The sequence below is a fragment of the Halolamina sp. C58 genome (genome assembly GCF_051195095.1).
In the GTDB taxonomy this organism is placed as follows: Archaea; Halobacteriota; Halobacteria; order Halobacteriales; family Haloferacaceae; genus Halolamina.
This window is the reverse complement of the sequence record NZ_JBNTJY010000001.1, coordinates 1,647,508-1,700,823: the sequence shown is the minus strand read 5'-3', so window position 1 is coordinate 1,700,823 and position 53,316 is coordinate 1,647,508. Positions and strand designations below refer to the sequence as shown.

General features: G+C 69.5%; 59 protein-coding genes and 1 tRNA gene (2 of these 60 cut by a window edge). 31 read left to right on the top strand and 29 right to left on the bottom strand.

The features are described from left to right. Both hisS and ACQUSM_RS08890 read left to right on the top strand, forming a co-directional pair. A protein-coding gene (hisS, locus tag ACQUSM_RS08895) for a histidine--tRNA ligase (protein WP_435117844.1) crosses the window boundary here: on the top strand, positions 1-560 show its end. Its footprint begins 751 nt before the window's first position; 560 of the gene's 1,311 nt are visible here — the last part of the coding sequence; its start codon lies beyond the left edge, outside the window; the stop codon is at positions 558-560. Between the two features lie 173 nt (positions 561-733). After that, positions 734-940 carry a hypothetical protein gene (locus tag ACQUSM_RS08890; protein ID WP_435117842.1) on the top strand — a complete coding sequence of 69 codons (207 nt, stop codon included), beginning with the start codon at positions 734-736 and terminating at the stop codon, positions 938-940. A 7-nt stretch (positions 941-947) separates the two neighbouring features. Here ACQUSM_RS08890 and trpG read toward each other — a convergent pair whose 3' ends face one another. From trpG to trpD, 4 genes are read right to left on the bottom strand one after another with little or no spacing between them, the layout of a single operon-like run. After that, positions 948-1,586: an anthranilate synthase component II gene (gene trpG / locus ACQUSM_RS08885; protein WP_435117840.1), complete on the bottom strand. Its 639-nt coding sequence runs from the start codon at positions 1,584-1,586 to the stop codon at positions 948-950. Further along, positions 1,583-3,208, bottom strand: coding sequence for an anthranilate synthase component I (gene trpE / locus ACQUSM_RS08880; RefSeq protein ID WP_435117838.1), 1,626 nt, complete (start codon positions 3,206-3,208; stop codon positions 1,583-1,585). The genes trpG and trpE overlap by 4 nt, the downstream gene beginning before the upstream one ends. Continuing rightward, on the bottom strand, positions 3,208-3,876 hold the full coding sequence (locus ACQUSM_RS08875; protein WP_435117836.1) for a phosphoribosylanthranilate isomerase: 669 nt from the start codon (positions 3,874-3,876) through the stop codon (positions 3,208-3,210). The genes trpE and ACQUSM_RS08875 overlap by 1 nt, the downstream gene beginning before the upstream one ends. Further along, complete coding sequence (gene trpD / locus ACQUSM_RS08870; protein WP_435117833.1) at positions 3,876-4,886, bottom strand: anthranilate phosphoribosyltransferase; 1,011 nt, start codon at positions 4,884-4,886, stop codon at positions 3,876-3,878. Before trpD ends, ACQUSM_RS08875 begins: the two co-directional genes overlap by 1 nt. Positions 4,887-5,061: 175 nt before the next feature. On the opposite strand from trpD, the gene ACQUSM_RS08865 reads away from it, so the two are divergent. Further along, positions 5,062-5,136, top strand: a tRNA-Val gene (locus ACQUSM_RS08865). Positions 5,137-5,342: 206 nt separating this feature from the next. Here the strand turns inward: ACQUSM_RS08865 and ACQUSM_RS08860 are convergent. After that, positions 5,343-5,690 carry a 2Fe-2S iron-sulfur cluster-binding protein gene (locus ACQUSM_RS08860; RefSeq protein ID WP_435117831.1) on the bottom strand — a complete coding sequence of 116 codons (348 nt, stop codon included), beginning with the start codon at positions 5,688-5,690 and terminating at the stop codon, positions 5,343-5,345. Between the two features lie 133 nt (positions 5,691-5,823). Here ACQUSM_RS08860 and ACQUSM_RS08855 point away from each other — a divergent pair, with 133 nt between their 5' ends. The 7 genes from ACQUSM_RS08855 to ACQUSM_RS08825 all read left to right on the top strand — a co-directional run bounded on the left by ACQUSM_RS08855 (position 5,824) and on the right by ACQUSM_RS08825 (position 13,228). Further along, the gene (locus tag ACQUSM_RS08855) at positions 5,824-7,449 is read left to right on the top strand and encodes an ABC transporter substrate-binding protein (protein ID WP_435117829.1); all 1,626 of its coding nucleotides are present in this window, start codon (positions 5,824-5,826) and stop codon (positions 7,447-7,449) included. A 12-nt stretch (positions 7,450-7,461) separates the two neighbouring features. Further along, positions 7,462-8,418, top strand: coding sequence for an ABC transporter permease (locus ACQUSM_RS08850; RefSeq protein WP_435117827.1), 957 nt, complete (start codon positions 7,462-7,464; stop codon positions 8,416-8,418). Next, positions 8,415-9,323, top strand: a complete 909-nt coding sequence (locus ACQUSM_RS08845; protein ID WP_435117825.1) for an ABC transporter permease — start codon at positions 8,415-8,417, stop codon at positions 9,321-9,323. Before ACQUSM_RS08850 ends, ACQUSM_RS08845 begins: the two co-directional genes overlap by 4 nt. Positions 9,324-9,329: 6 nt before the next feature. Continuing rightward, positions 9,330-10,439 (top strand): ABC transporter ATP-binding protein, encoded by a 1,110-nt coding sequence (locus ACQUSM_RS08840; protein WP_435117823.1) that lies wholly within the window; start codon positions 9,330-9,332, stop codon positions 10,437-10,439. Beyond that, complete coding sequence (locus ACQUSM_RS08835; RefSeq protein WP_435117821.1) at positions 10,436-11,455, top strand: ABC transporter ATP-binding protein; 1,020 nt, start codon at positions 10,436-10,438, stop codon at positions 11,453-11,455. The genes ACQUSM_RS08840 and ACQUSM_RS08835 overlap by 4 nt, the downstream gene beginning before the upstream one ends. Before the next feature lie 212 nt (positions 11,456-11,667). Beyond that, positions 11,668-13,017, top strand: a complete 1,350-nt coding sequence (locus ACQUSM_RS08830) for a SipW-dependent-type signal peptide-containing protein (protein ID WP_435117819.1) — start codon at positions 11,668-11,670, stop codon at positions 13,015-13,017. Positions 13,018-13,081: 64 nt separating this feature from the next. Further along, on the top strand, positions 13,082-13,228 hold the full coding sequence (locus ACQUSM_RS08825) for a hypothetical protein (protein WP_435117817.1): 147 nt from the start codon (positions 13,082-13,084) through the stop codon (positions 13,226-13,228). A gap of 3 nt (positions 13,229-13,231) precedes the next feature. On the opposite strand, the gene ACQUSM_RS08820 is transcribed toward ACQUSM_RS08825, so the two are convergent. Together ACQUSM_RS08820 and ACQUSM_RS08815 are read right to left on the bottom strand one after the other, a co-directional pair. Then, positions 13,232-14,131, bottom strand: coding sequence for an NAD(P)/FAD-dependent oxidoreductase (locus tag ACQUSM_RS08820; RefSeq protein ID WP_435117815.1), 900 nt, complete (start codon positions 14,129-14,131; stop codon positions 13,232-13,234). Next, the gene (locus ACQUSM_RS08815) at positions 14,124-15,257 is read right to left on the bottom strand and encodes an ABC transporter substrate-binding protein (protein WP_435117813.1); all 1,134 of its coding nucleotides are present in this window, start codon (positions 15,255-15,257) and stop codon (positions 14,124-14,126) included. The genes ACQUSM_RS08820 and ACQUSM_RS08815 overlap by 8 nt, the downstream gene beginning before the upstream one ends. A gap of 130 nt (positions 15,258-15,387) precedes the next feature. Here ACQUSM_RS08815 and ACQUSM_RS08810 point away from each other — a divergent pair, with 130 nt between their 5' ends. Together ACQUSM_RS08810 and ACQUSM_RS08805 are read left to right on the top strand one after the other, a co-directional pair. Beyond that, positions 15,388-16,404, top strand: a complete 1,017-nt coding sequence (locus ACQUSM_RS08810) for a 5-methyltetrahydropteroyltriglutamate--homocysteine methyltransferase (RefSeq protein WP_435117811.1) — start codon at positions 15,388-15,390, stop codon at positions 16,402-16,404. Continuing rightward, the gene (locus tag ACQUSM_RS08805; protein ID WP_435117809.1) at positions 16,404-17,483 is read left to right on the top strand and encodes a methionine synthase; all 1,080 of its coding nucleotides are present in this window, start codon (positions 16,404-16,406) and stop codon (positions 17,481-17,483) included. Before ACQUSM_RS08810 ends, ACQUSM_RS08805 begins: the two co-directional genes overlap by 1 nt. Before the next feature lie 26 nt (positions 17,484-17,509). Here ACQUSM_RS08805 and ACQUSM_RS08800 read toward each other — a convergent pair whose 3' ends face one another. From ACQUSM_RS08800 to rpl7ae, 5 genes are all read right to left on the bottom strand, one after another. After that, positions 17,510-17,794, bottom strand: a complete 285-nt coding sequence (locus ACQUSM_RS08800; RefSeq protein ID WP_435117807.1) for a hypothetical protein — start codon at positions 17,792-17,794, stop codon at positions 17,510-17,512. An 89-nt stretch (positions 17,795-17,883) separates the two neighbouring features. Next, entirely contained in the window at positions 17,884-18,348 is a 465-nt protein-coding gene (gene ndk / locus ACQUSM_RS08795; protein ID WP_435117805.1) for a nucleoside-diphosphate kinase, read from the bottom strand. Continuing rightward, positions 18,345-18,728, bottom strand: coding sequence for a 50S ribosomal protein L24e (locus ACQUSM_RS08790; RefSeq protein ID WP_435117803.1), 384 nt, complete (start codon positions 18,726-18,728; stop codon positions 18,345-18,347). The genes ndk and ACQUSM_RS08790 overlap by 4 nt, the downstream gene beginning before the upstream one ends. Further along, positions 18,728-18,955 carry a 30S ribosomal protein S28e gene (locus tag ACQUSM_RS08785; RefSeq protein ID WP_053947090.1) on the bottom strand — a complete coding sequence of 76 codons (228 nt, stop codon included), beginning with the start codon at positions 18,953-18,955 and terminating at the stop codon, positions 18,728-18,730. Before ACQUSM_RS08785 ends, ACQUSM_RS08790 begins: the two co-directional genes overlap by 1 nt. Before the next feature lie 3 nt (positions 18,956-18,958). Beyond that, complete coding sequence (gene rpl7ae, locus ACQUSM_RS08780; protein WP_053947091.1) at positions 18,959-19,321, bottom strand: 50S ribosomal protein L7Ae; 363 nt, start codon at positions 19,319-19,321, stop codon at positions 18,959-18,961. Positions 19,322-19,522: 201 nt separating this feature from the next. On the opposite strand from rpl7ae, the gene tmcA reads away from it, so the two are divergent. Next, positions 19,523-21,829, top strand: coding sequence for a tRNA(Met) cytidine acetyltransferase TmcA (gene tmcA, locus ACQUSM_RS08775; protein ID WP_435117800.1), 2,307 nt, complete (start codon positions 19,523-19,525; stop codon positions 21,827-21,829). A gap of 37 nt (positions 21,830-21,866) precedes the next feature. Here the strand turns inward: tmcA and ACQUSM_RS08770 are convergent, their stop codons facing one another. Continuing rightward, positions 21,867-22,655 (bottom strand): TrmB family transcriptional regulator, encoded by a 789-nt coding sequence (locus ACQUSM_RS08770; protein ID WP_435117798.1) that lies wholly within the window; start codon positions 22,653-22,655, stop codon positions 21,867-21,869. Between the two features lie 145 nt (positions 22,656-22,800). On the opposite strand from ACQUSM_RS08770, the gene ACQUSM_RS08765 reads away from it, so the two are divergent. Then, on the top strand, positions 22,801-23,133 hold the full coding sequence (locus tag ACQUSM_RS08765; RefSeq protein ID WP_435118311.1) for a DMT family transporter: 333 nt from the start codon (positions 22,801-22,803) through the stop codon (positions 23,131-23,133). Between the two features lie 55 nt (positions 23,134-23,188). On the opposite strand, the gene ACQUSM_RS08760 is transcribed toward ACQUSM_RS08765, so the two are convergent. After that, complete coding sequence (locus ACQUSM_RS08760; protein WP_379732613.1) at positions 23,189-23,560, bottom strand: 4Fe-4S dicluster domain-containing protein; 372 nt, start codon at positions 23,558-23,560, stop codon at positions 23,189-23,191. A gap of 81 nt (positions 23,561-23,641) precedes the next feature. Here ACQUSM_RS08760 and ACQUSM_RS08755 point away from each other — a divergent pair, with 81 nt between their 5' ends. Beyond that, positions 23,642-24,127, top strand: a complete 486-nt coding sequence (locus ACQUSM_RS08755) for a DUF456 domain-containing protein (RefSeq protein ID WP_435117795.1) — start codon at positions 23,642-23,644, stop codon at positions 24,125-24,127. Here the strand turns inward: ACQUSM_RS08755 and ACQUSM_RS08750 are convergent. Both ACQUSM_RS08750 and ACQUSM_RS08745 read right to left on the bottom strand, forming a co-directional pair. Next, the gene (locus ACQUSM_RS08750; RefSeq protein ID WP_435117793.1) at positions 24,124-24,951 is read right to left on the bottom strand and encodes an alpha/beta fold hydrolase; all 828 of its coding nucleotides are present in this window, start codon (positions 24,949-24,951) and stop codon (positions 24,124-24,126) included. The genes ACQUSM_RS08755 and ACQUSM_RS08750 overlap by 4 nt on opposite strands. A gap of 69 nt (positions 24,952-25,020) precedes the next feature. Further along, positions 25,021-26,415 (bottom strand): amidase, encoded by a 1,395-nt coding sequence (locus ACQUSM_RS08745; RefSeq protein ID WP_435117791.1) that lies wholly within the window; start codon positions 26,413-26,415, stop codon positions 25,021-25,023. A 206-nt stretch (positions 26,416-26,621) separates the two neighbouring features. On the opposite strand from ACQUSM_RS08745, the gene ACQUSM_RS08740 reads away from it, so the two are divergent. The 4 genes from ACQUSM_RS08740 to ACQUSM_RS08725 all read left to right on the top strand — a co-directional run bounded on the left by ACQUSM_RS08740 (position 26,622) and on the right by ACQUSM_RS08725 (position 29,990). After that, on the top strand, positions 26,622-27,029 hold the full coding sequence (locus tag ACQUSM_RS08740; protein WP_435117789.1) for a DoxX family protein: 408 nt from the start codon (positions 26,622-26,624) through the stop codon (positions 27,027-27,029). Between the two features lie 40 nt (positions 27,030-27,069). Next, complete coding sequence (locus ACQUSM_RS08735; RefSeq protein ID WP_435117787.1) at positions 27,070-27,954, top strand: fumarylacetoacetate hydrolase family protein; 885 nt, start codon at positions 27,070-27,072, stop codon at positions 27,952-27,954. Further along, entirely contained in the window at positions 27,954-28,940 is a 987-nt protein-coding gene (locus tag ACQUSM_RS08730) for a TatD family hydrolase (RefSeq protein ID WP_435117785.1), read from the top strand. The genes ACQUSM_RS08735 and ACQUSM_RS08730 overlap by 1 nt, the downstream gene beginning before the upstream one ends. A gap of 93 nt (positions 28,941-29,033) precedes the next feature. Next, positions 29,034-29,990 (top strand): VOC family protein, encoded by a 957-nt coding sequence (locus tag ACQUSM_RS08725; protein WP_435117783.1) that lies wholly within the window; start codon positions 29,034-29,036, stop codon positions 29,988-29,990. A 24-nt stretch (positions 29,991-30,014) separates the two neighbouring features. Here the strand turns inward: ACQUSM_RS08725 and ACQUSM_RS08720 are convergent, their stop codons facing one another. Next, the gene (locus ACQUSM_RS08720) at positions 30,015-30,629 is read right to left on the bottom strand and encodes a TetR/AcrR family transcriptional regulator (protein WP_435117781.1); all 615 of its coding nucleotides are present in this window, start codon (positions 30,627-30,629) and stop codon (positions 30,015-30,017) included. A gap of 87 nt (positions 30,630-30,716) precedes the next feature. Between ACQUSM_RS08720 and ACQUSM_RS08715 the strand changes: the two genes are divergently transcribed. Both ACQUSM_RS08715 and metG read left to right on the top strand, forming a co-directional pair. Further along, complete coding sequence (locus tag ACQUSM_RS08715; RefSeq protein ID WP_435117778.1) at positions 30,717-30,995, top strand: hypothetical protein; 279 nt, start codon at positions 30,717-30,719, stop codon at positions 30,993-30,995. 239 nt (positions 30,996-31,234) lie between these two features. After that, on the top strand, positions 31,235-33,310 hold the full coding sequence (metG, locus tag ACQUSM_RS08710) for a methionine--tRNA ligase (RefSeq protein ID WP_435117776.1): 2,076 nt from the start codon (positions 31,235-31,237) through the stop codon (positions 33,308-33,310). 178 nt (positions 33,311-33,488) lie between these two features. On the opposite strand, the gene ACQUSM_RS08705 is transcribed toward metG, so the two are convergent. Further along, positions 33,489-33,719 carry a hypothetical protein gene (locus tag ACQUSM_RS08705; protein ID WP_435117774.1) on the bottom strand — a complete coding sequence of 77 codons (231 nt, stop codon included), beginning with the start codon at positions 33,717-33,719 and terminating at the stop codon, positions 33,489-33,491. Continuing rightward, positions 33,719-34,567: a M48 family metallopeptidase gene (locus ACQUSM_RS08700; protein WP_435118309.1), complete on the bottom strand. Its 849-nt coding sequence runs from the start codon at positions 34,565-34,567 to the stop codon at positions 33,719-33,721. The genes ACQUSM_RS08705 and ACQUSM_RS08700 overlap by 1 nt, the downstream gene beginning before the upstream one ends. A 140-nt stretch (positions 34,568-34,707) precedes the next feature. Between ACQUSM_RS08700 and ACQUSM_RS08695 the strand changes: the two genes are divergently transcribed. Beyond that, complete coding sequence (locus tag ACQUSM_RS08695; protein ID WP_435117772.1) at positions 34,708-34,947, top strand: ferredoxin; 240 nt, start codon at positions 34,708-34,710, stop codon at positions 34,945-34,947. 75 nt (positions 34,948-35,022) lie between these two features. Continuing rightward, positions 35,023-37,446: a DEAD/DEAH box helicase gene (locus ACQUSM_RS08690; RefSeq protein WP_435117770.1), complete on the top strand. Its 2,424-nt coding sequence runs from the start codon at positions 35,023-35,025 to the stop codon at positions 37,444-37,446. A gap of 62 nt (positions 37,447-37,508) precedes the next feature. On the opposite strand, the gene ACQUSM_RS08685 is transcribed toward ACQUSM_RS08690, so the two are convergent. The 4 genes from ACQUSM_RS08685 to ACQUSM_RS08670 form a co-directional block, all read right to left on the bottom strand. Further along, positions 37,509-38,144 carry an Sjogren's syndrome/scleroderma autoantigen 1 family protein gene (locus tag ACQUSM_RS08685; RefSeq protein WP_435117767.1) on the bottom strand — a complete coding sequence of 212 codons (636 nt, stop codon included), beginning with the start codon at positions 38,142-38,144 and terminating at the stop codon, positions 37,509-37,511. Between the two features lie 90 nt (positions 38,145-38,234). Continuing rightward, entirely contained in the window at positions 38,235-38,609 is a 375-nt protein-coding gene (locus ACQUSM_RS08680) for a NifU family protein (protein WP_435117765.1), read from the bottom strand. 69 nt (positions 38,610-38,678) lie between these two features. Continuing rightward, entirely contained in the window at positions 38,679-39,014 is a 336-nt protein-coding gene (locus ACQUSM_RS08675; RefSeq protein ID WP_435117763.1) for a DUF5783 family protein, read from the bottom strand. Between the two features lie 48 nt (positions 39,015-39,062). Beyond that, complete coding sequence (locus tag ACQUSM_RS08670; protein WP_435117761.1) at positions 39,063-39,710, bottom strand: DUF7504 family protein; 648 nt, start codon at positions 39,708-39,710, stop codon at positions 39,063-39,065. A gap of 138 nt (positions 39,711-39,848) precedes the next feature. On the opposite strand from ACQUSM_RS08670, the gene ACQUSM_RS08665 reads away from it, so the two are divergent. Next, a complete protein-coding gene (locus ACQUSM_RS08665; RefSeq protein WP_435117759.1) occupies positions 39,849-40,667 on the top strand; it encodes a fumarylacetoacetate hydrolase family protein in 819 nt (272 codons plus the stop codon). Positions 40,668-40,692: 25 nt separating this feature from the next. Here ACQUSM_RS08665 and thiC read toward each other — a convergent pair whose 3' ends face one another. Next, positions 40,693-42,141 carry a phosphomethylpyrimidine synthase ThiC gene (gene thiC, locus ACQUSM_RS08660; protein WP_435117757.1) on the bottom strand — a complete coding sequence of 483 codons (1,449 nt, stop codon included), beginning with the start codon at positions 42,139-42,141 and terminating at the stop codon, positions 40,693-40,695. Positions 42,142-42,247: 106 nt separating this feature from the next. Here thiC and ACQUSM_RS08655 point away from each other — a divergent pair, with 106 nt between their 5' ends. Then, positions 42,248-44,119, top strand: coding sequence for a helicase C-terminal domain-containing protein (locus tag ACQUSM_RS08655; protein ID WP_435117755.1), 1,872 nt, complete (start codon positions 42,248-42,250; stop codon positions 44,117-44,119). A 34-nt stretch (positions 44,120-44,153) separates the two neighbouring features. Beyond that, positions 44,154-44,972 (top strand): hypothetical protein, encoded by an 819-nt coding sequence (locus ACQUSM_RS08650; protein WP_435117753.1) that lies wholly within the window; start codon positions 44,154-44,156, stop codon positions 44,970-44,972. Between the two features lie 149 nt (positions 44,973-45,121). On the opposite strand, the gene ACQUSM_RS08645 is transcribed toward ACQUSM_RS08650, so the two are convergent. After that, on the bottom strand, positions 45,122-46,237 hold the full coding sequence (locus ACQUSM_RS08645; RefSeq protein ID WP_435117751.1) for a 60S ribosomal export protein NMD3: 1,116 nt from the start codon (positions 46,235-46,237) through the stop codon (positions 45,122-45,124). Positions 46,238-46,816: 579 nt separating this feature from the next. After that, positions 46,817-47,527: a fumarylacetoacetate hydrolase family protein gene (locus ACQUSM_RS08640; protein WP_435117749.1), complete on the bottom strand. Its 711-nt coding sequence runs from the start codon at positions 47,525-47,527 to the stop codon at positions 46,817-46,819. A gap of 87 nt (positions 47,528-47,614) precedes the next feature. On the opposite strand from ACQUSM_RS08640, the gene htpX reads away from it, so the two are divergent. The 3 genes from htpX (at position 47,615) to ACQUSM_RS08625 (ending at position 50,357) form a co-directional block, all read left to right on the top strand. Next, the gene (htpX, locus tag ACQUSM_RS08635; protein WP_435117747.1) at positions 47,615-48,490 is read left to right on the top strand and encodes a zinc metalloprotease HtpX; all 876 of its coding nucleotides are present in this window, start codon (positions 47,615-47,617) and stop codon (positions 48,488-48,490) included. Between the two features lie 182 nt (positions 48,491-48,672). Next, the gene (locus ACQUSM_RS08630) at positions 48,673-48,897 is read left to right on the top strand and encodes a hypothetical protein (RefSeq protein WP_435117745.1); all 225 of its coding nucleotides are present in this window, start codon (positions 48,673-48,675) and stop codon (positions 48,895-48,897) included. 35 nt (positions 48,898-48,932) lie between these two features. Then, positions 48,933-50,357, top strand: a complete 1,425-nt coding sequence (locus tag ACQUSM_RS08625) for a dihydrolipoyl dehydrogenase family protein (RefSeq protein ID WP_435117743.1) — start codon at positions 48,933-48,935, stop codon at positions 50,355-50,357. Here ACQUSM_RS08625 and ACQUSM_RS08620 read toward each other — a convergent pair. Further along, complete coding sequence (locus tag ACQUSM_RS08620) at positions 50,354-51,394, bottom strand: PfkB family carbohydrate kinase (protein WP_435117741.1); 1,041 nt, start codon at positions 51,392-51,394, stop codon at positions 50,354-50,356. The genes ACQUSM_RS08625 and ACQUSM_RS08620 overlap by 4 nt on opposite strands. 110 nt (positions 51,395-51,504) lie before the next feature. Here ACQUSM_RS08620 and ACQUSM_RS08615 point away from each other — a divergent pair, with 110 nt between their 5' ends. Next, positions 51,505-51,666, top strand: a complete 162-nt coding sequence (locus ACQUSM_RS08615; RefSeq protein ID WP_435117738.1) for a hypothetical protein — start codon at positions 51,505-51,507, stop codon at positions 51,664-51,666. Between the two features lie 11 nt (positions 51,667-51,677). Here ACQUSM_RS08615 and ACQUSM_RS08610 read toward each other — a convergent pair whose 3' ends face one another. Further along, positions 51,678-52,208, bottom strand: a complete 531-nt coding sequence (locus ACQUSM_RS08610; RefSeq protein WP_435117736.1) for a 50S ribosomal protein L16 — start codon at positions 52,206-52,208, stop codon at positions 51,678-51,680. 58 nt (positions 52,209-52,266) lie between these two features. After that, positions 52,267-53,040 (bottom strand): endonuclease NucS, encoded by a 774-nt coding sequence (gene nucS / locus ACQUSM_RS08605; RefSeq protein WP_435117734.1) that lies wholly within the window; start codon positions 53,038-53,040, stop codon positions 52,267-52,269. Positions 53,041-53,147: 107 nt separating this feature from the next. Here nucS and ACQUSM_RS08600 point away from each other — a divergent pair, with 107 nt between their 5' ends. After that, a protein-coding gene (locus ACQUSM_RS08600) for a hypothetical protein (protein ID WP_435117732.1) crosses the window boundary here: on the top strand, positions 53,148-53,316 show its 5' portion. Its footprint extends 371 nt past the window's final position; the window shows 169 of its 540 coding nt (coding positions 1-169); the start codon lies at positions 53,148-53,150; its stop codon lies off the right edge, out of view.

The following is a 53,316-nucleotide window of genomic DNA, read 5'->3' as shown; positions in this document are numbered from 1 at the left end:
CCGAGGACTTCGGCGTCCGCGAGCACTGCCGAGTGTCACTCCGGACCGCTCGCGGCCTCGACTACTACACCGGCGTCGTGTTCGAGTGCTTCGACACCGAAGACCGCGTCTCCCGGGCGATCTTCGGCGGCGGCCGCTACGACGACCTGATCGAGTCCTTCGGCGGGCAGCCCACCCCGGCTGTGGGCGTCGCGCCTGGCGTGATGAACTCGACGCTGCCGCTGCTGCTGCAGGAGGCCGGCGTGTTCCCGGAGGAAGCGGTCTCGACGGACTACTACGTACTCACGGTCGGCGACACCCGCGAGGTGGCCGCCCGGATCGCCCGCGAGCTCCGGGCAGCCGGGAACGTCGTCGAGACCGACGTGTCCGACCGGAGTTTCGGCGCCCAGATGGGGTACGCCGACTCGATCAACGCCGAGACGGTCGTGATCGTCGGCGAACAGGACCTCGCGAACGACGAGGTCACCGTCAAGGAGATGGCGAGCGGGGACCAGACCACCGCACCCGTCGACGAGTTCCCCGGCGATCGCGAGCAGCCACGCTACGAGGACTTCGCGTAGTCCAGTAGCGCCGCTGCCCGTCGGCGAACAGGCGACTGCCGCTCCGTGCCGGGTGTGTCGCACTCCCGCCTCGTCCCCGACACGGCGGTTCTCAGCGCATACGGGTGGTGGTCGCGCTCTCCTACTTGAACTCGGCCCCCAGAGTTATGCTGTCGCGCGGCCCACCTCGGAGTATGTCCACCACACTCCCGGCGGCGTCGCTGGCGCTCCTGCAGCTACCGATGCCGGAGGGGCCGATCGGGCAGGCGCTGATCGCCGTCGTCGCTATCGGTATCGTGATCCTCGTCGGTCGAGTCGTGCTCAGTATCGCGTGGAAACTGGTGCTGATCGCGTCGGTGCTGATCGGCGCGCTCTGGCTGGTGACGACGTTCCTCGGCTAAGGCCGAATCACGGAAGCGCGCCGTCGAGGAAGTTGCCGATCACGTCGTGGCCGACGGCCGTGAGCACCGACTCGGGGTGGAACTGCACGCACTCGATCGGGTGCTCGCGGTGACGGACGCCCATTACGAGCTCCTCACTCGCTCCGTTTTCGCGTTCGTCCAGCGTCGTCGCCGTCACCGCGAACTCGCCGGGCACGTCCGTCGCGACCAGCGAGTGGTAGCGTCCCGCCTGAAACCCCTGTTCGAGCCCCTCGTAGACGCCCTCGCCGTCGTGTTCGACCGGGAACGCCTTCCCGTGGATCGGCCGCGGGGCGTGTCCCACCTCGCCGCCGTACTCGAACACGGCGGCTTCCAGACCGAGGCAGACGCCGAGCGTCGGCACGTCGGGGCTGATCTCCCGGAGCACGTCCATCGTGAGCCCCACGTCGCGCTCGTTTTTCGGGTGGCCCGGGCCGGGGCTGATCACCACGGCGTCGGGGTCGATCTCGCGTACGCGGTCGAGTGAGGCGGTGTTTCGCAGGACCTCGACGTCGGCGTCGGGCGCGCCCTCGCCGACGTACTCCACAAGGTTGTAGGTGAACGAGTCGAAGTTGTCGACGAACAGCACCGTCGGCGCCTCGCCGTCGTCGGTCGCCGGGGTGCTCATGGCTCACCTCCTTCGATACGCTCCAGCGCGTCCAACACGCCGCGGACCTTCTGTTCGGTTTCCTCGTACTCACTCTCCGGGTCGCTGTCGGCGACGACGCCCGCGCCGGCGCGGACGTGAACCTCGTCGCGGTCGCCGTGTTCGACCGTCGCGGTCCGGATCACGATCGCCGTGTCGGCGTCGCCGGTCCAGGAGAAGTAGCCGACGCCGCCGCCGTACACGCCGCGGGGGTTCTCCTCCAGATCGTCGAGCAGTTCCATCGCACGGACCTTCGGTGCGCCGGTGAGGGTTCCGGCGGGGAACGCCGCTCTGGTGGCGTCGAAGCCGTCGAAATCGGGATGAAGACGCCCGGTGACGGTCGACTCGATGTGCTGGACGTGGCTGTACTTGAGCACGTTCATGAACTCCTCGACGCGCACCGAACCCTGCCGGGACACCTGCCGCACGTCGTTTCTGGCGAGATCGACCAGCATCGTGTGTTCGGCGCGTTCCTTGTCGTCCGCGAGCAGTTCGCCCGCGAGGCGGCGGTCCTCGACGGGGCTGGCGCCGCGGGCGCAGGTGCCCGCGATGGGGTTCGAGACCACGCGCTCGCCGGTGACCGAGACGAGCGTCTCGGGGCTCGCGCCGACCACTGAACGATCGCCGAACGAGAGCAGGTACATGTACGGCGAGGGGTTCACCGCCCGCAGCGACTCGTAGAGCCCGAGCGTGTCCAGATCGCCCGCGATCTCGTGGCTGCGGGAGACGACCCCCTGGTACACGTCGCCGTCGAGGACGTGCTCCTGCATCTCGCTCACGGCGTCCTCGTACTCGTCGTGGGCGCCGGCAGTGGCCGTCTCGCGGTCGAACCCTCGGGTTTCGGGTGGGGTAGCGGCCGCGAGGTCGCCGGCGACGGATTCGGCCTCGGCTTCGAGTCGGTCGTAGACAGCCCCCGGGTCGTCGTCCGCGGCGACGACGGGGGTGAACACCAGTTCGACGGTTCCCTCGCGGTCGTCGAACGCCAGCGTCCGTGTCGTGAGGACGAACTGCGCGTCCGGCACGACGGGGTCGGGGCGGTCGACGCCCACCTCGTCGAGGTGGAGGTCGTACACCGCGTCGTACGCGAGGAAGCCGACGAGGCCGCCGTCGAGTCGCTGCCGGTCGCTGGCCTCGAAGCCGACGCGTTCGACGCCCGGGAGCGCGAGTCGCAGGCGGTCGAGCGTATCGGGGTCGTCCAGATCCTCGCCGCAGGCGCCGACCTCCGCGCCGGCGTCGGCGTCGAGCCCGTCGAGGAACCGCGCGGCAGGACCGAACCCTTCGACCTCGGTTCGGTCGGGGTAGACGGAGACCAGCGCCTCGGGGTCGTAGCCGACGAACGAGAACCGGGCGTGGCGGTCGGCGTCGTCGTCGCCGCCGTCGCTGTGGCCGTCTGCGGGGGCGAACGCCCCCGCGGGGTCGCTCGAAGCCACTTTCTCGGCGCTCTCGAGCAGGAACGTGTGGTCGCTGCGGTCCGACAGCGCGGCGTAGGCCGACAGCGGCTCCGTCTCGGTGTCGAGCGTCGCGGTGAGCCGGGCGACTGCGGGGCCGTCCACGTCGGCGAGAAGATCCGCGAACGCCTCGCGGGAGCGGTCGAACGACGGCATCAGGCGCCCTCCGCCGGGGGCTCCGTGTCGGCTGCACGGGTCGCTTCCGTGACGAACGCCGCCAGCGCGTCGTGGTCCTTTCGACCGGGCTCGTCGTCGCGTTCGACGCCGCTTGCCACGTCGACGGCGAAGGGATCGACCGTCGCCACGGCTTCACGGACGTTCTCGGGCGTGAGCCCGCCGGCGAGCACGAGGGGGGTCGAGAGCTCTTCGCGGAGCTCGCGGGTCTGTTCCCAGTCGTGCGTCTCGCCCGTGCCGCCGGCGTCTGTCTCGGTCAGCGAGTCGACGAGCAGCGCGTCGGCGGCGCCGTCGAGTTCGACAGCGCGGTCGCGGTCGTCGGCGCTGACGGCGACGACCACGTCGACGCCTGCGCGCTCGCGGATCTCTCGAACGTCGTCGGGGCCGAACTCGCCGTGGATCTGCAGGGCGTCGGGGTCGACGCGGTCGGCGACCTCGACGGCCGCGCCGACGCTCTCGGGGATCGTGACGGCGACGGTCGTGACGAACGGTGGAGCCGTGTCGGCCAGCGTCGCTGCGCGTTCGGGGGAGAGTTCGCGGGGCGTGTCGACGCCCACGTCGGTGATAAAGCCCAGCGCGTCGGCGCCGGCGTCGACCGCCGCGTGAACGTCCGCCTCGGTGCCGAGGCCACAGAGCTTCGCCCGGACCATCACTCCGCCTCGACCGACTCGCCACAGAGCGCGGCGAACTTTTCGGCGGCGTCGCCCTCGTCGATCGCCGCGGCGGCCTGCTCGACCCCGTCCGCGAGGTCGTCGGCGAGCCCGGCGACGTAGATCGCCGCGCCGGCGTTCGCGAGGATCACGTCCCGCTTCGGCCCGGTCACGTCGCCGGTGACGATCCCCCGCAGGTCCGCGGCGTTCTCCTCGGGCGTGCCGCCGGCGATGGCGTCGACGGGCGCGCTGTCGAGGCCGAGATCCGCGGGCTCGACCGTGTACTCGGTGACCGTCTCCCCCTCGACCTCGGCGACCGTCGTGGGGCCGTGGAGCGCGATCTCGTCCATCCCGTCGCCGTGGACGACGAGCGCGTGCTCGACGGGCATGTGGGTGAGCGCCTCGGCGATCTGTGGGACGAGCTCCTCGCTGTAGACGCCGAGCACCTGCGCGTCGGCGCCGGCGGGGTTGGTCAGCGGCCCGAGCACGTTGAAGATCGTCCGCATCCCGAGCTCCTTCCGCGGGCCGATCACGGCCTTCATCGCGGGGTGGAACACCGGCGCGAGCATGAAGCCGATTCCGTCGCGCTCGATCGCGTCCTCAACCGCGGGCGGTTCGGCCTCCACGTCGGCGCCCGCCACTTCGAGCACGTCGGCGCTCCCGGAGGAGGAGGAGACGGAGTAGTTGCCGTGTTTCGCCACCGCGACGCCCGCGCCGGCGGCGACGATCGCGCTGGTGGTCGAGACGTTGATCGTGCTGTAGTCGTCGCCGCCGGTGCCGCAGGTGTCGACCAGCGGTGCGCCGTCGGGGTCGATCGTGCGCGCGGCGTCGCGCATCCCCTGCGCGAAGCCGGCGATCTCGGCCTCGGTCTCGCCTTTGGCCCGCAGCGCGGTCAGCAGCGCGCCGATCTGTGCCTCCGTCGCCTCCTCGAAGACCAGCGTCGCGGCCTCGCGGGCTTCGTCGACGCTCAGGTCCTCGCCGTCGGTCACGCGTTCGATGAGTTCCTGCATGGGTGGGGGATCCGGATGTACGGATTGGGTGTATAGTGTACAACTTTGTTCATTGACTTAACGCTGTCGTGTGTCCGGGTGGCACGGCGGGTGGTGGGGAATCACCTGCCGGAGTCGACTTTCGAAACCTTCAACTAAACCCGCGCGGTAGATAGGGTGCGAAGTAAGCCCGGTCGGGTTGGTAGTCTAGTCCGGTTATGACACCTCCTTGACATGGAGGAGGCCGGCGGTTCAAATCCGCCCCAACCCACTTTTCGGCGGCACCCTTGACGATGAGCCGCGAGCGTAGCGAGCGGCTCGAGGAACCGTGCCGCCGTAAATGCGGTTCACGGCGGATTTGAAGCAGGGAGTGGAGCGAGCACCGCGAGCGGAACGACCGTGGTTCAGAATCCGCCCCAACCCACTTTCTGACGGCGCAACGACGAGGGGCAATAGCGACGAGCCTACTACCCCACACTACGACTCGTCACTCCCCGACGAATCAGGCAGTAACTGCCCCCACATCACCTTCTCCACCAGCCGCACCGTCATCGCTCCTTCCACCGTAATCCGACACGAGAGCCGCGGATACCCGAACCGTTCAGCTGCCGAGTCGTGCCAGTGCGTCGGCGCCGGGCCGTCCTCGATTTCCACCCCACACGTCCCACACAGCCCCCGGCCGCCGCAGTTGGCGTGTTTCGAGACGCGCCCGTACACCTCGAACCCCGCCTCGCGCAGCGCGTCCCGGAGCGTCCGCCCGCGCTCGACATGGATCGTCGCGCGGTCGTCGCCGTCGAAGACAGTCACGGGAACCGTCTCGTTCATGCCCGCGCGTTCGCGCCCCGACACCGTGAGTCCCGGGGTCGGCGGCGTGCCGCCGCCGAACGTCGCTAGCCAACCGCCCGCGCCGTGTGTGTACCGTGGAAGCTTTACCCGCCCCGCCGCTCCGTATCCAGTAATGCAGGGCGAGGACACCGCGACCGGCCGCCGAACGTTCCTCTCGGCGGTCGGCGGCGCGGCGGCGGCAGCGATGGCCGGCTGTACCGGCGGCGACGGCACCCCCACCGACGACACCGACGTGCCGTCCGTGACCGAGTCGGCGTCGACCCCCGAGGGCGGCCCACAGTCGGGGGGTACCCTCCGGGTCGGCTTCGAGTCCGAACTCACGGGGCTCGACCCCCACCAGACCGAGAGCGTGGTGTCGTGGGTCGTCGTGTTCAACGTCTGCGAGACGCTGATCACGTTCGAGGACGGCGCGCCCGCGGGCCGGCTCGCGACCGACTGGGAGATCGGCGACGACGGCCGCACGTACACGTTCACGCTGACGGAGGACGCCCGCTTCCACCCGCCCGTCGACCGAGGGATGACCGCCGAGGACGTGGTGTACTCCTTCGAGCGCATGAACCAAGAGGCGGCGATGGGCGCGGACCTCTCGGCGGTCGAGTCCGTCGAGGCGACCGGCGAGTACGAGGTCACCTTCACCCTCGCGGAGACGTTCGCACCCTTTTTCAGCTTCCTCGGGCGCGTCCCGTGGGTCGTCGTTCCGGAGGAGGCCGTCGAGGCACAGGGCGGCGAGCTCGGCGACTTCCAGGAGCCCGTGGGGACGGGCCCGTTCCGGTTCGAGGAGCACGAGCCCGGCGAGCAACTCACCCTCGCGGCGTTCGACGACTACCGCGACGCGGACACCCCGCTGCTCGACGCCGTCGAGATCACCCCCATCCCCGACGCCGACTCCCGCGTCGCCGCGCTGCGGGGCGACGACGTGGACATGGTCCGCGGCGTCTCCGGCAGCGACGCGGCGACGCTCCGCGACGACGACGAGACGAAGCTCTCCCGCCAGCAGGGGACCGAGTGGGGGCAGGTCCACATCAACTGCAGCCAGCCGCCGTGGGACGAGCCCGCGGTCCGTCGCGCGGTCGCCCACGCGATCGATCGCGGGGCGATCGTGGAGGCGGCCGTCTCGGGCTACGGGCAGGCGGCGTGGCAGCCCTACGCCGAGGACAGCATCTGGCACTACGACCTCGGCGACAGCCGGCGCACCCACGACCCCGAGCGCGCCCGCGAGATCCTCGACGAGGCGGGCAACCCCCTCGACGGGGAGACGCTGACGATCAAGACCAACTCCCGCTACGGGCTGATGGAGACCACCGCGGACCTGCTGGTCGCCCAGCTCGCCGAGGCCGGCATCGACGCCGAGACCGAGACGCTGGAGTGGGCGACCCAGCTCTCCGATTTCGTCGGCGGCAACTTCGGCGCGATGGCGTTCTCGGTCCCGTTCAAGATCGACCCCGACCGGCACTACTACGGGTTCATCCACCCCGACGGCGCCCAGTACAACCACTACGGCGAGGACCAGCCCGACGCCGAGCGGATGTACGAACTCTTAGAGCGGGGGCGCAGCGAGACCGACGAGGCGGCCCGCGTCGAGACGTACACCGAGTTCGAGAAACTGGTGAACAAGAACTGCCCGTGGATCTCCGTCGCTCGCGCCGACGGCATCTCCGGGCTGCGCTCGAACGTGTACGGGATTCAGCCGTGGCTGCTGCCGTACACGCGCTACTGGACGATGTGGAAGGGGGAGTGAGCGACGAGGGCGATGGTCTCACGGCTGCAGGCGTTCCTGATCCGGCGGCTGCTCTGGGCGCTGCCGGTGCTCGGGCTGGTGTCGGTGACGATCTTCGGCCTGATCAGGCTCGTCCCCGGCGACCCCGCGATCGTGATGCTGGGCGCCGACGCGTCGCCGGCGCAGCTCGCCGCCGTCAGAGCCGAACTCGGGCTGAACGACCCCCTGCCCGTGCAGTACGTCGACTACGTCACCGACGCGCTGCGGGGTGATCTCGGCCACTCGTACGTCACCGACCGCGCGGTCAGCGCCGCGATCGCGTCCCGCCTCCCCACCACGCTGTTTCTCACGCTCGCGGGGTTTCTGGTGTCGCTGACGATCGCGATCCCTGCGGGGCTGCTGAGCGCGACGAACCGCGGCGAGTGGCTCGACGGCGTCGGCCTCGGCTTCGGCCTGCTCGGCGTCTCGATCCCGAACTTCTGGCTGGGGATCCTCCTCCTGCTGCTGTTCGGCGTCAACCTCGATTGGCTCCCCGTCGCGGGCTACGTCTCGCCGCTCGAAGACCCGATCGAGGGGGTCAGATATCTGCTCCTGCCGGGGATCACGCTCGGCACCGCGATGGCCGCCGTCGTCACTCGGATGCTGCGCTCGGAGCTGCTCGAAGAGCTGCGCCGGGAGTACCTCGACGCCGTCCGGATGAAGGGGACGAGCGAGCTCCGGGTGCTCGCCCACGCGACGAAGAACGCGTTCATCCCCGTGGTGACGGTGATCGGGATGCAGTTCGGCTACCTGCTCGGCGGCTCGGTCGTGATCGAGCAGGTGTTCTCGATCCCCGGGATGGGGCGGCTGCTGATCGACGCGATCGGGAGCCGGGACTACATCACCCTCCAGGGCGTCGTGCTCGTCTACACCACGTTCTTCGTCGCGGTCAACATCGTCGTCGACGGCGCGTACTTCTACCTGAACCCGAAGCTGCGGGGTGAACAATGAGCGAGCGCGACGCCGCCACCGACGGCACCGCGGCCGAGCGGCCGGACTCGCCACTCCGCCGCCGCGGCCGGGCGTTCGCCGCACGCTTCCGCCGGAACACCCTCGCGATGGGCGGGCTCGTCGTCACGGCGGCGTTCCTGCTGCTCGCGCTGCTGGCGCCCGTGCTCGCGCCGTACGACCCCGCGGCCGTCGACGTGCCCGCGCGCCTGCAGGGCCCCAGCCTCGCCCACCCGTTCGGCACCGACCGTTACGGCCGGGACCTGTTCTCGCGAGTGCTGTACGGCGCCCGGATCGCGCTGCAGGTCGCCGTCGCCACCCCGCTGGTCGCGGGCGTGGTCGGCGTCCCGATCGGGCTGGTCGCGGGCTACGTCGGCGGCCGCGTCGACGACGCGCTGATGCGGCTGATGGACTCGATCTTCGCGTTCCCCGCGATCCTGCTCGGGCTGACGCTCGTCGCGGTGTTCGGGCAGTCGCTGACCAACATCGTCGCCGCGCTGGGGATCGTCTACATCCCGCAGTTCGCCCGCGTCACCCGCGGCAGCGCCGTCTCCGTCGTCGAGGAGGAGCACGTCCGGGTCGCGCGCTCGCTGGGGGCCTCACACCTCCGGATCGTGCTCGTCCACGTCCTGCCGTTCTGCCTCTCGGCGATCCTCGTGCAGGCAACCGTGACGGCCGCGCTGGCGATCGTGCTCGAATCGTCGCTCTCTTTCCTCGGCGTCGGCGTCCCCTCGCCCCGGCCCTCGTGGGGGTCGATCCTCCGGGTCGGCAAGGGGTACGTCGACAGCGGCGAGTGGTGGTACAGCGTGTTCCCCGGCGTCGCGATCGTGGTCGCCGTCCTCGGGTTCAATCTGCTCGGCGACGGCCTGCGCGACGTGCTCGACCCCCGAACCGACCCCAACAGGTGACTCACGATGGTTGACACCCCCACTCCCGACGGACGCGACGACGCGGCGGACGACCAGCCGCTCCTCCGGGTCGAGAACCTCCGTACGACGTTCGGCCGCCGCGACCCGCTGGTCGCCGTCGACGGGATCAGCTACACTCTCGGGACGGGCGAGACGCTGGGGATCGTCGGCGAGTCCGGCGCCGGGAAGTCCGTCTCCGTGCGCTCGCTCGTCGGGCTGATCGACGAGGGGCGGGTCGAGGGATCGGTCGAGTGGCGCGGCGAGGAACTGATCGACGCCCCGCAGCGAACCCTCCGCTCGGTCCGGGGGTCGGGGATCGGGATGGTGTTCCAGAACGCCGAGGCGGCGTTCGACCCGACCGAAACCGTCGGCGCCCAGATCGTCGAGGCGGTCCGCGCGAGCCGCGATCTGTCGAAGCAGGCCGCCCGCGCCGAGGCGGTCGATCTGCTCGAAGAGGTCGGGATCGGCGATCCCGAAGGTCGCTTCCGGGATTACCCCCACGAGTACTCCGGCGGGATGGCCCAGCGCGCGGTGATCGCGATGGCGCTCGCCGGCGAGCCGGACCTGCTGATCGCCGACGAGCCGACGACGGGGCTGGACGTGAGCGTGCAGGCCGGCATCGTCGACCTGTTCCGCGAGCTCGTCGCCGAACGGGAGATGTCGCTGCTGCTGATCAGCCACGATCTCGGCGTCGTCTCCCAGCTCTGTTCGCGGATCATGGTGATGTACGCCGGCCGGATCGTCGAGCGCGGCAGCCGGAAACAGCTGCTCGGCTCCCCCCGCCACCCCTACACGCAAGCGTTCCTCCGCAGCGTCCCCGACGTGGACGAGCGCCGCGACCTCGAACCGATCGGCGGCGCGCCGCCCAGCCTCGAAGACCCGCCCGCCGGCTGTCGGTTCCACCCGCGCTGTCCCGCGGCCGAGGCGGGGCTCTGTGACGGCGCGGCGCCGCCGACGGTCCGGTTCGCGGACGGCGCCGACGAGGCGGCCGTGGGCGGCGGGAGCGACGCCGGCCACGAGGCGACCTGCTACGCCTACACCGACGCGCATCCGGGCGACGACTACGACCGCTCGGCGGTCGCGTCGATCGAGTGGAACGAGGAGGTGGACGAATGACCGACCCCCTGCTCTCGGTTCGGGGCCTCACGCGTCACTACGCGGTCCGGTCGGGGATCCTCAAGCGCAAGACCGGGGCGGTTCGGGCGGTCGACGGCGTGAGCTTCGACCTCCAGCGCGGCGAGACGCTGGCAGTCGTCGGCGAGTCGGGCTGCGGGAAGTCGACGCTCGCGGAGACGGTGATCGGGCTCGACGAGCCCACGACGGGGGAGGTGATCTTCGACGGGGACTCCCTCGCCGACGGCGTCGACAAGGCGTTCCGCCGCCGGGTCCAGATGGTGTTTCAGGACCCGTTCTCGACGCTGAACGAGCGCATGACCGTCGGCCGGATCGTCGCCGAGCCGTTGGTGATCCACGACGAGCGCGAGGGCGACCGGGCGGCGTACGTCCGGGATCTGCTCGAGACGGTCGGGCTCGACCCCGAACGGCACTACGACGCGTTCCCCCACGAGCTCTCGGGCGGGCAGCGCCAGCGCGTGGGCATCGCCCGCGCGCTCGCGCTCGACCCCGACCTGCTCGTCCTCGACGAGCCCGTCTCCGCGCTCGACGTGAGCGTCCGGGCCGGCATCTTGGAGCTCCTGCGAGAGCTACAGGCCGAGCGCGGGCTGACGTACCTGCTGATCAGCCACGACGTGAGCGTCGTCCGGCAGCTCGCCGATCGCGTGGCGGTGATGTACCTCGGTGAGTTCGTCGAACTCGGCGACCTCGGAACCGTCCTCGACGACCCGGCCCACCCCTACACGGAGGCGCTGCTGTCGAGCGTCCCCAGAGTCCGCGCCGAGCCCGAACCGGACGAGCGGATCCACCTCCCGGGCTCGCCGCCGGACCCCGCCGACCCCCCCGAAGGCTGTCGGTTCCACCCGCGGTGTCACTTGCGCGAGCGCCTCGACGACGAGGCGGCCGACCGCTGTGTCGCCGCGGACCCCGAACTCGTCGAGCGAGAGTCGGGCGGGGAGCCCCGCTCGGCCGCGGCGGACGGTCGAACCGTCGCGTGTCACTTCCGCCCCGACGAGTAGCTGCCGTCGCTCGTTTTCTCTCTCCCCGCTCGTCGGCCGGTACGAACACCGTACCTCGCCGACAGCGTCTCCCTGTCCGCGGATCGGCCGTTCCGAACTCCACGTTCGCTCGCGGCGTGGCGACTCGTAACTAATCCCGTCCGGCGACAGGGGAGCAGTAACCGATCGGGGTCGACGGTCGACGGCGACCCCGCCCCGTTCGGAGATCAATCATGACCGACGACAACTCCATCAGACTGTCCCGACGGAAGGTACTCGGCGGCGTCGGAGCCATCGGGCTCGCGAGCGCGGGCGCCGGGCTCGGCACGACCGCGTACTTCACCGACACCGAATCGTTCACCGGCAACAGCCTCGAGGCGGGTGACCTCGACCTGTTCGTCCACGTCGACTACTCGGAGGATCAGGGCAGCTACGCACAGTACAGCACGCCCCCGGGGACGTTCATCGACGGCAACGTCGTGGGCGGGGGCGACGGCGAGCCCATCAGCATCCAAGTCACCGACCTGAAGCCGGGTGACTCCGGCGAGGGCGAGTTCTGTTTCTCGATCGTCGACAACCCCGCCTACCTCTGGATCTGCGGCGCGCTGACCGAGAACGCCCAGAACGGGACGACCGAGCCCGAGCAGGACGCCTTGGAACAGCAGTACGACTCGATCCCCGCGGGCGGCCAGTTGGCCGACGCGATGACGGTGACCATCTCCTACTGCACCGAGCAGGAGAGCGACGGCGAGACGACCACCGTGATCGGCGACGAGATCGTCTCGGGGTCGCTCGCGGAGGTCATGGCGGTGCTCGCGGCCGGGGTGCCCCTCGCCGGCGACGGCGACGCCGACGCGCCCGTCGCGAACCGTCCCACCTTCGAGGGCGTAGACGACGAGACCCACACCGCGGAGACGTGTCTCTGCTTCGAGTGGGAACTGCCGCCCGAGGTCGGCAACGAGGTCCAGACGGACTCCGTCGCGTTCGACATCGAGTTCTACGCCGAGCAGGCCCGGCACAACGACGGGACGCTCAACCCCTGCGTCGACGCCGCCTACAGCGCCAACTACGTCAACCCCGACGGGATCGCCCAGCCCATCCCCAACGGTGTGGCTCACGTCGACGTAGCCTACGGCGAGGAGCACGTGGTCTACGCGATCACGTTCGACGAGCCCGCGGGCAGCCAGTACAGCCTCGCGGACCCGAACTTCGCGAGCGCGAACTTCTCGCTGCCGTTCGACGTGGAGGACGACGGCACGTACGACTTCCAGGTGGCCTGGAACGTCGACGGCAACGACGCGTTCCACTACTCGGGGGTCACCAGCGCGCCCGCGTGGGCGAAGGACACCGCCGCCGGCTGGTCGGCGCTCCCCTCGGGGTTCACCGCCGTCAGGTTCGGTTCGCAGGCGTTCGTCAGCGTCCCCCGGTCGGAACTCGAAACCGGCGGGAACGCCTACGGCTTCGGCTTCAACGCCAGCGCCGGCGGCGAGCAGCCCTCGGTGTCGATCCCCACCGGCGGCCCGTACTCCTCGAACGCCAACTGGACTTCGAGCGAGAACAGCCAGCCGGAGACCGTCCAGTAGGCTCGATCGCGGGCCGAACGGCGGCATTCCCCCGATCTAACCCGACGACCCCGGAGATGACCGAATGAGGACGTGTCGACGAATCCTCGCCCGGCTACGGGCGGCCGTCGCCCCCGCGACCGGCCGCCGCGTCTCGAAGCGAACGGTCCTTCTCGTGCTCTCGGCGCTGTTTCTCCTCCTGCTCGTCGCCGGCTGGCTGGCCGGCCGCTGACCGTCAGCGTCCGTCGAGGTACGCCTCGATCTCGCTGTTGTCGACGGCGTCGAGCACCGCTTCGGTGTCGAGGTGGCCCGCGAGCCGCCGGTGGCCCTCGTAGCGCAGCCGTTCGATCTCCGCGGGCGAGCGGGCGGTGTCAAACGCACGGTCGATGTAGCGCTCCCGAAGTCGATCGATCTCGGCCTCGTCGGCATCGGTGTCGCCGAGTTCGTTCTCGAACCACTCCCGCCAGCGCTCGCGCTCGGCCCAGTCGCCGCTGAACTCACTCTCGGGCCGCAGCCAGTCGTAGACGGGCGCCACCTCGCCGGCCAGCCCCTCCGCTTCCCGGCGATCCTGTAGGAGCGTCCGGGCGACGTGGGCGCCGTGGCCGGCGGCGGTGATCGCCTGCGCGTTGCGCTGCTCGGTCGGCGCCGCGACGTAGAGCCCCTCGACTGCCGTGGAGCCGTCGGCGTTCGGGAAGTCGCGATCGAGCTGTTCGCGCTCCTCGCCGTGGTGCTCCTCGGTCTCGAACATCCCCCCGTCGTCGAGCGGCTGGAGGTAGGACGCGTCGTACCACGCGGCGGCGACGACGGACCGCGCCGTCACCGTCTCCCCGTCGGCGGTTTCGACGCGGAACTGCTCCCCGTCACGCTCGACGGACTCGACGAGGTCGGCGACCCGCGTCGCCCCGGCGGCGTCGAGGTGGTCGTGGAGCAGCGCCGTCAGCGTCTCGGGATCGATCCCGCCGGGGAACCCGGGGTAGTTCTCGACGAACGCCGCGCGGGCCAGCGCGGCGTTGCCACGGTCGTAGACGACGGTGTCGAGGCCGTACCGCGCGGTGAAGATCGCGGCCCCGGTGCCGCTCGGGCCGCCGCCGACGACGACCACGTCCCGGTCCGGCGCGTCGGCAGCCTCAGGCATCGAACTCCCCGGTCACGATGTCCGCGACGCGCTCGCGGTCGAACAGCTGCTCGCCGCCGAACTCCTCGGGGTAGAGCCCCTGTGCGGCGGATTCGAGCTGGAACAGGTGGATGATCGGCCCCTGATAGGTCAGGCCGCCGTAGATCACGCGGTCGTTCTGGACCGCGGTGAGGTCGCTCGCGACGTCGTCGTTCTCCAGCGGTTTGCGGACGTTCTCGTCGAAGTACTCCTCGGTGATCTCGCCCTGCAGGCGGACCGCGAGCGCGTCGGGGTCGATCTCCAGCAGCGTCTCGAAGTCGATCTCGCCGCCGCCGGCCTGCGCGTCGGTGATCCCGTGCTGGGCGAGCGCGTCGCCGACGCCCAGATCGCGCCACTGCTTGGCCTGCGTCCCCTCGCCGATCAGGTAGGGGTAGAACGACTCCGGCGGGATCCCGGCGGGGTACAGCAGCGCCACGTCGGGCCGCTCCTCGGGGAGCCGTTCCTGCACGTCGGCGAGCACCTCGTCGTGGAGCGTGGCGAACGCCTCGTAGCGTGCTCGCTGCTGGAACAGCTCGGCCATCTTCTCGAACGCCTCGTACATCGAGTAGTACTCGTAGTCGTGCCAGTCGTACGCCCGGGAGAACGTCGTGTTCCCCACGAACGGGCCGACGTTCTCGGTGATCTCCGTCACGTCTTCCTGCCCCCAGCCGAGGCGGTTGATCATGAAGTTCGGGTCGATCACCTGCACGTCGGCGCCGACCTCGTAGAAGATCTCCTTGTCCGTCCCGCCGTCGTACAGCGCCGTCAGCTCCTCTTCGTCGACGGCGACGCCGGGCAGCTCGTCGTAGTAGTGGGTACCGTAGCGCGCCTTGAGCCCGATCCCTCGCAGCCCGTCGGCCTGCCCGAGCGCGACGCCCATGTCGGCGTAGTCGCCCGTGTACGGCAGCCAGCTCTCGGGCACCTCGTCGAACGCGACCTCCCCGACGGGCGCCATCGTCACCGTGTACCCCGACTCGGGCGTCGCAGTCGCCGTCTCCCCGTCGGTCGGTATGTCCGTCGACGTCGATCCCGCACAGCCCGCGAGCAGTCCAGCGCCGGCGACGGCGCCCGTTCCGAGCAGCTTCCGCCGCGTGACGTGTTTCGCCATATGTTTTGGCTAGCCTAAACAGCTATAGTCGTTGCGATCTTTCGGCGGGCCTAAACCTCGGCACGGTGAAATTACTCAAGGGCATTTCTGCATAGGAATTATTAAGCTACTGCATCCGTTACGCCTCCCCATGACCGACCGAGTCGCGACCACGCTGGGACTGTATCCGCTGCCCGACTGGGCGAAAGACGAGCTCTCGGACCTGAAGGGGCATCAGAAAGGCGACCTCGTCGACGGGAGCGAGGGGCCCGAGATCCGCGAGGCGTACGAGCGCGTCCGCGAGGAGCTGATCGAGGATCAGCGTGCGGCCGGCCTCGACCGGATCGTCGAGGGGCAGGGTCGCTGGGACGACTTCCTCGCCCACCCGCTGGCAGTCCACGACGCCGTGGAGGCGGGTGGGATCGTGCGCTACTACGACAACAACAACTTCTATCGCGACCCCCGCGTCGTCGACGAACTCACGGCCAGCGGTGACGTCCCCGCCGAACTCGACGCGGCGACGGGGCTGCTCGAAGACGACGACTCCCTGCAGGCCGTCCTCCCCGGCCCCTACACGCTCGCCGAACTCGCGACCGACGAGCACTACGGGGACGAGGCGGAGTTCCTCGCGGCCATCGCGGCGTTCCTCGCCGGCGAGGCCGAGGCGCTCCCGGCCCACGAGACGCTGTTCCTGCTCGACCCCTCGCTGGTGACCGACCCGCCGGCGGACGACGAGAACGAGCGCGTCAGCGACGCGGTCGACACCGTCGCCGCCGCGACCGACGCCGACGTGGTGCTCCAGAGCTACTGGGGCGCCCACGAGGAGAAGACGTACGCCCACCTGATGGACGCCGACGTCGACGCGTTCGGCTTCGACTTCGTCGCCGGCGACCGCGACGCCCACCTGTACAACGTCACGGAGTTCGGCACGAAAGAGTCGATCTCGCTGGGTCTCGTCGACGGGCAGAACACCGCCGTCGAGAGCCCCGAAACCGTCGCCGAACGGATCGACTGGGTGCAGGAGCAGATCCCCAGTCAGACGTTCGACACCGTCTACGCCACGCCGAACACCGAACTCGCCTACCTCCCCGTCTCGACGTACCGCGAGAAGCTCTCCGTGCTCGCGGCGGCGGCCGAGATCGCGCCGGAGACGGAGGTGAGCGCCTGATGGCCCGCGACGCCGACAACCGCGAGCAGTTCCGCCCCGACGACCACGCACACGACCACTTCCTGCTGACCAGCGTCGTCGGCTCCTACCCCAAGCCGACGTGGCTCAACCGCGCCGACGACCTCGTCGACGACCCCGAGTCGTCGTTCGACGAGGCCGACCTCGACGAGGCGCACGACGACGCCTGCCGGCTCATCACCGAGGAGCACGAGCGTGCGGGACTGGACACGGTGGTCGACGGCGAGATGCGCCGCAACGAGATGGTGGAGTTCTTCGCGGAACGTATCGACGGCTACGAGTTCAACGGCCCCGTGAAAGTGTGGGGCCACAACTACTTCGACAAACCGAGCGTCGTCGAGGAAGTCGAGTACGACGAGCCGTGGCTGGTCGACGAGTTCGAGTTCACCGACGAGGTGGCCGAGCGCCCGGTGAAAGTGCCGATCACCGGTCCATACACCCTCGCGAACTGGGCGTTCGACGAGCACTACGGCGACAGCGAGGCGCTGGCGTACGACCTCGCGGACCTGGTGAACGAGGAGATCGAGAAGCTCGTTGAGGCGGGCGCCCGCTACATCCAGATCGACGAGCCCGCGCTCGCGACGACGCCGGACGACCACGCCATCGTCGGCGGCTGTCTGGAGCGCATCGTCGACGGCGTGCCCGACGAGGTGCGCGTGGGGCTGCACGTCTGCTACGGCGACTACTCCCGGATCTACCCCGAACTCAACGAGTTCCCGATCGACGAGGTCGACCTCGAACTCTGCAACGGCGACTACGAGCAGATCGAGACGTTCGCTGATGGGAACTTCGCGCCCGACCTCGCGCTCGGCGTCGTCGACGCCCACACCGCCGAAGTCGAGAGCGTCGAACAGATCGAGCAGAACATCCGCGAGGGGCTGAAAGTGGTCCCCCCGGAGAAGCTCACCATCTCGCCGGACTGCGGACTGAAACTCCTCCCCCGCGAGGCGGCCTACCAGAAGACCGAGAACCTCGTGACGGCCGCGCGGAACGTCGAGGCCGCTCTCGACGCCGGCGAGATCGACGTGCCGGCGCGGGACGTGGCCACTGCGGACGACTGAGAGACGACAGAACGGCGGGGTCTGCGTTACTCGTCGCTCGACTCGATCACGTCGACGACGGGCCCCGATTCGACGGTGTCGCCGTCCTCGGACTCCCCGTCGCTGGGCGTCGGCAGGAACGGCGCGATCAGTGCGGCGACGGCCAGCAGCACCGACGCGTACCGAACGGCGTCGACGTACCAGTCCTCGGGTTCGAGGTCTTCGGGGTTCTCGTAGCCGACCAGCATCGAGCGCGCGCCGATCTCGATCGACTTCTCGGGGAGGGCAGCGCCGGCGACGCCAGCGACGAACGTGATGGCTCTCAGGAGCATACACGAACCGTTCGGTCCCCGGACACGAGGCGTTTGTGGTTCCGGCGCCGTCGCTGGCCGGTCGAGAGAAACGGAAGGACGACGAAGCGTTACTCGTACAGCCAGGCTTCGTCGGGGCGCTCGTAGTCGATCAGCTCCGCCTCGTCGAAGAACAGCTCGATCTCGCGCTCGTTCGAGCCCGGATCCTCGTGGTCCGAGGCGTGGATGACGTTGCGCCCGAGGTCCAGCCCGAGGTCGCCGCGGATCGTGCCCGCGGGCGACTCGGCGGGGTCGGTCTCGCCGACCATCGATCGGACCTGTCGGGTCGCGTCCTGGCCCTCCCAGACCATCGCGAAGACGGGGCCGGAGGTGATGAACTCGACGAGGCCCTCGAAGAACGGCTTGTCCTCGTGCTCGCCGTAGTGCTCCTCGGCGAGCTCACGGTCGATCTCGATGAACTTCCCGCCGACAAGCTTCAGGCCGCGCTGCTCGAACCGGGAGACGATCTCGCCGATCAGCCCGCGCTTGACGCCGTCGGGCTTGACCATGACGAACGTGCGCTCGCGCTCGCTCATTCCTCGTCCTCCTCGTCGTCAGCCGCGGACTCCTCGTCGTCGGCCGCCTCCTCGCTCTCGGATTCGGCGTCCTCGTCCGCGTCGGCCTCGGCAGCTTCCTCGGCGTCCTCCTCGACCTCCTCGGTCTCGGACTCGGCCGCTTCCGCTTCCTCGGTCGCCTCTTCTTCTTCCTCTTCCTCGGCGGCCGCCTCGGCTTCGACGCCGTGGTCGCCGCCTTCCTCGGTCCACTCCAGATCTCGGGGCTCGCGCCCGAGGTCGGCGTTCTTCTCACATTTCGCCGAGCAGTAGTGGACGACGCTGCCGTTCGTGTGGACGAACATCGTGCCCGTGCCGGGCTCGACGTCGTCGCCACAGTAGTCACAGGTTCGGTTCTGGGGCATCAGGCACCTCCGATGGAGTCGGCGTCACGCTGGGTCTCCCGCAGCTGGAGGATGTCGCCCTCCCGCACGGGACCCAGCACGTTCCGCGTGATGATGCGACCTTGGTTCGAGCCGTCCTGGATGCGGCACTTGACCTGCATCGCCTCGCCGTGCATCCCGGTCTTGCCGACGATCTCGATCACCTCGGCCGGCGTCGATTCCGTGCCGTTCTCCTCTTCTGCGCTCATGGGTTACCGGAGTTCCTCGACCTTCTCGGAGATGTCCTCGACGTCGTCCTCGGCGTCGCCGGCGTCGACGATGCCGGCGGCGGCGCTGCCGACCTCGAGGCCGGCGGCGTGACCCAGGTCGTCCTGAGTCTCGACGAAGACGACCGCGATGCCCTTCTCCTCGGCGAGTTCGGGCAGGTGCATGACGATCTCCTCGGGCTCGACGTCCTCGGCGACGAACACGAGATCCGCGTTCCCGCGCTCGACGGCCTTGGTCGTCTCGTTGGTTCCTTTCTTCACGGTGCCGGTGTCCCGGGCGACCTCGAGCGCGTCGAGCGCGCGGTCGGCGAGGTCGGCGGGGGTCTCGTAGTCGACGTAAACTGGCATTGTTGTAGTACCTCGTCCTGCCTGCGGGCTCGACTGCCCCACCGGAACTGCGTCCCTGACGGTGGGGAGTATCATCAACCCCTGACAGGCTTCGACCGTCGATTCGCTAGCCCCACGTAAAAGCGTGTTCAAACTGCCGGCACCGTGACAGCGCCCGACACGGGCCGAAACGGGCAAACCGACGGCGGGCGAACGCCGCCCGTGACCCTCGCTTCGCTCGCCGCCGACCTCCGCGCGGAGGCCGACCGCGCGAACGAACGCCGCCTGCTCGTGCTCTCCGGCTCCGCCGACCCGACCCGCCGTGCGGCCGTCGACACCGTCGAGGCCGCCGACCTGCCGATCCCGGACTGCACCGCCGTCTCGGCTGCCGACGACTGGCCGTTCGAGTACGTCGGCCCGCGACAGTCCCGCGAACTCCTCGGCCGGACCCAGCAGGCCATCGTCCTCGACGCGCACGAGGAGTGCTCGCCCAACGCGATCGGCCGCACCGTCGGCGCGGTCGACGGCGGCGGGCTGTACGTCCTGCTCGCGCCGGATCTCGACGACTGGCCCGAGCGCCGCGACGCGTTCGACGAGACGCTCGCCGTCCCGCCGTTCGAGATCGACGACGTTGACGGGCAGTTCCGCCGCCGGCTCGTCGAGACGCTCCGGGCTCACCCGGGCGTGGCAATCTGCGAGGTCGGGGAGGAGTACGACGGCCCGGGGAGCGAGGCGGTCGATATTCGGGACGACGGACTCACCGACCCGTTCCCTGCCCGCCACCGGGAAACGCCCGAACCGCCCGCAGACGCGACGTTCGCCGACGACATCTACCGCGCCTGCGAGACGGTCGATCAGGCGGAAGCGGTCCACGAACTCGAAGCGTTGCGGGAGGAGAACGCCGCCGCCCCGGCCGTCGTCGTCGAAGCGGACCGCGGCCGCGGGAAGTCAAGCGCCGCCGGGCTCGCGGCGGGTGCGCTCGCCCGCGAGGGGGCGGACGTACTCGTGACTGCGCCCGAGCGTCGCGGCGCCGACGAGATCTTCGCCCGCGCCCGGGAGCGTCTCGACGCAGTCGGCGAACTGGTCACCGCCGAGGAGAACCGCGTCGACGCCGCCGCCGGCGGCCGCGTTCGCTTCGCCCCCCCGCCGGAGGCCGCGGACCTCCCCGGCGACCCGGACGCCGTGATTGTCGACGAGGCGGCCGCGCTCCCCGTCTCGCTGCTCGAACGCTTCCTCGACGGCCCGCCGGCCGCGTTCTGTACGACAGTCCACGGCTACGAGGGGGCGGGCCGGAGCTTCGACGTGCGCTTCCGCGGGAGCCTCGCGGACTCCGGGCGCGAGGTGGTCGACGTCCGCCTCGACGAGCCGATCCGCTACGCCGCCGGCGACCCCGTGGAGTCGTGGGCGTTCCGCGCGCTGTTGCTGGACGCTCGGCCGCCGGTCGATCAGTTGGTCGCCGACGCGACGCCCGGGACGGTCAGCTACGAGGAACTCACCACCGAGCGCCTGCTGGCGGACGAACACCTGCTCCGGGAGGCGTTCGGCCTGCTCGTGCTCGCCCACTACCGCACCGAACCCGACGATCTCGCACGCCTGCTCGACGCGCCGAACCTCACCTGCCGCGCGCTGCTGCACGAGGGCCGGGTCGTGAGCATCGCCCTCCTCGCTCGGGAGGGGGGCCTGAGCGACGAGACACGGGAGCGCGTCTACCGCGGTGACCGCATCCGCGGGAACATGCTCCCGGACGTGTTCACCAGCCAACTCCGCGATCGCGAGGGGGGCGTCCCCGTCGGCTACCGAGTGATGCGGATCGCGACCCACCACGCCGTCCGGTCGGGCGGGCTCGGCTCGCGACTGCTCTCGGAGATCGAAGCGGAGTTCGCCGGCGATGACGGGCGCGAGGCCGACCTCCGAGGTGAGACGGTGGACTATCTGGGCGTCGGCTACGGCGCCACCCCCGAACTCCTCGACTTCTGGTGGGAGAACGGCTACCGGACGGTCCACCTCTCGACCACGAAAAACGACGCCAGCGGCGAGCACTCCGCGCTGATGGTTCGACCGTTGACCGAGGTGGGCGCCGACCTCGCCGGCCGCCACGCCGAGTGGTTCCGCGAACGCGCGCCGGGCGTGCTCGCGGGGCCGCTCTCCGGCGTCGATCCGGACGTGATCCGCCGGGCGCTGCGGGCGGTCGACGACGGCGCGGTGCCGGAGGAACCGGGCCTCTCGGAACGCGACTGGCGGGTCGTCGTCGACGCCGCCAACGGGATGGGGAGCTACCACGCCGCGCCGGCGGCGTTCACCGAACTCGCGTTGCGGGAGCTGATCCTCGGAAGCGCGGGCCTAGAGCCGGGCGAGGAGCGCTTACTCGTCGAGAAAGTCCTCCAGAACCGCGAGTGGGACGAGGTGGCCGCGGATCTGGACCGCGTCTCGACCCGGATGACGATGCGGGCGTTCGGCGACGCCTGCGAGCCGCTGGTGGAGACCTACGGGACCCCGGCCGCGAAGGAACACCGGACGTACTGGCGCTGAGTGGACGGAGCGATGATAGCCACCGTCCGGGGGCCGCTCACTCCTCGAGCGGGACGGCATCGTTCCAGAGGTGCTGGAACTGGCGTTCGAACTCCTCGACGACGTCGCCGTCGGTTACGGCAATCACGCCGATACGATCCGCGACGCTCCCGGGGTGTGGGATATCGACCGTCGTTACCGCACGGTCGACCACGTCGAAGGAGACGGGGACCTCCGAGCGGACTCTGATTTCGACTGCCGCGGCGGTAGCAGTCGTGGCGTTGAGGAGCGCCTCGGGAGCGGTTTCGAGGAGCTGCTCGCTCACGAGCAGCGACACCGACACGTCCGGTGCCGTGCCGTCGAAGAACGCGTCGACCTCCCGTTCGAGCGTCTCCCACGGGGCCGCCTCGTAGGGCGGGCCGACAACGGCGTGAACCGACGAGTTCGCCGTCCGAACGTGCTCGCGAAGCGCCGTCCGCATCTCCTCGCTGCCGAGCGTCCCGAGCCAGAGACTCGCGTCGGCCGGTGGCTGCGGGAGGAGATCCGATCGGACGGCGTCGGCGACGTCGCGGTACCGAGCCCACTCCTGCCGGAGTTCGGCGCCCCGCTCAGCGAGGAGGCGACCGACCACGGTCTCCGGCTGTTCGGCGACGTACCTCGTCGGGTCGGTCGACTGCGTCCGAACGAGCTGCCGGGCTTCGAGGCCGTTGAGCACGTCGTAGATCCGGCCCCTGGGCACGTCGCTGGCGTCCGAGAGGTCCGCCGCCGTCGCTGCGCCAGTCACGAGGAGTGTCCGGTACACCGTTTCTTCGTAGCTTGAGAGGCCGAGTTCGCCGAGAGCCGTCATCGGGGGGCACTACGCGCTCCAGTAGTTAGTACACACGTCGCGTGTGGCTGCCCGCCGCAGGCGCCGGAACCGCTGGGCGGATAACCGCCTGCAAGTGGCACGTCGTTTCAGAAAAACTACTCCCGGTCCCGCGGACGGGGATGTCGTGAACCCGTACGTGATACTCGCGGCCGCGATCGTGTCCGAACTGGTGGGAACGACCGCACTCAAGCTCTCCGAGGGGTTCTCGAACCCGGTGCCGAGCATCGGCGTCGTTGTGGGGTACGGACTCGCGTTCTACTTGGTCTCCCTGACGCTCGAAGAGCTCCCGGTGGGCGTCGTGTACGGAACGTGGGCCGCCCTCGGCATCGTCGGTGTCGCCGGGATCGGCGTCGTAGTCTTCGACGAACCCGTCGATCCGGTCGGTGCCGTCGGAATCCTGCTCATCCTGGGCGGCGTGTACTGTGTCAACGTCCTCTCAGAGATGGCCGCCCACTAGCGACCGTCGCCATCGACGGCGACCGTCACGGTCCGGCGGCCGAGCCTCGTCGTTCCTAGAGCCCGCCGCCGCCCGCGCGGCTGGCGTCCACGTCGATGGCGTCGACCGGGCAGACGTCGACACAGAGCATGCAGTCGATGCACTGGTCCTCGAAGGTGGGCTCGACCTTGCGCTCGCTCTCGGGGTGGTCGGGCGTGTCGACCCAGGTGAACACGTCGACCGGGCAGTCCTCCAGACAGGTGCCGTCGGCGATACAGAGGTCGTAGTCGACGGCGACGTGGGTGCCGTGGATGCCGAGCTGCTCCGGCGGGTCGACGGGTCCCCAGACGGCGACGGCCGCCTCGTCCTGATCCTCGCCGCTTGCGGCCGCGGCCTCCTCGCCCTCGACGCGCTCGCGGTTGCTGTCGAAGTTGGGGTCGATGGGCATAGCCGGAGTTCTCCCGCTCGACGTAAGTATCCGCTGGTGCGCCCGCGGGGGTTCTTGTACGCCGGCCGCGTTCGCCCGAACGTGATCGACACCGTGACGGCCGTCGCGCTGGCGCTGCTCGTCGCCGCCGTCGTCGCCAGCGCCGTGCCGGGCGTCCCGTCGGGGCTGCTCGCGCTCGCCGGGGTGTACGCCGAGTACGTCTTCGGCCCCGGCCGGATGGGAGTCTGGCTCCTGCTGAGTTTCACCCTCGTCGGGATCCTCACGATCGTCGTCGACCTGTTCGGCGGCGCGATCGCCGGCAGAGCCCGGGGTGCGAGCACGCGAACGACGCTGCTCGCGGCGGTCGCCGGGCTGGCGCTGTTCTTCGTCTTCGGCCCCCTCGGCGTCCTGCTGGGGATGTTCGGCACGGTGTTCGCGCTGGAGATCCGCCGCGCCGACCGCGAGTTCGAACAGGCGTGGGAGAACGCGCTCTGGGCGACGGTCGGGATGCTGGCCTCCGGCGTCGCCGTCTTCCTCCTCTCGGCGTCGATGCTCGCGGGCTACGTCGTGTTCGTGCTCTGGCTCTAACAGCCGCGCAGGAACGCCCGGAGCTCCCGCATCGCGGCGTCGTACTGGCTCTGGAACACCGCGTGGTCGGCGCCGGGCACGTGGACGAGCCGCCCGTTCGGGAGCGCGTCGGCGGCGTCCAGATCCTCGCGACGGCGGTCGGGCTCGGCGTCGGCCCGCAGCACCAGCGTCGGCGCCGAGATTTCGGGGAACAGCTCGGCGACGTACGCCTCATCGGGGTACCCCTCGCGGGCGATCTCCGCGATCTCGGGACTGCACTCGACGGCCGCCTCGGCTTCCCGGCGGGGCTGCCCGGGCGCGGCGTCGAGGTACTCCTCGGGCAGTTCGTCGGCGTTCTCCTCGGCGATCGCGTCGACGCCGCGTTCGTCCCACTCGGCGACCTGTTCGCGGACGAACGCCGCGCGCTCGTCGGGGCTCATGGGCGCCGGCTCGCCGGTGAACCCCGCGGGATCGACGAGGACGGCGCCGTTGACACGATCGGGCGCCTCGGCCGCGGCGGCGGCCACGGTCGCGCCGCCCATCGAGTGGCCCAGCAACACCGGCGCCGACAGCGCCAGCGCGTCGAGCAGCCCGAGGAGGTCGGCCGCGCGGTCGTCGACGGTGTAGCCGGTCTCGGGCGCCGCCGATCGCCCGTGTCCGCGGGCGTCGTAGCTGACGACCGTGTGGATCTCGGCGAGATCGTCGATCAGCCGGCGGCGGCTCCGGCCGTTGCTGTAGAAGCCGTGGGCGTAGACGATCGGCGGCCCCTCGCCCGTCCGGTAGTACCGGAGGTCGACGCCGTTGGCCTCGACGACGCCGCTCTCCCAGTCCGGCGGTAGATCCATGGCTTCGCGTCGGCGTCGGCAGGAAAAAGTCCGCCGACTCCTCAGTCGGGTGATCGTTCGACCGAACCCTCAGTCGAGCGCCCGCTCGACAGACTCCGCCACCCGGAGGAGGAAGCCGTCCGCCCCCGGCGGGCCGACCAACTGCAGCCCCACCGGCCGACCGTCGACCTCGCCGCAGGGGATCGACACGGCGGGCGCCCCGGTGGCGTTGAACGGCGCGGTGTTCTCGACGGTGTCGAGCACCGACACGCCGCCCCTGCCCGGTACGGCGCCGAAGGCCGGCGCCGGGATCGTCGTCGTCGGCGTCGCGAGCACGTCGATCTCGGTGAGCAGCGACTGCTGCCGGCGGATCGCGCGCCGGCGCGCGTCCCACGTCCGGCCGTACGCGTCGGGCGCCCGTTCGAGCAACGCTCGCCCGGTCTCGATCAGGTCGCGCACCCGGCCGGGCAGCGAGTCCCGGCGTTCGTTCGCCCGCCGGAGCGCCGCCCGCAGCGCCGCCGGCTGGCCCGCGCCGAGCAGCCCGCCCCGCTCCAGCAGCGCCCCGAACTCCATCACCGTCGCGGCGTCGTTGGCGTCGACCGCCGCCTCGGCCTCGGGGAACGTCACCGACACGACCTCGGCGTCGAGCTCGACTGCGGCGCTCGTCAGGGCGGACTCGATCGCCGCCTCGACCTCGGGGGTGGCGGCCGCCATGAACTCCGCGGGGACGCCCAGCCGAAGCTCCGGCGGGGTCCGATCGAGGTCCTCGACGAACGAGAGCCGGTCGGGTGCGGTCAGCGACGCGGGGTGTGTCGCTTCGCGGCCGGCGACGGCCTCCAGCACGCGTGCGGCGGTCGTGACGTCCTCGGCGAGCACGCCGACGTGATCGTTCGACGGCGAGAGCGGGACGACACCCTCCGTCGGGACCATCCCGTATGTGGGTTTGTAGCCGACGATCCCACAGAACGAGGCGGGGATGCGGACGCTGCCGGCGGTGTCGGTGCCCAGCGCGGCGTCGACCTCGCCGCTCGCGACCGCCGCGGCGCTGCCCGAAGAGGAGCCGCCCGGGACGTGTCCATCGACCGCGGGGTTCTGCGTCCGGCCGCGCGCGCTCAGCTCCCCGGTCGTGCCGAACGCGAACGGATCCATGTCCGTGGTGCCGACGATCGAACCGCCCGCCGCCCGGAGCCGTTCGACCGCGACGGCGTCGATATCGGGCGTCCACTCGAAGCAGTCGGTGCCACACGTCGTCGTCACGCCGCCGACGGCGATGTTCTCCTTCACCGCGAGGTCGAGGTCGACCAGCGACCCCGACAGCGGCGCGTCGGCGATGAACGTCTCCGCGAAGGCGTCGTGGGGGTCCGCCCGATCCTGTGGATACGGCGGATCGAACGCGCCGGCGACGCTGTCGGCGGGTAAGGACCGAACCCGGTCGAGGTAATCGTCGACCCAAGCCCCGACTCGTGGCGGGTCGGCGTTCTCCATGTCCGGGGGTTTTCGCCGTACGCATAAGGGCTGTTTGGCCGCCACACGACTCCCCGTCACGGCCGCGAGCGCCCCGAAACGGCGGTCCTGTCACCCAAGGTACGGAAACAACTATTTACCACTCTGTAAAACAGGGAAGCGATGCGCACGATTACCAGTCCGGGCGGACGTATCGACAACGAGTGCGCGGCCGCGGGGATCCGCTGATGGCGCTCGAAGCGGAGTTCCTGCTCGCGGGGCGGCTCATCTTGGGGATCCTCTTCCTCTACAACGGGTACAACCACTTCGCGGACTTCGAGAGCCGGAAGGGGTACGCCGAGTACAAGGGGACGCCCATGCCCGGCTTCGCGGTGATCGCGTCGGGCGTGATCCTCGTCCTCGGCGCGCTCGGGATCATGCTCGGCATCTACCCCGTGATCGCCGCGGGGGCGCTCGCGACGTTCCTGATCGTCGCGTCGCCGCTGTTCCACGACTTCTGGAACGCCGGCGAGGAGGAGAAGGAGAACGAACTGAACCACTTCCTCAAGAACGTCGGCCTGCTCGGGGGGACGCTCGTGCTCCTCTCGACCGGAAGCGAGGCGTGGACGTACGCGGTCGGTATCGGGCTGTTCTAACGACGACTCAGATCACTATCTACCAACGACTCAGATCACTATGGAACTCGGACAATTCACGACAGCGGACGGCGAGCAGTGGATCGGCGCGGTCGTCGACGAGGGGGTCGTCTCGCTCCCCGAAGCGGGCGCGGCGACCGGCATCGACCTCCCGTCGACGCTCACGGCACTGTTGACGGTCGAGAACTGGCAGGCGAAGGCCGAACTCGCGGTCGAGTCGGCCGTCGACGCCGACCGGGCGATCTACGCGCCCGAGTCGCTCGAGACGCGGTCGCCGGTCACCGACCCGAACAAGATCGTCGCGATCGGGCTGAACTACTCGAAACACGCCGACGAGGGCGGCGAGGACATCCCCGACGTGCCGCTGGTGTTCTCGAAGTTCAACACCTCGATCACCGGCCCCGGCGACGCGGTCGAGTGGGATCCCGACCTGACCGAGGCCGTCGACTACGAGGGCGAACTCGTGGCGGTCATCGGCGAGGAGGCTCGGAACGTGAGCGAGGACGAGGCGCTGGAGTACGTCGCCGGCTACACCGTCGGCAACGACGTGTCCGCCCGCGACCTCCAGCTCTCCGACGAGCAGTGGGTGCGCGGGAAGAGCCTCGACACGTTCGCGCCGATGGGGCCGCACTTCCGCACGGCCGACGAGATCGACGACGTGACCGACCTCGACATCTGGACGGAGGTCAACGGTGAGCGCCTGCAGGACTCCAACACCGAACACCTGATCTTCCCGATCCGGGAGCTGATCGCGTTCTGTAGCCGCTCCTTTACGCTGCAACCGGGCGACGTCATCTTCACGGGCACGCCCGACGGCGTCGGCTACTTCCGCGAGCCGAAGGTGTTGCTGGAGGACGGCGACGAGGTGACCGTCGGCGTCGAGGGCGTCGGGGAGCTCACCAACCACTGTCGCTACACCGACTGATGGACTACCCGACACAACGACCCACCGATCTGGAGGGCGGCGACGGGCTCGAATCGATCCCCGCGGAACTCCACAGCATCCCGTGGATCGATATCCACAACCACGCTCACACGCTCTCGTGGAACGACCGCGAGCGCTACGCGCTGAGCGGCTGTGCGGGGATGGTGACGATGGCCGCCGCCTACTACTGGACCCCCTACAAGCCGGTTCACCCCGAGGACGTACGCTACCTCTGGGACGACGCGCTCAACCGCCTGCCGCAGATCCGGGAGTCCCACCTGCTCGACGCGAAAGTCGGCGTCGGCATCCACACCGGCGCCCGCGTCGAGAACTACGAGGAGCTGCTGGAGGTGCTCCCCGAGTACGCGGCGCTGGAGGAGGTGGCCGCGATCGGCGAGATCGGCATCACCGAGGCCCAGCACGTCGCGGGCTGGTCGCTGGAGGAACAGAAGGACGTGACGCGGCGGCAGTTCGAGGTCGCCGCCGACCACGACCTCCCGGCCGTGGTCCACACGCCCGCCGACTTGGAGGACGTGGAGTTCCCCGAGCGCGAGAGCGGGAACCTCCCCGGCTACGAGCTCGATCTCGCGCGCCAGCAGGAGCCGGTGCTCACCTCGGAGTACCCCAAACGCGAGGCGGTGGACATCGACGCCGCGCTCGCCGACGAGGCCGGGCTCGACCACGAGCAGGTCGTGCTCTCGCACATGGACCCGAAGATCGCGCCGTACGTGCTGGAGAACACGGACTGCTACCTGAGCTTCACCGTCAGCTACCCGTGGCTGCTGGGCGTCTCGCCGACCGACGTGGCCGAGGTCGTCGCAGAGTACGGCCCCGAGCGCATCCTCGTCGAGACCGACAGCGCCGGCGTGCTCCGCAGCGACGTGTTCGCGTTCAAGCGGACGATCGCCGAGCTGTACCGCCACGGCGTCGACGTCGACGCGATCCGGCAGGTGGTGTACGAGAACCCGCAGTCGGTCCTTCCCTGAAGGGGCCGCGGGCACCTGTCGCTATCGTCGACCCGTGTGAACGTATGGTATGCAAACGATTATTATGGTCTCGGTTTTACCAAGTGGTGAACCATGCCAGACGTACCAGGGCTACACCACGTGACGGCGTTCTGTGACGACCCGCAGGACAACTACGACTTCTTCACCAACGTACTCGGGATGCGGTTCGTCAAGGAGACGGTCCGCTTCGACGTGCCCGAGAAGATCTACCACCTCTACTACGGCGACGAGGTGGGGACGGCGGGCACCATCATCACGTTCTTCCCGATGACCAACATGCCGATGGAGGAGGGGCTCGTCGGCAAGGGGCAGACGAGTTCGGTCGGGCTGACGATTCCCGAAGGGTCGGTCGAGTTCTGGACCGACCGTTTCGACGACCACGACGTCGAGTACACCGTCGAGGAGCGCTTCGACGAGACGGCGATCGCGTTCGAGGGCCCCGACGGCGTTCCCTTCGAGCTCGTCACCGGGGAGTCCGAGATCGAGGCGTACACCGACGGCAGCGACGTGCCCGAGGAGCACGGCATCCGCGGCATGTACAACGCGACGGTCCACTCGAAGGACCCCGCGGGCACGATGGACGTGCTCGAGACGCTGGGCTGGGACCGCGTCGGCGAGGCGACCCACCCGCAGGCCGGCGACCGCGTGCGGTACGAGGCGCCCGGCGACGCGCCGTGTGCGTCGAAGGTCGACGTGCTGATCCGACCGAACGCGCCCAACGGCGTGCTCGGGATCGGCACGTTCCTCCACATCGCGTTCCGCGTCGCCAACGACTGGGAGCAGGACGAGATCAGCGACATCCTCCGCGAGAACGGCTACTACACCACCTCGACGAAGGATCGTGACTACTTCCACTCCCGCTACATCACCGAACCCGGCGGATCGGTGTTCGAGTTCGCGACGGACGGCCCCGGCTTCGGGATCGATCAGGACGTCGAGGAGTACGGCGAGGAGCTGAAAGTGCCCGACTGGCTCGACGTCGACGTCGAGCGCATCAAGGAGATGCTGCCGCCCCTCGAGAAGAACTAGCTCGCCGCGAGCCGTTTTCGGCCGCTACTCGTCGACGATCAGCGAGTCGATGACGAACTCGTCGATGGCCTGTCGCGCCTGCTCCGGGGCGTCGTCGTGGCCCAGCGAGAGCTTCCGCTCCCGCGCCGCGTGGATCACGTCGGTGATGAGCTGGGCCGTCCGCTCGGGGTCCGTCTCCCGGAAGTCGCCCTGTTCGATCCCCGCGGCTACCACGTTCGTGATGCTCTCCCGGAGCCGCCGGTGGTGTTCGTCGAAGATCTCGCGGTGGCGGTCGTCGTTCTGTGCGTGGGTGAACAGCTCGTGGTACACCTTCATCCGCTCCCAGTGGTCGAACTCCTCGAACCCCGGCCCGAACAGGCACTGCCGGATGCGGATATCCAGCTCCTCGCAGGGCGGCACGTCCCGATCGACCTCGACGCTGCCCTCGTACTGCTCGATGATGTACTCGAGGAAGTTCGCGAGCAGCTCGTACTTCCCGTCGTAGTGGTAGTGGATGATCTGTCGGGTCTTCTCCATCTCCTCCCCGATGTCGCGCATCCGCAGGTCGGCGTAGCCGTGCTCGCTGACGGCCCGGAACGTCGCCTCCATGATCTCGGTACGGGTGTCCTCGGGGACTCCCTCCTGCTCCAGCTCGCTCATGGGCGCTATACCCCGGTCGGCTATATAGCGCTTTTCTCGTTCGACGCCGCCACTCGTCTTATCTACCGTCGGACACAACGGCACCCCATGGACGTCGATACCGCGGTTCGGGAGGTCGACGAGGCGGTCGCCAAGGAGATCGGCGGCGAGGACGAGGGGTTCCGCGAGTCGCTCCGTGCGGCGCTGTCGACCGTCGAGGCGGCCGCCGGCGGCGACGCCGTGGCGGACCTGACTCGCTTCGTCGCGGGGCACGTCCGCGAGGAGGCCGAGCGCCCCGCCCCGCGGGCCGTCGACGAGCGCGCCGCCGAGATCGTCCGGGAGCACGGCGCGGAACTGCCCGAGAACTCGTACCTCCGGAACGTCTGACCGCCGCCGAACGGCTGTCACACCCCCGGGAGCTTTTTTGCGTCGCCGGGGTCACGACTCGTCCGTGCTCCCCACTCGTCGCCGCGGTATGCGCCGGCCGTAGCGACGGGTGGAGCCTTCTCGGCGCCGGCGCGGGGGAGGACACGCGGCGACGCCGTCCGGTGAACCCCTCGCTCCCGGGTACCGTTCGACCACCGAAACCGGCGGGCTTTAGGCCCGCATCGACAACTTCCACCCAGATGAGTCACGAGGAGTTCCCGACCGACCGTCCCGCGGTGGTGACGTGTGGACTGCCGTACGCCAACGGCGACCTCCACATCGGTCACCTCCGGGGGTACACCGCGGCGGACGCGCTGCATCGCTCGATCGAGAAGCTCGGCCAGCAGTCGGCGTACGTCTGCGGCTCGGACATGCACGGCACCCCCATCGCCGTCAACGCCGCCCAGGAGGGCGTCTCGCCCGAGGCGTTCGCGACCCGCTACCACGAGCAGTACGCCGAGACGTTCCCGAAGTTCAACGTCGAGTTCGACAACTACGGCCACACCCACGACGAGACGAACACCGAGATCACCCGGGAGTTCGTCGAGCGCCTCGAAGCCGAGGGGTACGTGTACGAGGACGAGATCATGGTCGCGTGGGACCCACAGGAGGACCAACCCCTCCCCGACCGCTACGTCGAGGGGACCTGCCCGTACTGCGGCGAGCAGGCCCGCGGCGACGAGTGCGACGAGGGGTGTGGTCGCCACCTCGAACCCGGCGAGATCGAGGACCCCGTCTCGACGCTGACGGGCAACGCCGCGGAGTACCGCGAGCGAGAGCACAAGTACTTCGCCGTCTCCGAGCTCGCCGACTACCTGAGCGAGTTCCTCGACCGCCTCGAAGGCACGTCGAACGCAAAGAACCAGCCCCGCGAGTGGATCGAGGAGGGGCTGCAGGACTGGTGCATCACGCGAGACATGGACTGGGGGATCGACTACCCCGGCGAGGACGACCTCGTGCTGTACGTCTGGGTCGACGCCCCGATCGAGTACGTCTCCTCCACGAAGCAGTACTCCGAGCGCGTCGGCGCCGACGAATACGACTGGGAGGAGGTCTGGGGCCGCGACGGCGGCGACGGCGGCGAGATCGTCCACGTGATCGGTCGCGACATCATCCAGCACCACACGATCTTCTGGCCGGCGATGCTCCACGCCACGGGCCACGCGGAGCCGCGCGCGGTCTGTGCGACGGGGTTCGTCACCATCGACGGCAAGGGGCTCTCGACCAGCCGCAACCGCGCGATCTGGGCCGAGGAGTACCTCGACGAGGGGTTCCACCCGGATCTGCTGCGCTACTACCTCACCACGATGGGTGGGTTCCAGCAGGATCTGGACTTCACGTGGGAGCGGTTCCAGGAGCGCGTCAACGGCGAACTGGTCGGCACGGTCGGTAACTTCGTCTACCGCTCGATGCTGTTCGCGGCGCGGAACTTCGACGGCACGCCCGACGCCGAGGTCAGCGACGACGTGCGGGAGCACATCGACGCCGCGGTCGGGCAGTTCCGCGAGGCCGTGAAGGAGTACGACGTGCGCAACGCCGGCGACGCCGCGGTCGAACTCGCGCAGTTCGGCAACGAGTACATCCAGCAGCACGAGCCGTGGCAACTCGAAGACGGCAGCGACGAGCAGGCACAGGTCATCCGCGACTGTCTGCAGGTCGCGACCGCCGTCGCCGTCCTGATCGAACCGATCTGCCCGGAGAAGGCCGAGACCGTCTGGGACCAGTTGAACGTCGACGGCGACGTGCACGCCGCCGAGACCGACGCGGTGGACGCCGAGCCGGGCGCGTTCGACGAGCCGGACGAGCTGTTCGAGAAGATCGAGGACGACCGCGTCGACGAGCTCGACGCGGCGCTGGAAGAGAAGATCGAGGACGCGACTGCGGACGAGGAAGACGAGGACGAAACCGACGAGGAGGACACCGAGATGGACGAGAGCGAACTCGAACCCCTGATCGACGACCGCATCGACTTCGACACGTTCGAAGGTCTGGACATCCGCGTCGGCCGCATCGAGTCGGCCGAGGGGATCGACGGGGCCGACAAGCTGGCGCGACTCGAGGTCGACATCGGCGTCGAGACCCGGCAGATCGTCGCCGGCATCAAGCAGCTTCACGACCTCGACGAGATCGAGGGGAAGAAAGTGATCGTGCTCGCGAATCTCGAGCAGGCCGAACTGTTCGGCGTCGAGTCCAACGGGATGGTGCTCGCCGCGGGCGAGCAGGCGGACCTGCTGACGACTCACGAGGACGCCGAGCCGGGGACGAAGGTGCGGTGACGGTAAGGGTCAACCGTCCCGTGACGAAGGTGCGGTGACGGCGATGGGCAGCCGTCCCGTGACGAAGGTGCGGTGACGGCGACGGGCAGCCGTCCCGTGACGAAGGTGCGGTGACGGCGACGGGCAGCCGTCCCGTGACGAATAAGCTGTAGAAGACTGCTACCCGCGTTCTCCGTTTTCAAACGAACGTCCGGTAGCCGATCCACGCCGCGATCGCGAGACACGCCACGCCGAGCGCGCGGGCGATCCAGACCCAGCGGTCCGGAACGGGGTCGTCCGTGCCGTACCGGCCGCGCTCTCGATGGCGCCCCCCGCTCAACACGGAGAGCTTGATCGCCGCCCGCGGGGCGGCCAGCAGCCCGAGTCCCAGCAGGACGCCGAGGACGGTCGCGAGCAGTTCGCGGAGCATCACGAACGCAGGCGTTCGATGCGCTTCTCCATCGGCGGGTGGGTGGAGACGATCTTCTGCAGGAAGCCGCTGTCGGGGCTGGAGATACACAGTGCGCTCACCTGCTGATCGACGCCGCCGTCCCGCTGACGGCCGCCGCGACCCCGGCGGCCGCCCCGCGACGACTGGGCGCCGCGCTGGTTCCCCCGGCTGATCTTCTCCAGCGCTCTCGCGAGCGGATCGCCGTCGCCGATCGCCCGCTTCGCGTCGGCGTCGGCGACGTACTCGCGGTACCGCGAGATCGCGAGCACGAAGATCATCACGACGAACTGGACGACGTTCCCCACCACGATCGCGAGGAAGAAGTCCGCGATGTCGTTGTCGCCGGTCAGGAGCACCGCGAACTGGGCCGCGATGCCGACGATGGAGGCGATCCCCTGCCCGAGCTGCATGGTGACTACGTCCCGGTTCGCGATGTGTGCGAGCTCGTGAGCGAGCACGCCTTCGAGCTCCTCACGGTCGAGTAGCTGGATCAGTTCCTCGGAGACGACGACGATGCCCGCACCTTTCCGCCCGACGGCGAAGGCGTTCGGAACGCCCATCCGGGCGATCTTGAGTTCGGGCTTGTCGATCCCCATCTCCTCGGAGTGTGTCTCCACCATCCGGTGGATCTCCGGGTACTGCTGTTCGGAGAGCGCCTCGGCGCCGACGCTTCGCAGCGCCGCCCACTTCCCGATCTTGTACTGGACGCCGACGAGGAGGACGCTACCGACGACGGCGATCGGGAGGATCCCCTCCCCGAACATCGCCCACGCGGCCGCGATCACGACCATGTAGAAGCCGGCGAGGATGCTGCCCACGACGGCCATCCGGAGTTTGAGTCCCGGGTGTCGCATACCCGTGGGTGGGAGTCGGACACGGATAAATGACTCACCGGAGCGCCGGCACGCGACCCGTTCGCGGCGGTCGGAACCCACCACTTACCACCCGACGCCCCGAACGCCCGCCCATGCGAATCGAGTACGACCGGGACACCTGCATCGGGATGTTCCAGTGTGTCGCCGAGTGGGACGCCTTCGAACGCGACGAGGACGCCGGCAAGGCGGTGCTCGTCGACGGCGAGGAAGCCGAGGAAGACGTGTTCGTCCGCGAGGTGCCGGAGGACGCCGAACTGGACGCGAAGTTCGCCGCGCGGGCCTGCCCCGTCGACGCGATCGCCGTCTACGACGACGGCGAGCAGATCGTCTGAGCCGCCGAACACCGCCGTTTCAGTTCCACCACGCTCGCCGAACCCTTATCGGCGAGCGCGCCCCAGTAGGGACAAATGGCGGCCACCGACGACGTCGGCCGGATCGACCACCCGCTGCTCACCCCCGACTTCCTCGAGCAGCGGCGCTACCAGCTCGAACTGGCCGGCACCGCGAAGGCCGCCCACACGCTCGTCTGTCTCCCCACCGGCCTCGGGAAGACGACCGTCTCGCTGCTCGTGACGGCCGAACGGCTGAACGAGGTGGGCGGCAAGGCGCTGATGCTGGCGCCGACGAAGCCGCTCGTCCAGCAGCACGCCGAGTTCTACCGCGAGGCACTCCGCATCCCGGAGGAGGAGATCGTCGTGTTCACCGGCGACGTGAGCCCCGACGACCGCGCCGAGCTCTGGGACTCTGCGCGGGTCGTCATCGCAACCCCGCAGGTCGTCGAGAACGACCTCGTCGGCAACCGCATCTCGCTGTCGGACGTGACCCACCTCACGTTCGACGAGTGCCATCGCGCGACCGGCGACTACGCCTACGTCTACATCGCCGAGCGCTACCACGCCGATGCCGCCGATCCGCTCGTGACGGGGATGTCCGCCTCCCCCGGCGGCGACGAGGAGGAGATCCTGCAGGTGTGTGAGAACCTCGGACTCACCGAAGTGGAGGTGATGACCGAGGAGGACGCCGACGTGGACGAGTTCACCCACGACACCGACGTGCAGTGGGAGCGCGTCGACCTCCCCGAGGAGATCCTCGAGATCCGCGAGCTGCTGAACGAGGTGATCACGGAGCGACTGGAGGACCTGAAGGAGCTCGGCGTCACCAACACCACCCAGCCGGACCTCTCTCAGAAGAAGCTCAACGGGATGCGCGCGGAGCTGCAGAAGCTGATCAACAACGACCAGAGCGAGGGGTACCAGGGGATGAGCACCCACGCGGAGGTGATGAAGCTCCGCCGCGCGGTCGAACTGGTCGAGACCCAGTCCGTCGAGTCGGTCCGGCGCTACTTCGAGCGCCAGCGCGAGGACGCCCGCTCCTCCGGCGCCTCGAAGGCCAGCCAGCGCATGGTGAGCGATCCCCGCGTTCGCCGGGCGATGCGGAAAGCCGACACGTACGACGGCCTCCACCCGAAGTTCTCGCAGGCCCGCATCATGCTCGCCCAGACCCTCGGCATCGGCGAGGGCGAGCGCGTCATCGTGTTCACGGAGTCCCGTGACACCGCCGAGGCGCTGACGGAGTTCCTCGGCGAGAGCTTCGAGACGCGGAAGTTCGTCGGGCAGGGCGACAAGGAGGGCTCCGACGGCATGACTCAGAAACAGCAGCAGGAACGGCTCGAAGCGTTCCGCAACGGGGAGTTCGAGGTGCTGGTCTCCACCTCCGTCGCCGAGGAGGGGCTGGACGTGCCCGAGGTCGACCTCGTGCTGTTCTACGAGCCCGTCCCGACGGCGATCCGGTCGATCCAACGCAAGGGTCGGACCGGGCGACAGGCCGAGGGGAAAGTGGTCGTCTTGCTGGCGGAGGACACCCGGGACGAGGCGTTCTTCTGGATCGCCCGCCGGCGCGAACAGGAGATGGAGGATGAGCTCCGGAAGCTGAAAGGCGTCGCCGACGAGGTCGAGGAGGAGCTCGACGACGCCCAGCAGTCACTGACGGCGTTCGACACCGACGACGGGGACGGCGAGGCGCGCGAGGAACGGCTCTCCCCGGGGTTGGACGACTTTGCCGACGCCGGCGACGAGGAGAACGACGGCGACGAAACTGCCGACATCGAGAACGGTGACGGGGCTGCCGCCGAGGGGATCGTCGCGACCGCCGACTCCGATCCCGACGAGGAGGAGATCGAGATCGTCGTCGATCAGCGCGAACTCGACTCGCCGATCGCGAAGGAGCTCTCCCGCCGCGAGGGCGTCCGGACCCGGCTGGAGACGCTCGAGGTCGGCGACTACGTGCTCTCGGATCGCGTCGCCGTCGAGCGGAAGTCGGTCGCGGACTTCCTCGACACGCTGACCGGCGGCGACCGCTCGATGTTCGAGCAGGTGGGCGACCTCTCGCGGGCGTACGCCCGGCCGGTGGTGATCCTCGAAGGGGAGGACCTCTACGGCGAGCGCAACGTCCACCCCAACGCGATCCGCGGGGCGCTCTCCTCGCTCGCCATCGACTTCGACGCCAGCGTCCTCCGGACTGAGGACGAGGACGATACCGCCGACCTGCTCGAAGTGGTCGCCGGCCGCGAGCAGGAGGAGAGCGACCGCGAGGTGTCGGTCCACGGCGAGAAGTCCGGGAAGACGCTGGCCGAACAGCAGGAGTACGTCGTCGGCAGCGTCGCCGACATCGGCCCCGTGACCGCGCGGGCGCTCTTGGAGGAGTTCAAAACCGTCGAGGCGGTGATGACCGCGAAGAAGGAAGACTTGATGGACGTCGACGGGATCGGCGAGGTGACCGCCGACCGACTCCGCGAGGTCGTCGGGAGCGAGTACACCGGCGACGGCTCGTGACCTGCTGGGACCTCCGTGTCCCAGCATCGGAACCCATGCTGTCGCCGTGTTACACCGAATTCCTACTGCTCTAAGGCCGCCAGTGCCTCGGCCGCCTCCTTCGAGGCTTCGAGCCACTCCTTCGCCGTCCGGGGGTCGGTGGCCTCGTTCGCGTTCCGTGCCGTCGTCGTCACCGCACGCCGGAGTTCTGCCCGCGGCCCCGCGGCGTCGGTGGCCGTCGATTCGACTGTTCGCTCCCCTCGCGCCGGCTGCTCGTCGGCGCTCGGTCCGGCCTGCTGCTCGACGTCGGCGCCGCTTCCGGCTTCGGGTCGTGGCGCCGGCTCGGCGCCGTTCGTTCGTTCAGCGCTCCGGGACGCCTCGGTCGGCTGCTGTGACTGTGGCTCCGCCGGCTGCTGCGTTTCTGCCGGCTGCTGCGTTTCCGCCGGCTGCTGCGTTTCCGCCGGCTGCTGCGTTTCCGCCGCCTGTCGGCTGTCTGCTGCCTGCTCCTGTCCACCGGCGCCGCTGCAGGTCGGACAGAACGTTTCCCCGCTGTCCCGGAACAGGGGGTCGCCGCAGCGCTCGCAGTGCTCGTTGGTCATCGTCGCCCCTTGCAGCAGGAGCTCGCTCATGCGCTGGGTCTGCTGGCGTTTCTCCTCGTCCTTCTCGAACTTCTCGCGCAGCTTCTCCCGTTCAGCCTCCTTATCGAACTCCTCGCTCATGGGCGTGGGTTGGCGCTCCGTACTGAAAAGGCGTGGTAGTCCGGCGGCGCCGCTACGCGGTCGAAAACACGGGAACGCGACGCGCGAGCGTTAGAACGGGGCCTGCGGCCCTTCGTCGTCCTCGCCGTCGTCGTCGCCCTCGCCGGGGAAGGAGGGGCTCATGCTGCTGCCACCGGTGCCGCCGAGGTCGCCGTCTGCGCCGCCGCCCATGCCCGTGTCGGCTTCGACTTTCTCGATCTCGGGGATCTCCTTGACCATCCGGGACTTGATCGCCTGGATCGTCATCGGGGAGATACCGCAGCCCGAACACGCGCCGCCGAGCTGGATGTGGACGACACCCTCCTCTCGGTCGAGGTGGGTGATCGAGGACGAACCGCCGTGCATCTGAATCTGCGGGAAGTTGCGCCGCAGGAAGTTGCTGATGCGGTCGCGAAGGTCGTCGCCGGACTGGCTCTCCGTGCTCATACGTTCACTTCGCGAGCGGGCGGCTTATGCCTTTGGTTCGGGGCGGCCCGAACACGTTCGATACCCGGCTCAGGCCTCGCTCTCGGCCCGCTCGACGCCGAACAGCTCGTGGAGCTCGGCGACGATCTCGTCGGTGTAGCGATCGAGCGTCTCGGTCAGCGTCTCGGCGTCGGCGTCGACCGCCGTCACGCGATCCGTGGGGCTCTCGGGGAGTTCGACCTCGAAGCGGCCGTCGACGAAGTGGGGCTCGGACTCGTTGAGCACCTGCTGATCGATCGCGTGGATCAGGTCCGAGTCGTACTGCCCGTTCATCGTCTCGAACGCGTTCTTGTAGGCGCGCTGGAGCTCGGCGAAGTGCTCGGTGTACTTCTCCTCCTCGAACGTCTCGGGGTCGAAATCGGCCATTACCCGCGATTGGCGCGGCGGCGGCAAAAGTGGGGCGAATCGCCGGGCTCAGAACCCGACCCACTCGGTGGGGCCGATCCCCGACTCGCGGTAGCGGAACGATCGCCCGTCCTCGTCGCGTCGGGTGGTGATCACGGCGTCGAACGGCTGGGTGAGCGTGGTGACCGCCTCCTCGCCGGCGGCGTCGTCGTCGATCACGGCGACGGTCGGCCAGTTCATCCCCCCCGACTCGGCGAGCAGCACGCGGAGGAACTGGTACACCTGTTCGGTGTTGCTGTACATCAGCAGCTCCGACAGCGAGTGGAGGCCGACGGCGACGTGCTCGACGCCGTCGTCCTGGAACCGGTCCACGAGATCGGTGAACTTCACGCCCACCTCGGTGAGGTTCTTCGGCGAAGAGGCGTAGCGGACGAGCTCGCCGCCGCCGTCGTCCTGTCCCTGTACCCGGCTGGCGCAGTCGACGACGCCGAAGCAGTCGGGGTCGCCGTAGGCGGCGAAGTCCGAGCGGGCGCCGCTGTGCTGTCGGCTGGTGGAGACGAGCAGCGAGCAGTCCGCCAGCGCACTCAGGAGGCGGAGGAGCAGATCGTACTTCCCGGACATCGCGGGCCCGCGGACGAGCACGCTCTTGCCCGCCGCGAGCTCGCCGACGGGGATGGCGGAGTCCAGGGCCTCGCTCGTGGGCTCCTCCATTTTCATACGCACACCTCGCGGGGAAACCACAAAACGCTGTTCCCTCCCTCGGCGGTGGTCCGAGAGGTTGATGGCGGTTCCGTGCCGACCCGTGTGTATGACGAGCGATTCACACGCCGCCGACCCGATCCGGGGGTGGCGCTGATGCGCTATCTGGCCCGAACCGCGGATGGCGAGGCGCTGCTGGGCGACGACGACGGCTTCGTCCCGCTCGCGGCCGCATCCGAGCACGCGAGCGTCCGCGACGCGCTGCCGGCCGCGGCTGCGGGGACGCTCCCGGCTCCGGATTCCGCGACCGCCGACAGGATCCCCCGGGAGAAGCGCTCGCTGGGCGCGTTCCTCGACGAGCCGGGCAAGCTGTTCGGCATCGGCCTCAACTACGTCGAACACGCCGGCGACCTCTCGGAGGAGGCTCCCGAGGAGCCGGCGAGCTTCTTCAAGCCCGCGACGGCGGCGACCGGCCCGGGCGGGCCGATCCGACTCCCCCCGGCGTCGATCAGCGAGCGCGTGACCGCCGAGGCCGAGCTCGCGGTCGTGATCGGCCGGACCTGCCGGAACGTCGACGCCGCGGACGCCGACGACGTGATCGCCGGCTACGCGCCGGTGATCGACGTGACTGCCGAGGACGTGCTCCAGCGCAATCCGCGGTTCCTGACGCGCTCGAAGAGCTTCGACACGTTCCTCGTGCTCGGCCCGCATCTCGCGGTGCCCGAAGCCGGCACCGACCTCTCGGACGCGACCGTCCGAACGATCGTCGACGGCGAGACGGTCGCGGAGAACGTCGTCGGGAACATGACGTTCCCGCCGCGGGAGCTGGTGGCGTTCCACTCCGACGTGATGACGCTCGAACCCGGCGACGTGATCTCGACGGGGACGCCCGGCGCAGGCGTGATCGAGCCGGGCGATCACGTGCGTGCCGAGGTCGAGGGGTTCGGCAGCGTCGGCGCGGACGTGGTGCGGTAGTCGGCCGGTTCGACCGCCCCGTGGCTCAGTCGTCGGTGTGTGACGCCTCGGGCGTGAACGTGACGCCGTCGATCTCGATCTCGTCGGGAACGCCGCTCGTGTCGTGACTGCCGACCGGCGGAAGGTTCACCGCCGCGGCGGGGGAGTCGTCGAGGTCGGTCGTGTCGTCGATCTCGGACATCTCGCCGTCGGCCTCGCGGGCGTCCTGATCGATCCGCATCGAGCAGAACTCGACGCCGCACATCGAGCAGAACCGTGCCTCCTTGTAGTTGTCTCCGGGGAGGGTCTGGTCGTGGTACGACCGGGCACGGTCGGGGTCGAGCGCGAGGTCGAACTGCCGGCGCCAGTCGAACTCGTAGCGCGCCTCCGAGAGCGCGTCGTCCCAGTCGCGGGCTCCGGGGAGGTCGTTGGCCACGTCGGCCGCGTGGGCGGCGATCCGGTAGGCAGCCAGTCCGTCGCGAACGTCTTCCCGCTCCGGGAGCCCCAAGTGCTCCTTGGGGGTGACGTAACACAGCATCGCGGCGCCGGCCCGTGCCGCCTCGGTCGCGCCGATGGCGCTCGTGATGTGGTCGTACCCTGGCGCGATGTCGGTGACGAGCGGCCCGAGCACGTAGAAGGGAGCGCCGTCACAGAGCTCCTGTTGGCGCCGGACGTTCTCGGCCACCTGATCCATCGGGACGTGCCCCGGCCCCTCGACCATCACTTGGACGCCGTGGTCCCACGCGGTCCGCGTGAGCTCGCCCAGCGTCTCCAGCTCCGCGAACTGCGCGTCGTCGCCGGCGTCGGCCAGCGACCCCGGCCGGAGCCCGTCCCCGAGCGAGAACGTCACGTCGTGCTCGGCGAAGATCTCGCAGATCTCCTCGAAGCTCGCGTACAGCGGGTTCTGCATCCCGTTCTCCTCGATCCACTGGGCGAGGATCGAGCCGCCCCGCGAGACGATCCCGGTCTTCCGCCCGTCCGTCAGGGGGAGGTGTTCCATCAGGACGCCGGCGTGGATCGTCATGTAGTCGACCCCCTGCGCGGCCTGCTTCTCGATCACCTCGAGCAGCAGCTCGTGGGTGAGGTCGGTCGGGTCGTCGACGTGGGTGACCGCCTCGTAGATCGGGACCGTCCCCACGGGGACGGGCGAGTGCTCGACGTTTGCCTCGCGGATCCCGTCGAGGTTCGCCCCCGTCGAGAGGTCCATCACCGTGTCCGCGCCGTAGTGGACCGCCGTGTGGAGCTTCTCGAGTTCGCCCTCCAGATCGCTCGTCTCCTCGCTGTTCCCGATGTTGGCGTTGACTTTCGTGGCGAACTCCCGGCCGATGATCATCGGATCCAGCGACTCGTGGCCGTGGTTGGCCGGGATCACTGCCTGCCCGTCGGCGACCTGCTGGCGGACGAACTCGGGGTCGCGGTTCTCCCGCTCGGCGACTCGTTCCATCGCTGCCGTCAGTTCACCGTCCCGGGCCCGTTGAAGCTGGGTTCGCGCCATTGATCACTCAGTTGTACCACTAGATAATGTCTCTTTTGGCTTCCCCGACGCGACCGCGGTCCACGTTCGCTACATTGATCCGGCCGACAGCGTACCACTACACAGAGTGGATCCCGCCCGCATTCCCGACTCGTTCCCCGCGCCCTCCTTCCGCGGCAATCAGGAGCGGGCGCTCGCGGAGATCCGCGACGCGTTCGCGGCCGGGAACGACGTGGTGCTCGTGCGCGCGCCGACGGGCAGCGGCAAGTCCCTCCTCGCGCGGTCGATCATGGGCGCCGCCCGGACCGTCGAGGCGGCCGACCCCGCCCAGCCCACCGGCGCCTACTACACCACGCCGCAGGTCAGCCAACTCGACGACGTGGAGGCCGACGACCTGCTCGACGACTTCCGCGTCATCCGCGGGAAGAACAACTACGACTGCATCCTCCCCGGCGAGCACGACACGCCGGTCGATCAGGCCCCCTGCGTCCGGAAGAAGGGGTTCGACTGCACCGTCCGCCACCGCTGTCCGTACTTCTCGGACCGCGCCATCGCGAGCAACCAGCCCATCGCGGCGATGACGCTCGCGTACTTCATGCAGACCGCCGGCAGCGACGTGTTTCGGATGCGCGACGTGGTCGTCGTCGACGAGGCCCACGGGCTCGCGGAGTGGGCGGAGATGTACGCCGCCGTCGAACTCACCCCACGCAGAGTCCCGATCTGGGACGAGGTGGACGTGCCGGACGTGACCGCCGCGACGGGCGATCCCGTCGAGGGGGCCGTTCGATTCGCCGAGCAGCTGCTCGAACGCTGCGAGGCCGAGAAGGACCAGCTGCTCGCGAAGCCCGAACTCACGCCGGAGGAGGCCGCCCGCCGGGACCGCCTGCAGGAGCTGATCAGCGAGCTCTCCTACTTCGCCGAGGACTACCGCGACGCCCAGTCGCCGACGACGTGGGTGGTCGACCAGCCAGACGGCGCCGGCGGCTCGATCACGATCAAGCCGCTCGATCCGGCGAAGTATCTCCAGCACACCGTCTGGGACCGCGGCTCGAAGTTCGCGCTGCTGTCGGCGACGATCCTCAACAAGGAGGCGTTCTGCCGCGGCGTCGGCCTCGACCCCGAGAAGGTCGCGCTGGTGGAGGTCGGCCACACGTTCCCCGTCGAGAACCGCCCGCTGTACGACGTGACACAGGGGAAGATGACGTACGAGCACCGCGACGAGACGCTGCCGAAGATCGCCGACCTGATCGTCCGCCTGATGGCGAAACACAGCGAGGAGAAGGGGCTGATCCACTGCCACTCCTACGCGATTCAGGAGCGACTCGCCGACCGGCTCGCCAAACTCGGGGTCGCCGGCCGCGTCAGGGTGCACGATCGGGAGAACCGCGACGCGCAACTGGAGGCGTGGAAGGCCAGCGACGAACCGGAGCTGTTCCTCTCGGTTAAGATGGAGGAGGCGCTGAATCTGGAGGACGACCTCTGTCGCTGGCAGGTGCTCTGCAAGGCGCCGTACCTGAACACGAACGACTCCCGGGTCGAGCAACGGCTGGAGGAGGGGCAGTGGGCGTGGTACTACCGCGCCGCGCTCAGAACCGTGATTCAGGCCTGTGGGCGCGTCGTCCGTTCGCCCGAGGACTACGGCGCGACGTACCTCGCGGACGACTCGCTGCTGGAGCTGTTCGACCGCGCGAGCACGGACATCCCGGACTGGTTCCAGGACCAGGTCGACCGTATCTCCCGGCCGAAACTCCCGGAGGCCGATCCGGCGGCCGCGCTCGCGGGCGTCGACGCCAGCCCGACCGTCGGGTCGACGGGGAGTTCAGGTCGGAGTGAGCGCCGGAACTCCGGCAGTTCGACGGGAGCCGCGTCACGTTCGTCCTCGCGGTCGTCGACGACTTCGTCGTCCGGGGCCGGGGGCGACTCGCCGGCGAACAAGACCGAGGCCGAAGCCGAGAAGCGCGAGAACCACCCGCTCTCGGACGTATGGGGCGACGGATGAGCAGTCGCACCAGTCGGGACGTGTGGGGTGACTCGTGAGCCGTCTCACCGACGCCATCCGGGCCCGCTTCGGCGAGGATATCTTCCGGCGGATGGCGATCGCCGCCGTCCTCAGCGCGCTGCTCGTGGGCGCCGTCGGGATCGCGGACCCGTTCTACGCCCCGCCGGAGCCCCAGCCCGTCGACGCCGACGCGCCGCCGGAGCAGGTCGCGCTGGACGCCCTGCACGCCACGGGGACCAACGACTACCGGATGGACTGGATCACGCCGTGTGACGACGAGAACGTGACGCGACGGGACGGCGGCTGTGTGTTCCTCCGGTACACTGTCGAGCGCAGCGAGCGCGAGTACGCCGTCGCCAACGGCGAGGGGTACTTCGGGGTCGGCCCGGACGTGTACGCCGACGAGGTCAGCGCCACCTTCACCGACTTCCCGGAGAACCCCGACCGGAGCCAGTCCCGGGCGTTGAACCTCTGGGCGGACGCCGACCGGCTCGATCGAAGTGATCTGGCGGCGTCGCTCGCGAGCGATGCGGTCGAGACGACCGTCTCGGCGTCGAACGGGACGATCCGGCTCCGGACCGACAACGACACCGTCGCGAGCCGCCTGCTCGGCAGTTCGGCGAACGCGTCGGCGCCGCCGGACTCCTTCGACGCCACCGTCACCGTGGCCGTCGACGCGGAGTCGGGCTGGCTCCGGTCGATCACCATCCGCTCGACCAACGGGAACGAAACGGACTGGCAGCGCTACCGCTACGATCGGTGGACCGACGTGACCGTCGAGCGGCCCGCGGGGACGAGCCGGCCGATCCTCGGCTGGCTCTTCGACGCGATAAACCGCGAGTACCGGCCGTAGGTCCGTTCAGAGCGCCAGCGCGTACGCCATCGAGGAGCCGAGCATCAGGGCGACCATCGTGATCGCGAGCAGCTGCTTCCAGTCCATACCGGACCACGCCGGGCCAGCGGCTTAAGCTCCCGCGTCGGCGTCGATCCCGCGCGTTCGCCCTACGCCGGGTCGTCGTCGGGGACCATGTGCAGCCCCGAGCGGGACTTCAGCACCCGCACCTGCTCGGCGTCGGTGTCGAAGAAGTCGGGTCGCGGGATGCTCACCGTCTCGAACGTCTCGGGGTCGAGCACCTGCACCGCGTGCTCGTCCTCGACGGCGACGACGGTGGTCTCGACGGCGTCCTCGCGCTCGCCCAGCCGGCGCGCGTCGGGGGCGTCCCCCTCGTCGAAGCGGGCTTCGTAGCGCTCGCCCGAGGCGAGTCTGATCCCCTTGAGGTTCCCGCGGACGGAGGTGACGAGCACCGGCCCGTCGCCGTCCTCGGGGTCGATGATCTCGCCCGGGCGGTAGCGCGGCAGCCGGACCGAGAACGTGACGCGGTACACCTCGTTGCCGTCGGAGTCCTCGGTGACGAGCGTGGCGTACTCCTCGAACTCGCCGCCGAACTCCTCGACGAGGCGCTTCGAGAGCGCGCGGCCCAGCTTGTTGGTCGAGAGCTTGATGTCGGCGCCGTCTTTCACCTCCTTGGCCTCGGTGACGAACGCTTCGCGGTCGCCGTCGGCCTCCCGTTCCCGGACCATCTCGTTGGCGATCTCGATGGCGCGCTCGCGCTCGTCGCTGGTAGGGACGCGCTCCTCGGCGCGGACCTGTACCTCGCCCGCGTAGGAGCCGCCGGAGATGCGGCCACAGCGCTCGCACGTCCCGCGGGAGACTTTCACCGGGACGACGACCTGCTCCTCGACGGGCGTCCCGCGGACGATCCCCGAGAACGTGCAGTGCATGCGGATCGTGTTCTGGTCGACCTGTTCGGGCTCGACGCCCCACTGGACCTGCTCGGCCTTGAGGTGGACGCCGAGCGCTTCGGCGACCTCGTCGACGGCCACGTCGGTGTAGTCTTTCGCCCCCACGTCGACCCAGCGGTTGCCGCGGTGGACCGCGCCGCAGCGCGAGCAGACGAGCACTTCGATGCGGTCGGGGGCGTCGACGAGGTCGAACTGCTCGAAGTAGCAGGCGTCACAGAGTGCGGCGTCGCGGTCCCGCGGCTCCCCGGGGAGTGGCTCGGGGCGCTCGGGCACGTCGTCGCCGCAGCGAGGGCAGAACTCGCCGGACTTACTCATTGTTGGTGAATCGTCGGTTCGGACTGATAAGGACCGCGCTGTGTGTTTGGGGTGGTGTGCGTCGGTTTTGTGGGGGTCAAGTCAGCATTGCAGGCAGGAACCGCAACCGCGACAGCAGTTCGATCGCTGACCACTTGTGACCGCAGTGCGCCGGGCATGAAGCCCGGCGCAGCGCCGGGTCCCCACCCCTCCCCCCGCGGCCGTCGACGAGAATCGGAGATTCTCGTCTGCCAATCAGAAATCGGAGATTTCTGATGACGGCGACAGGTCGCCGGCGCGAGGCGTCCACCGCCACCGCACCGCGGTCGCTGTGGGCGCGAAGCGTCGGCGCCTCCGTGCGCCGACCGAGCGCGCGAGGTCCTCGCGAGTGGAACGAGCGAGGGCACGAGGGAGCTTCGCTCCCTCGGAGGACGACTGACCGAGTGGAACGAGGGAAGGAGTCGGTTGGGGAGGCGTGAGGGCGGTGCGGTCACAAGGTGCCAGCGATCGAACTGCTGTCGCGGTCGGTGTCCCAGCGGTCGAGCATCGAGCCACTCCCGTCAAAATTACTCCCAGTGGATATTCATCGACCGACCCCGACTACTCAACCGAATTACGCAGCGTCCCGACCCCCTCGTACCAGATCTCCACCTCGTTCCCCGGCTCGATCGTCCCCGGGTTCCCCGGGCTCCCGAACGCCACCACGTCGCCGGGCCGGAACGTGAACCGCTCGGAGAGGAACGAGAGCAGCTCGTACGGCCCCCACAGCATCAGCTCCGTGTTCGCGTCCTGCCGGACCTCTCCGTCGATCTCGGTGTACATGTCGATCCCCCGCGGGTCCACGTCCGTCTCGATCCACGGCCCCAGCGGGCCGGAGCCGTCGAACGCCTTCCGCGAGGTGAGCCCGGGCTGGTCCAGCGCGTCCACGTCGTTCATGATCGTGAACCCCCGGACCACCTCCTCGGCTTCCTCCGGCGTCAGGTCGTGACACCGCTCGCCGATCACGGCCGCGAGCTCGCCCGCGTACGTCACCTCCTCCGAAAAGCTCGGGTACGGGATCGGCTCCCCGTGGGGGATCACCGACGCCGGCGGCTTGATGAAAAAGGTCGGCTGCTCGGGGCGCTCGTACCCCTTCTGTTCGAGCGTCTCGGCGTAGTTCCGGCCGATGCAGTAGACCGCGGAGGGGTCACACGGCGGCGCGAGCTCGCCGTCCTCGCCGACCGCGTAGCGCTCCCCGTCGCTCTCGACCGCGCCGTCGACGTACTCCCCGGCGACGACGCCGTCGTCAGTCTCGATCCGTGCGAGTCGCATAGGTGCCACTCCGTCGGCGGGCGTATAGGGGTTCGGCTCGCGGGCCCGCAGGGAGGGGTTTAAACGCCTGAACGTCCATTCACCGGTATGGAGTGGAAAGCGGACTGGGGGCTCCGGGCACGCATGGGCGGGACCATGCTGCTGCTCGGCCTCCTCTACGTGGTTTTCGTCGGCGTGCTGGCCAGCCTCGGTGCCGGCCCGACGATGATCGTCGGCGTGATGGGACTGTTCATGCTCGGCCAGTTCTTCTTCAGCGACAAGCTCGCGCTGCGGAGCATGGGCGCTCGCGAGGTCGACCGCGAGGAGTACCCCGAGCTCCACGCGACGATCGAGCGCCTCTGCCAGCAGGCCGATCTGCCCAAGCCGACCGTCGCCGTCTCGGATATGCAGGTCCCCAACGCGTTCGCGGCCGGCCGATCCAAGAAGAGTGCGACAGTCTGCGTGACCCGGGGGCTGCTGCGCACGCTCGACGACGAGGAGCTGGAGGGCGTGCTGGCCCACGAGCTCGCCCACGTCAAGAACCGCGACGTGATGGTGATGACCATCGCCTCGTTCCTCTCGACGCTGGCGTTCATGGTCGTCCGGTTCGGGTTCCTGTTCGGCGGCGGCCAGAACCGCGAGGGCGGCGCGCCCGTCCTCGTCGCGGTCGTCGCCTCCTTCGCGGTCTGGGTGATCTCGTTCCTGCTGATCCGCCTGCTCTCGCGCTACCGCGAGTACGCGGCCGACCGCGGGGGCGCGGCGATCACGGGCAAGCCGTCGGCGCTGGCGTCGGCGCTGCTGACGATCGACGGCAGCATGGACCGCGTGCCCGACGAGGACCTCCGCGAGAGCGCGGAGATGAACGCGTTCTTCGTCATCCCGATCAAGTCGGGGATCGTCGGCAAGCTGTTCCGCACCCACCCGACCACGGAGAACCGCGTCGAGCGTCTGCGCGAGCTCGAACGCGAGATGGAGACGCAGTAGCTCAGTTCACCAGCGCCAGCAGGCGCGCCACGAACCGCTCTCGGCCCACCAACACGACGCCGCCGTCGAGTTCGGCCGCCGTCCCCGCGACTTCGGAAGCTATCCCACAGCGTACGCGTCGGGATCGAGATGCGGTACGCCCCGAAAGGCGTATGTCGAAACGCGTCTACGCCTGATCCGAGATGGGCAGATACGGATCGATCGACTATCCGGCGTTCGTCAAGCGCGGCGTCCTGCTCGGCCTCGCCCTCATGTTCGTGGGCGAGGTCGGCGGCTACGTCGCGGAGAACTACGTGTCGGTCCCGGCGTGGGAGGAGACGCTGTTCCTCGTCGCGGCGGTGATCGGGCTGCTGGCGTTCGTCCTCAGCCCGATCCTGTTCGGGATCGTGCTCCCGCTGACGGAGTAAGTAGCTCTTTTACCCAGTCACCCGTCGCGGGGCGTATGCACGTCGTCATCATCGGTGCCTACGGCAGCGCCGGCGTCGCCGTCGCCGACGGGCTCGTCGACCGCGTCGGCGAGGAGATCGACCGCCTCACGCTCGTCGACGACGGCGAGCCCGGCGGCGGACTCTGCATCCTCCGGGGCTGTATGCCCTCGAAGGAGGTGCTCTCGGCGGCGGCCCACCGCTATCAGGCCCGCACCGACCACCGCCTCGACGGCCCCGCCCACGAGATGGATCTCGACTCGATCGTCGGCACCAAAGACGAGCACGTCCTCGGCTTCGCCGAACACCGCCGCGGCCACGTCCACGATCTCGCCGAGCGGCCGGGCGTGGAGTTCGTCCACGCGACTGCCCGGCTCGACGGCGCCGACCGCGTGGAACTGTTCGAGGACGGCCCCGAGAACGAGCCGACGGGGACGCTCGACGCCGACTACGTCGCGGTCTGTACCGGGAGCACGGTGAACGTCCCCGACCTGCCCGGCATCGACGACGTGGCGTACATGGACTCCGCGGACGTGCTCGACGCGACCGAGCTCCCGGACTCCGGCGTGGTGATGGGCTTCGGCTACGTCGGGCTGGAGATGGTCCCCTACCTCGCGGAGGCGGGCGTCGACCTGACCGTGATCGAGCACGACGAGCGCCCGCTCGACGACGCCCCGCCCGCGTTCGGCGACGAGATTCTGGAGACCTACCGCGAGGAGTTCGGCGTCGAGATCCTGACGGAAACCGACGAGGAGCGCGTCGAACCGACCGACAGCGGTGGCGTCCGGCTCACTTGCGAGGACGACTCCGGCGAGCGCGTGATCGAGGCCGAGGAGCTGTTCCTGTTCACCGGCCGCCGGCCGAACGTCGACGGGCTGGGGCTGGAGACCGCGGGGATCGACGCCGAGCCCGGGTTTGTCGCGGACACGATGCAGGCCGCCGACGCGGAGACGGTGTTCTTCCCGGGCGACGTGAACGGGAAGGAGCCGCTGCTCCACATCGCGAAGGAGCAGGGGCAGCTGGCCGCCGAGAACGTGCTCGCTCACGCCCGCGGCGAGGCGCTCGAACCGTTCGAGTTCACACCCCACCACGTCATGTTCACGGCCGCGGGGGTCTACCCCTACGCTCGGGTCGGCCACACCGCCGAGACCGCCCGCGAGGCGCTCGACGACCCGATCGTCACCCGTCGCCGGGCGGCCGACGACGGCGTGTTCAAGACGAAAGACGCCCCGCGCGGGCTCGCCGAACTGGTGGTCGATCGCGACGGCACGGTCGTCGGCTACCAGGGGCTGCACTACCACGCCGACGTGATGGCCAAAACGATGCAGGTGATCGTCGAGATGGGGCTCGACGCCCGTGAGATCCCCGACCGGGCGTTCCACCCGACGACGCCGGAGATCCTCGACGGGCTGCTGCGCGACGCGGTCGCCGAACTCGACTAGGCGATCCCGCGCTCGTCGAGCCACTCCCGGAGAACTGTCGCCGACGCGGTGTCGCCGGTCGCGACGTAGTGGCTCGCACACGCGTTCCCGCAGGCCAGCGCGGTCGACCAGTCCCAGCCCGCGCCGAGGCCGACCGCCAGCCCGCCGGCGAAGCGGTCGCCGCCGCCGATCTGCCGGCGGTCCTCGACGACGGGGTTGTCGACCCGGACGATCCCCTCGTCGGTGGCGGCCAGCGCCTCTCCTTTTCCGTGTTTCACCACCGCGGCGGCGTCGATCGCGTCACGAACCGCGAGCACGCGGTCCTCGTCGTCGACCGGCGGCGCCGGCGGGTCGGGGAGCGCGGCCGTGATCGCCGTCAGTTCGGTCCGGTTCACGGAGAGGATCACGTCGACGCTCCCCCCGAGTGCCCGGAGCGACTCGCGCAGTTCGCGGTGGTCGTCGAGGTCGCTCCCCAGCACGTCGCCGGGGTCGAACACGAACGGGACGCCCGGGACCGACGCGTCGCCGAGCTCGTGGAACGCCTCGGCCATCCCCGGCATCGACACCCAGTTCGTGCAGACGACCGCGTCGGCGCCGAACACCGCTGGCAGCGGTGCGGCCTCGCGCAGGTCGGCGACCCCCCACTCGGCGATGTCGGGCGACGCCTCGACCAGCATCAGATCGTCGTCCGCGAAGTCGAGCACGTTCACGATCGCCGGCCGCCCCATCGAGACCGTGTCGAAGGGGAGATCCGCGAACACGTCACGCCCCGGTTCGGGGTCGTCGAGATGGCCGTAGCAGGTCGCCTCGGCGCCCAGCGCGTGGGCCTGCTGGGCGGCGTTGACCGCCTGCCCCCCGGCTTCCACGAACGCCGGGTCGAGTCCGAACCCCTTGCGGCCGCCGGTTTCGGCCTCCCTGACGAACGTCCGCCGACGCTCCACGGGGTCGAGCGCGCCCGCCGAGAGCCGACAGTAGCGGTCGACGCTCCCGTCCGGGAGCGTACTCACCGCGGGCCCGGGGCCGTCGGCCAGCCGGCGAACGAGCCGCTGGTAGGACATGCGGGCGGCTTCGGGTGGGGGGAAGAAGGGCGCTACGCTCGTCTCCGCCGGCTTCCCACGTGTCGGGAACGACCCCGCGGCTTTTCAGCCGTGACAACCGAGCTACACGTATGGAGGTCCCCGTCAGCAGACTGGGTGTGTTGGGCGTCCTCGGCGTCTTCGGCGTCGTGGCGAACGAACCGGCGCTGTTCGCACTGTTCGCGTTGTTCGTGCTGTTCGCCAGCGATCGGACGCTGACCGTGCCGCTGGGCGAAACGGAGAACAGCAGGTAGCCGCGAGACGGTTATCGGACGAGCAGGTCCTCGCCGCGCTCGACGACGATGCGGCAGGGCGGCGACATCTTGTTGTAGGCGCGGCGGAACGCCTCCTTCACGGCGTCGGCCTGATCGACCTCGCAGTAGGCCGTGAAGATGTTCTCGCCCTGCTCGATGCGGGCAGCGGTGCCGACCGGCTTCCCGAACGCCTGCCGCATCCCGTCGGAGACACGGTCGGCGCCGGCGCCGGTCGCCTGCTTGTTCTCGCGGAGCACCTGGTGGGGGAACTTCCGGAGGACCATCTTGTAGTTGCCCTCGCCGAGCTCCTTGATCAGGTGGCGGTTGGCCGACAGCCGCGCGGACTCGAGCGAGCCGTGGCGGATCTGCAGCGTCTCCTCGGGGCGCAGGGAGATCTTGACGGGGTAGTCGTCGGGATCTGCCTGCAGGTCGCCCATGTTGTGCTGGGCGATCTTCGAGCCGGGGATACCGGTGATGTACTCTCGCCGGGTGTACGACGGCTTGTCGATCTCCCGGTACATGGAGGCGGGCTTGTCAGACATGGCTACTTGGCTGTTCTGAGGCCCAGGCGGCGATTAAACCCTTCGATGCGTGCCCGACTCAGCGCTCGTCGCCCTCGGCGGCCGGTGACGGCCCCCCGTCCGTCGTCGCGTCCGCCCCCGGCGGCTCGACGGCGACGTGTGCGAGCCCGTTCTCGTCCAGCAGCTCCCGCGCGCGGTCGGTCACCGAGGGGGCGACGAGGATGCCGCGAACGTCGACGCCGTCGGGCAGCTCACGGGAGAGCGCCTCGACGTAGCGGCCGAGCTGCCCCGCGGCGTCCGGCCCGACGCGCCGGCGCTTCAGCTCGACGATCACGGGGCGTCCCTCGTCGTCGTGGCCGAACACGTCGACGGGGCCGGCGGCGGTCTCCCGCTCCGTGGCCGCGGGCTCGAACCCGGGCTCCACCAGCTCGGGGTTCTCGAGGATCCGCCGGCGGAGGTCCTCCTCGCTGCCGAACACGTCGACGCTGCGGCCGCCCGTGACGGGCAGGGCCGACACCTGCTCGACGCGCTCGAAGCGCACGTCGAGCGTCTCGTCGGGGTTCTCGCGCTCGCTGCGCACGCGCAGGCGGCCGTCCCGGACCGCAGCGTGGTGCTCCGACCCCGGCGGCTGCCAGTTCACCGGCGTCCGCTGCTCGTCGGTGTGGACGAGCGCCGTCCCGTCGGGTTTGAGGATCAGCAGGCGGTCGCCCGAGCCGAGCGAGGAGCTCGCGCGGCCGTCGTACTCGACGGTACAGCGGCCGAAGACGGTGACCAGCTCCCCGCGGTCGAACGCCGCCGACAGCGCCGCCAGCGCGTCGCGGTGGGCGGGTCGGTGGAGAGTGGTCACGCTCACACCGATCGTTGGCCGCCGGGGAACAAATGGCCGACGGTCCCGCGGGTCGTGACGGCCTCCCAACGGAAGCCGTAGCACATACAGTCCCCCCGGGGAAAAGGAGAGGCATGGTCGACCCCATACTCACCTACGTCGGCGGGATCGCGTTCCTCGTGCTCATCATCGGGTCAATGCTGTACCTGATGTACGACTACGAAGGCGTCGACGAGGAGGAGACCCCGAGCGAGAGCGTCGTCCGCGGTGCCGGCCCCGTGGCGGCCGAGGCGGCGGGCGACG

Coding starts and splice junctions, on each gene's coding strand:
- ACQUSM_RS08890 (WP_435117842.1), top strand. CDS start 734: ATGTCCACCACACTCCCGGCGGCGTCGCTGGCGCTCCTGCAGCTACCG.
- trpG (WP_435117840.1), bottom strand. CDS start 1,586: ATGAGCACCCCGGCGACCGACGACGGCGAGGCGCCGACGGTGCTGTTC.
- trpE (WP_435117838.1), bottom strand. CDS start 3,208: ATGCCGTCGTTCGACCGCTCCCGCGAGGCGTTCGCGGATCTTCTCGCC.
- ACQUSM_RS08875 (WP_435117836.1), bottom strand. CDS start 3,876: ATGGTCCGGGCGAAGCTCTGTGGCCTCGGCACCGAGGCGGACGTTCAC.
- trpD (WP_435117833.1), bottom strand. CDS start 4,886: ATGCAGGAACTCATCGAACGCGTGACCGACGGCGAGGACCTGAGCGTC.
- ACQUSM_RS08860 (WP_435117831.1), bottom strand. CDS start 5,690: ATGAACGAGACGGTTCCCGTGACTGTCTTCGACGGCGACGACCGCGCG.
- ACQUSM_RS08855 (WP_435117829.1), top strand. CDS start 5,824: ATGCAGGGCGAGGACACCGCGACCGGCCGCCGAACGTTCCTCTCGGCG.
- ACQUSM_RS08850 (WP_435117827.1), top strand. CDS start 7,462: ATGGTCTCACGGCTGCAGGCGTTCCTGATCCGGCGGCTGCTCTGGGCG.
- ACQUSM_RS08845 (WP_435117825.1), top strand. CDS start 8,415: ATGAGCGAGCGCGACGCCGCCACCGACGGCACCGCGGCCGAGCGGCCG.
- ACQUSM_RS08840 (WP_435117823.1), top strand. CDS start 9,330: ATGGTTGACACCCCCACTCCCGACGGACGCGACGACGCGGCGGACGAC.
- ACQUSM_RS08835 (WP_435117821.1), top strand. CDS start 10,436: ATGACCGACCCCCTGCTCTCGGTTCGGGGCCTCACGCGTCACTACGCG.
- ACQUSM_RS08830 (WP_435117819.1), top strand. CDS start 11,668: ATGACCGACGACAACTCCATCAGACTGTCCCGACGGAAGGTACTCGGC.
- ACQUSM_RS08825 (WP_435117817.1), top strand. CDS start 13,082: ATGAGGACGTGTCGACGAATCCTCGCCCGGCTACGGGCGGCCGTCGCC.
- ACQUSM_RS08820 (WP_435117815.1), bottom strand. CDS start 14,131: ATGCCTGAGGCTGCCGACGCGCCGGACCGGGACGTGGTCGTCGTCGGC.
- ACQUSM_RS08815 (WP_435117813.1), bottom strand. CDS start 15,257: ATGGCGAAACACGTCACGCGGCGGAAGCTGCTCGGAACGGGCGCCGTC.
- ACQUSM_RS08810 (WP_435117811.1), top strand. CDS start 15,388: ATGACCGACCGAGTCGCGACCACGCTGGGACTGTATCCGCTGCCCGAC.
- ACQUSM_RS08805 (WP_435117809.1), top strand. CDS start 16,404: ATGGCCCGCGACGCCGACAACCGCGAGCAGTTCCGCCCCGACGACCAC.
- ACQUSM_RS08800 (WP_435117807.1), bottom strand. CDS start 17,794: ATGCTCCTGAGAGCCATCACGTTCGTCGCTGGCGTCGCCGGCGCTGCC.
- ndk (WP_435117805.1), bottom strand. CDS start 18,348: ATGAGCGAGCGCGAGCGCACGTTCGTCATGGTCAAGCCCGACGGCGTC.
- ACQUSM_RS08790 (WP_435117803.1), bottom strand. CDS start 18,728: ATGCCCCAGAACCGAACCTGTGACTACTGTGGCGACGACGTCGAGCCC.
- ACQUSM_RS08785 (WP_053947090.1), bottom strand. CDS start 18,955: ATGAGCGCAGAAGAGGAGAACGGCACGGAATCGACGCCGGCCGAGGTG.
- rpl7ae (WP_053947091.1), bottom strand. CDS start 19,321: ATGCCAGTTTACGTCGACTACGAGACCCCCGCCGACCTCGCCGACCGC.
- ACQUSM_RS08770 (WP_435117798.1), bottom strand. CDS start 22,655: ATGACGGCTCTCGGCGAACTCGGCCTCTCAAGCTACGAAGAAACGGTG.
- ACQUSM_RS08760 (WP_379732613.1), bottom strand. CDS start 23,560: ATGCCCATCGACCCCAACTTCGACAGCAACCGCGAGCGCGTCGAGGGC.
- ACQUSM_RS08750 (WP_435117793.1), bottom strand. CDS start 24,951: ATGGATCTACCGCCGGACTGGGAGAGCGGCGTCGTCGAGGCCAACGGC.
- ACQUSM_RS08745 (WP_435117791.1), bottom strand. CDS start 26,415: ATGGAGAACGCCGACCCGCCACGAGTCGGGGCTTGGGTCGACGATTAC.
- ACQUSM_RS08740 (WP_435117789.1), top strand. CDS start 26,622: ATGGCGCTCGAAGCGGAGTTCCTGCTCGCGGGGCGGCTCATCTTGGGG.
- ACQUSM_RS08735 (WP_435117787.1), top strand. CDS start 27,070: ATGGAACTCGGACAATTCACGACAGCGGACGGCGAGCAGTGGATCGGC.
- ACQUSM_RS08730 (WP_435117785.1), top strand. CDS start 27,954: ATGGACTACCCGACACAACGACCCACCGATCTGGAGGGCGGCGACGGG.
- ACQUSM_RS08725 (WP_435117783.1), top strand. CDS start 29,034: ATGCCAGACGTACCAGGGCTACACCACGTGACGGCGTTCTGTGACGAC.
- ACQUSM_RS08720 (WP_435117781.1), bottom strand. CDS start 30,629: ATGAGCGAGCTGGAGCAGGAGGGAGTCCCCGAGGACACCCGTACCGAG.
- ACQUSM_RS08715 (WP_435117778.1), top strand. CDS start 30,717: ATGGACGTCGATACCGCGGTTCGGGAGGTCGACGAGGCGGTCGCCAAG.
- metG (WP_435117776.1), top strand. CDS start 31,235: ATGAGTCACGAGGAGTTCCCGACCGACCGTCCCGCGGTGGTGACGTGT.
- ACQUSM_RS08705 (WP_435117774.1), bottom strand. CDS start 33,719: ATGCTCCGCGAACTGCTCGCGACCGTCCTCGGCGTCCTGCTGGGACTC.
- ACQUSM_RS08700 (WP_435118309.1), bottom strand. CDS start 34,567: ATGGCCGTCGTGGGCAGCATCCTCGCCGGCTTCTACATGGTCGTGATC.
- ACQUSM_RS08695 (WP_435117772.1), top strand. CDS start 34,708: ATGCGAATCGAGTACGACCGGGACACCTGCATCGGGATGTTCCAGTGT.
- ACQUSM_RS08690 (WP_435117770.1), top strand. CDS start 35,023: ATGGCGGCCACCGACGACGTCGGCCGGATCGACCACCCGCTGCTCACC.
- ACQUSM_RS08685 (WP_435117767.1), bottom strand. CDS start 38,144: ATGAGCGAGGAGTTCGATAAGGAGGCTGAACGGGAGAAGCTGCGCGAG.
- ACQUSM_RS08680 (WP_435117765.1), bottom strand. CDS start 38,609: ATGAGCACGGAGAGCCAGTCCGGCGACGACCTTCGCGACCGCATCAGC.
- ACQUSM_RS08675 (WP_435117763.1), bottom strand. CDS start 39,014: ATGGCCGATTTCGACCCCGAGACGTTCGAGGAGGAGAAGTACACCGAG.
- ACQUSM_RS08670 (WP_435117761.1), bottom strand. CDS start 39,710: ATGAAAATGGAGGAGCCCACGAGCGAGGCCCTGGACTCCGCCATCCCC.
- ACQUSM_RS08665 (WP_435117759.1), top strand. CDS start 39,849: ATGCGCTATCTGGCCCGAACCGCGGATGGCGAGGCGCTGCTGGGCGAC.
- thiC (WP_435117757.1), bottom strand. CDS start 42,141: ATGGCGCGAACCCAGCTTCAACGGGCCCGGGACGGTGAACTGACGGCA.
- ACQUSM_RS08645 (WP_435117751.1), bottom strand. CDS start 46,237: ATGAGTAAGTCCGGCGAGTTCTGCCCTCGCTGCGGCGACGACGTGCCC.
- ACQUSM_RS08640 (WP_435117749.1), bottom strand. CDS start 47,527: ATGCGACTCGCACGGATCGAGACTGACGACGGCGTCGTCGCCGGGGAG.
- htpX (WP_435117747.1), top strand. CDS start 47,615: ATGGAGTGGAAAGCGGACTGGGGGCTCCGGGCACGCATGGGCGGGACC.
- ACQUSM_RS08630 (WP_435117745.1), top strand. CDS start 48,673: ATGGGCAGATACGGATCGATCGACTATCCGGCGTTCGTCAAGCGCGGC.
- ACQUSM_RS08625 (WP_435117743.1), top strand. CDS start 48,933: ATGCACGTCGTCATCATCGGTGCCTACGGCAGCGCCGGCGTCGCCGTC.
- ACQUSM_RS08620 (WP_435117741.1), bottom strand. CDS start 51,394: ATGTCCTACCAGCGGCTCGTTCGCCGGCTGGCCGACGGCCCCGGGCCC.
- ACQUSM_RS08615 (WP_435117738.1), top strand. CDS start 51,505: ATGGAGGTCCCCGTCAGCAGACTGGGTGTGTTGGGCGTCCTCGGCGTC.
- ACQUSM_RS08610 (WP_435117736.1), bottom strand. CDS start 52,208: ATGTCTGACAAGCCCGCCTCCATGTACCGGGAGATCGACAAGCCGTCG.